The sequence below is a fragment of the Aceticella sp. 75b-Ac genome (assembly GCF_056032965.2).
Genome location: NZ_CM190971.1, coordinates 57,672 through 115,342 on the forward strand (window position 1 = coordinate 57,672; position 57,671 = coordinate 115,342).

The following is a 57,671-nucleotide window of genomic DNA, read 5'->3' on the forward strand; positions in this document are numbered from 1 at the left end:
TCATTTTCTTATTGAAAAATGTCTTTGTGATACCATATAATTAAATTAAATATGATTTTGGAGGTAAAGTTTTTTGAAAGTATATTCATTTGTTGGTGAAAGTGGAACTGGTAAAAGTCATCATGCATCAATTGTTGCAGGTAAATATAATATAAAATTTATAATTGATGATGGATTATTAATTTATGAAAATCGTATATTATCAGGGTTATCTGCCAAAAAGGAGCAGACTAAAATCGCTGCAATTAGAAGGGCAATTTTTTTAGATCCGGAGCATGTAAAAAAGGTAAAAAAATCCATAGAAGAATTAAAACCCGAAAAAATTATGATAATAGGAACATCCGATAAAATGACTGATAAAATAGCTTTAAAACTTGGGTTACCGCCTGTAAGCAAGAGAATATACATTGAAGAGGTTGTTTCACCAGAGGAAATCGATATTGCAAAAAGAAAACGTGACATTGAAGGAAAGCATATTATACCTGTACCTGCGTTTGAAGTAAAAAAGCAGTTTTCCGGATATTTCATTGATCCATTAAGGATTTTTAGGCGGAACAGAGAAATAGATTTAGATAAAACAGTTATCAGACCAAATTTCAGTTATCTTGGTAAATATACGATTTCTGAAAATGTGATTAATTGTATTGTATTAAATGAAGCTAAAAAATTTAAAGAGATATATAAAATTAACAAAATAATAACGGAAAATTATCCTGAAGGTGTTATAATAAAAATTGACCTGATAATAGATTATGGTGTACTTTTAAGACCTGTACTGCTTAAAGTAATTAAATATGTGAGAAAAGAGGTTGAATACATGACTTCTCTTAATGTTATTAATGTAGTAATTTTTGTCAGGTCATTGAATGTCAAAAAATACAGGAAAAAGAATATAATATATTTATAATTTATAGGGCTAAGTACTTTATTTTATTTATTAAAAATAATATAATAATATTCATAGACCAAAATAAATATTATTATATTAAATGCAGTATAAAAAACCTAAAAATGTGGGTGAGGAGAATGAAATATTTAGTTGAGATGACAGGGACAAAGGTTATTGTTCATGGAATCAGGGATTTTAATTTGAGAGAAACATTTGAGTGTGGACAATGTTTTAGATGGAATGAAGAAAAAGATGGAAGTTATACAGGTGTAGCTTTTGACAGGGTTATAAATGTGAAATTGGACGGGGATATTTTAATCATAGATAATACAAATCTGTCAGATTTTAATGATATATGGTTTGACTATTTTGACCTTGGAAGGGATTATGGAAGGATAAAAGATATTTTATCGCAGGATGAGGTCTTGAAGGAAGCTATTAAATATGGTAAAGGTATACGGATACTAAGACAGGATACTTGGGAAACCTTGATTTCTTTCATAATATCTCAAAATAATAGAATATCTCAAATAAAAAAGATAATTGAAAACTTAAGCAAGGCATTGGGACATCCGGTTTATTATAAGGATAGTGTGTATTATACGTTTCCAAAGATTAAGGATATAATTGTTTCTGATATAGAGATTTTAAACAGCAGTAAGTGTGGTTTTAGGGCAAAATATATTATCGATGCAGCAAGTAAAATATTTGATGAAGAAATAAATCTTTTTGAATTACAGCTTTATGATACTGATTTTATAAGAGATTTGTTGATGAGAATTAAGGGCGTTGGAGAAAAGGTGGCAGACTGTGTAATCTTGTTTTCTATTGGCAGATATGAGGTTTTTCCTGTAGATGTCTGGATAAAGAAGGCTGTTGAATTTTTATATCTTAAAAAGAAGATAACCAATAAGGATATTCAGTATTTTGCAAAGGAAAAATTCAGAGAGCTTGCAGGCTTTGCACAACAGTATCTTTTTTATTATGCTAAGGATCATGTATCAAAAGAAAAATTCATAGAAAGGGAAAAATGATGCTTGGAACATTGGTGAATACTGTATCAATTATAATTGGTGGTACAATTGGAACTTTATTAAAAATAGGTATATCTGATAGATTTAAGAAAATTATAATGCAGGGATTATCCCTAAGTGTCCTTGTTATAGGTTTGGATAATGCATTAAAATATAAAAATCTTCTGCTTGTTATCATAAGTATTGTAATTGGTTGTATAATAGGTGAAGCAATAGATATTGAAAGATTACTTAATAATTTTGGCAACAGTATTGAGAAGAAATTTGCCAACAATGGCAGTGATTCAAATATAAGTAAAGGATTTGTTACGACAAGTTTAATCTACTGTGTTGGGGCAATGTCAATTGTTGGTGCATTAAAAGACGGGCTGCAGGGTGATCACAGTATTTTGTATGCAAAATCAATGCTGGATGGTATTTCTGCTATAATTTTTGCCTCAACATTTGGCATAGGTGTTGTGCTTTCTTCGGTGTCTGTTTTTTTATATCAGGGTATAATAACCATAGGTTCTTCATTTCTTCAGGGACTTTTGACAAAACCAATTATTGTTGATATATCAGCTATTGGCGGAATTCTTATCATAGGTATTTCTTTAAATATATTGAATATTATAAAAATAAAGGTGGGTAATATGCTTCCTGCCATCTTTATACCTATTGTGTATCAATTATTATTAAAGATATTTTGGAGGTAAAATATATGAAGAATATTAAAAGCATTGATATTGCAAGGGTGGCTATTAGTATGGCAATGTCAAGCAGAGAAGATGAAATCACATTAAAAGAAAGGTTCAGACAACAGGGGATCAAGGTTGCTGCTGTTGATTATGGCGGTGAATATATAAATTCTATTTCAAAGATAATAGAAAGGGCTGTTGTTGCTGCAAAAAGAGAGGGTGTTATAGAGGATAACCATGTAGGGGAAGGGGCTGTCGCAGGTGCTTCACATGATGCGATAATGCAAATAAAAGATAAGGCTATGGGGTTAAATATAGGCGGAAAGATTGGCATAGCCTTTTATGGTGAACACCTATGTGTTTGTGGGCTTTTTGCAGTAGGCATGTTGAATTTAAATGAAGCTGCGATTGGATTGGGACACAGGTCATTAAGATATTAAAAATATTTTTAATAATCCTGAAATCGTTTTAAGGGTTGTAGTTTTCCCTGCGCCATTACTTCCAATCAAGGTTACAATTTCATTTTTTTACTAACCAACTATCTTGTGAGAGGAGTGGTATTATCAATAATATACCTGGAACCACAGATGAAATGCTTCATGCGGATTACTGGATCGGAAAAATTCATGATGCCGATAAAGTAATAATGACGAAAAATGAGATAAGCAAATTTAATCAAAAGATAATAGAAAGAATTAATAGGGTATATAATCTTGAAAAATACAAAGAAAATCTTACAAAAGATGAATTAATGGAGTATATTAATGAATACAAAGTCCCTACAAAAGAAAGATATTTTGCTAATGGAAATGTCGTGACAAAAGATTTTTACGATTCTTTAATAGAAAATACAAATTTAGTTGGTATCAAAAAAATAAACCCTGTAAAATATGGGATAACTGTAAGAGATACTTCCATACGGACATTTCCGACAGATACCGGTATATATAGCATAAAAGGGGATAATGAATTTGATAGATTTCAAGAAACGGGATGTCAAGCAATAGAACCTGTTATTATACTTCATACAAGTTATGATGATAAATGGTTTTTTGTGCAGATGTACAATTACAGGGGATGGGTTAAAAAAGATGATATAGCCATTGCCAAAGACAAAAGGGAAATATTTGATTATTTAGACATAAAGGATTTTATAGTTGTGACAGGTAATCGCATAAGGACTCAATTTAACCCATTAGATAAAGACATTTCAGAACTAAAATTTTCTATGGGTACAAGGATGCCTCTAGAAAATAATAAGCTTGTAAGTATAGGTAATCAAAATACATTTGGAAATCACGTTGTTAAGTTGCCTAAAAGAGATGTTAATGGAAATCTTGTATTTAAAGATGCATTGTTATCAATGTTGCAAGATGTAAATATAGGTTACCTCCCATATACGAGAGCTAACATTTTAAGACAGGCATTTAAACTTCTTGGTGATAGGTATGGCTGGGGTGACAGCTTTAATGGAAGGGATTGCTCAAGCTTTATAATGTATGTATATAAGACATTTGGATTTAGACTTCCAAGGAATGCCAATCAACAAGAAGAGAGTGCAGGTCTATCATATAAATTTGGAGAAGGTACAAAAGTGCTGGATAGAATACTACTTTTTAATGAAGTAAAACCAGGTGCTGCTATATATATGCCTGGTCATGCTATGATATATATAGGAACTGAAAATGGAATTCCGTATATTATACATGACTTTAGCGGATATGGTATAAAAAAGGGAAATGAATATGAATTTGTTCCGGTAAATGAAGTTGGAGTGACATCGGTGCTTTTACTGACTTCATCAGGAATGCCTTTTATTGAGAAATTCACATCAATTCTTCAATTTGAGGATAAGATTTGATAGGAAATTATGATTATTTATTAAAATAGAAGGAGAAAGGGAAAATGGAATTTATGAATGTCAAGCTTCCAGAGGAAATTGTAAGGGAAGAGTATTTAGGAAATTTTAAGAGGACAGAAAGGATTATCGATCGGTGGCTTAAAAGGAAACTTCCCGATGACCTCAAGATGAGGCTGACTTTTGAAAAAGAAAGAATCCAAATACTTTTAAAAAATTATCTTTTCACTGAAAAGGAAGCTATAGACAAAGCAAAAGATCTTATTGAGGGTTTTAAAGAAGAGGAATTTTATAAACTTTTTGAAGATGGCTGTATTGACTACATTGTGGTTGAAGGAGAAAAGAGATATGAAAAAAGATTTCTGCAAAATATAGGATATGCACTCCCTGAATATAAAAAAAGAATAAAGTCAGATAAAAACACAGAAGAATCACAAAAACTGTTAGAAAATAGATTGCAGCAGCTTTTAAATGGAGCAAAATGGATAAAAGATAGACAAATAGGCAGTTAGTATACCTGCCTATCCTCCTAAATATGCCTTTTTTATCCTTTCATCGTTAATTAACACAGCAGCTTCTCCCTCAAGCGATATCTTACCTGTTTCTAATACATAAGCACGATCAGCGATGGATAGTGCCATTTTTGCATTTTGTTCTACAAGAAGAATTGTGGTACCGCTTTTATTAATACTTTTTATGGTTTTAAATATATCTTGTACTACTATTGGAGCAAGACCCATAGAGGGTTCGTCCAACAAAAGCATTTTTGGTTTTGACATCAAAGCTCTCCCTATTGCCAGCATCTGCTGTTCTCCGCCGCTCAAGGTGCCGGCTACTTGTTTGCGGCGTTCTTTTAATCTTGGGAAAAGTTGAAATACTTTTTCCATATCAGTTGATATTATTTTATCTTTCCTAAGGTATGCACCCATTTCAAGATTCTCCAGAACCGTCATGTTTGTAAATATACGCCTTCCTTCAGGGACTTGACAAATACCCATACCTACTATATCCGGAGCATGTTTTTTAGTAATGTCAATGTTATTGTACCTTATGGTTCCTTTTTTAGGCTTTAATATACCGGAAATTGTCATTAAAGTCGTGCTTTTACCTGCACCATTTGCACCGATTATTGTTACAATTTCATTATCCATTACTTTCAAGTTTATCCCTTTGAGGGCATTAACCATACCATATGATACATATAAATCCTTAATTTCAAGCATTATGAAATACCTCCCTCAAGTGCTGTTTCGTTTGTTTCTTCACCGAGATATGCGGCGATAACCTTGGGGTTTCTTTTGATTTCATCCGGTGTGCCATGTGCAATTATTTCTCCATAATCCATAACATATATATCCTCACATAATTCCATTACAAATGACATATCGTGTTCAATAAGAAATACGGTAATGTTGAATTTATCTCGCACAAATTTTACAGTATCAAGCAATTCCTTTGTTTCTTGCGGATTCATGCCTGCAGCAGGTTCATCAAGAAGTAAAAGCTGTGGCTTTGTAGCAAGAGCCCTTGCAATTTCTAATTTTCTTTGTTCACCGTATGGAAGATTCTTGGCAAGGCTCATTTTAAATTTATCAAGATTAAAAATTTTCAGCAGTTCTATTGCTTCATTATCTTCTGCTTTTTCGCCTTTAAGATATTTAGGACCCTGTAAAAATGAACTTAATATACCGTACTCTACATGTAAGTGTTCAGGAATTTTAACATTGTCAAGTACAGTAAGGTTTTTAAAAAGCCTGATGTTTTGAAAGGTTCTTGCAATGCCGAGTTTTGTATTTTTAAAAGGTTTTGTTGTAATTTTAACCCCATTAAAGGTTATAGTGCCGCTTGAGGGTGGATAAATACCTGTTATCATATTAAAAACCGTAGATTTGCCGGCGCCGTTAGGTCCGATAAGACCTGTAAGAGAACCCTTTTTAAGTTCTATATTTACATCGATAAGGGCTTTTATACCTCCGAAATTTTTAGAAAGATTTTTAATTGACAGTAAGTTCATTTTTTGCAGCCCCCCTGTTTAACAATTTCTTAAAGGAAAATTCCTTGGTTCCCATAAGCCCTTCAGGTCTAAACAGCATTACAATGATTAAGAGCAATGAATAAATAACCATTCTAAGTGCTGCATAATCTTGCAGTACAGCATATACAAATGTTAGGAGAATTGCCGATAAGACCGAACCGGTAATGCTTCCAAGACCGCCTAATACAACCATTGTCAGGATATCAAATGATTTCATAAAACCAAAATTTTCAGGCTGTATAATGTAGAAGTTATGTGCATAAAGAGACCCGCCTATTCCGGCGAAAAACGCTCCTAAAGCAAATGCAAGGGTTTTATAATTGGTTGTATTTATTCCCATAGATTCTGCTGCAACCTCATCTTCTCTTATGGCAATACAGCATCTTCCATAGCTTGAATTAACAAAATTTCTAATTAATACAACTGTTATTACAGAAAGCCAGAATACCCATGTCCAATTGGTGTATTTTGGTATCCCGGAAAGTCCGCTGGCGCCGCCGACATATTCAGTATTTAAAAATATAACCCTGATTATTTCTCCGAAACCAAGTGTTGTAATAGCAAGATAATCCCCCTTTAATCTCAATGAAGGAATCCCTATTAATATTCCTATGATACCTGCAGAAATACCACCAACTAAAATAGCCAATGGGAAAGAAAGACCAAGCTTATATGTTATGATGGCTGATGAATAAGCACCTATTGCCATAAAACCGGCATGCCCTATTGAAAATTGCCCTGTAAAACCATTTATAAGATTAAGGCTTACAGCAAGTATAATATTTATTCCCATTAGTATTATATTGACTACATAGTAATCATTTAGGAAATTGAAGGATATAAGAGCCTGTATAATTCCATAAAAGGCTATAAGTCCTGCAAAAATTATCAATCTGTTTTTTAATACCTGTTTCAACTCAAGCACCTACACTTTCTCTCTGATATTTTTACCAAACAATCCTGCAGGCTTAATTATAAGGATTATTATCAGTAAGGCAAATGCAACACCGTCTCTGTATAGAGAACTGCCGTATCCTGATACCATTGTTTCAATAACACCCATTAATAGACCACCCACCATAGCACCAGGTATTATGCCGATGCCTCCTAAAACAGCGGCTATAAAAGCCTTTAATCCTGGCATAATGCCCATTAAAGGGTCAATAGAGTTATAGTAAATACCTACAAGGACACCTGCAACAGCTGCAAGGGCTGAACCTATAGCGAATGTAAATGATACTGTATTATCAACATTAACTCCCATAAGCTTTGCGGCATCAGGGTCAAGGGACACCGCTCTCATTGCTTTACCCATTTTAGTTTTATAAATTATAAATTGTAATCCTAGCATCATTATAATAGAAACAACGAATATAACAATTTGCTGGTTTGATATTGTTACATATCCATTTAAAAGGGAATAAACATGTTGCTTAAATATCTGCGGATATGTTCTTGTTCTTGGTGTAAAAAGAATTATACCACTGTTTTCAAGAAAAAGCGAAACACCGATTGCTGTTATTAATATTGATATTTTAGATTTTCCTCTTAAAGGTCTATATGCTATACGTTCGATTGTAACACCGAAAATAGTGCTTACAAGCATCGCCAAAAGCAGTGATGGGATAAAACCAAGATGTAAGGTAGTGGATGCAAAAAAGCCTGTAAATGCTCCTACCATGTATATATCTCCATGGGCGAAGTTTATAAGTTTCATTATTCCATATACCATTGTATATCCAAGAGCAATCAATGCATATATACTTCCCAGTGAAAGACCATTTATTAGTTGTTCGATGAATGTCTTCATGATTTCACCTCATATCTAAATTTTTTATATACTTAAACATGATGGCAATGCGGTCATATAAAGATGACCGCATTGCCGATGTAATTTTATAGTTTTATGGTTTTACTTTTATTTGAAGAATTATTTTCTATTAATACTGCAATTTTGTTTGAATTTATTTTGCACTTATTTTCTTTTTAAGGATTTGTTTACCATCTTTTAATTCTATTATAACTGTTTGTTTAATAGGATTATGCTGCTTATCTATTGTTATTGAACCAGTTACACCTATGAAATTTTGCAGTTTAGATAAAGCATCTGTTATTTTTGCTGGATCGGCCGAATTGGCATTTTTTATTGCCTGTACAAGCATACCTGCCGAATCATAGCTCAATGCTGCAAATGCATCTGGTTCAACACCATATGCCGCTTTGTATTTCTGTATAAAATCCTGTACAGTCTTGTCAGGATCTGATGAAATAAAGTGATTGCTGTAATATACATTATTTAGTGCTGATGCTCCGGCAATTTTTACTAAGTCTGGTGAATCCCATCCGTCACCACCTAAGAAAGGCGTATTTATTCCCATTTCTCTTGCTTGTCTTACAATTTTAGCTGTATCCTGATAATAACCCGGAACAAATATAACATCAGCATTTAAACCCTTTATTTTAGTTAAAGCAGATTTAAAGTCCTGGTCATTTGCAACATATGCTTCCTTATCAATTATTTTGCCGCCGAGTTTTTCAAACTGTTCTTTGAAACTCTGCGCTAACCCCTTGCTGTAGTCGCTTTTATCATCTATATATAAAATTGCGTTCTTTGCCTTTAAATCCTTTGCAGCAAACTCTCCCATAACCTTGCCTTGGTATGGGTCTGTATAACATGCCCTGAAAATCTCACTTTTGACCTTATTTGTATTAGGATCTACAGTAACATCAAGAGATGTACCGGAAGGAGTTATTAATGGAACTTTTTTATCCATTGCAATAGATGAAGCAGCTTTTGTTGCACCTGTTGTGGCAGGTCCCAATATTGCAACAACTTTATCCTGTACTATTAATTTTGTTGCTTGATTGATACTTTCATCAGATGCAGATTTATTATCTGCTTTTAATAATTCTATTTGTTTTCCCAATAAACCGCCGTTTTTGTTGACATCATCAATATAAAGTTTAACAGCATTGTATTCAGATGTGCCATATGAGGCAACCTGCCCTGTTAATTCAAATAGTGCACCTACTTCGATTTTATCATTTGCTGAAGAAGTAGATGGTGTATTTTTAGAACATCCTGATAATAAAGAAAAAACTAATACAATGCATAAAAATAATGATAAATACTTGAGTGATTTTTTCATGAAAATTCCTCTCCTTCTAAGTTTATTTTTGTTGTATTTTTCATAAAATTATTATACAACAAATAGTGTTATATTATCTATATTCATTATTTTATTATATTTTAACTACTTTTATTATTCAAGATTAAAAATTTTAACAAGTATTCAAATTTTATAATAAATATTACAAAAAAATTTTATTGACTTAATAAATTTTTTATCATAATATTGAAGAAAATAGATTAAAAACTTAGCATGGTAGCATGGTGAATTTTTTTGTCTGTTGCCGTGTAAAATGGGAGGAATTTTTAATGAAAAGGGTTTTAGTGGTATTCTCAATAATCTTTACATTGATGTTTGCATTATCAGGATGTAATGGTACAGCATCAAACCAAGCTTCAAAGAATAGCAGTTCTGATAAAAAAGTTACTATCGGTATTATGCAGATAGTAGAACATCCTGCACTCGACAGTGCAAGAGAAGGATTTATAAAGGCATTGAAAGATAATGGTTATGAAGAAGGTAAAAATGTAAATTATATAATGGAAAATGCACAGGGTGATATGTCTACCGCCCAAACAATCGCCAAAAAATTTGTTGACCAAAAGGTTAATTTAATCTTTTCTATAGCCACACCAACTTCACAAGCAGCGAAAAAAGCCACGGACAGCATTCCTATTGTTTTTACTGCTGTTACCGATCCGGTAGCTGCGGGTCTTGTAAAATCGATGGATAAGCCGGGTACGAATGCAACAGGGACTTCTGATATGGTACCTGTAAAGGATCAGATAAATTTAATCAAAGAAATCGTTCCAAATGCAAAAAAATTAGGTATAATATATAATGCTGGTGAGGTTAATTCAACCGTTCAGGTTAAGCAGGCAAAAGCTGCTGCTGAATCAATGGGGTATACTGTTTCTGAGGCTGCTGTTTCAAACAGCAGTGAGGTCAGTCAGGCAGCTCAGTCAATTGTTGGCAAAGTTGATGTAATATGGCTTCCTACCGATAATACCGTTGCATCTTCAATAGGTGCAATAATAAAAGTAGCAAATCAAGCTAAAAAACCGGTAATCCCTGCAGAAAAAGGAATGGTTGAAGGGGGAGGTTTAGCGACACTTGGAATAAATTATAATGACTTGGGATACCAAGCAGGTAAAATAGCTGTTAGAATATTAAAGGGAGAAAAGCCAGAAAATATTAAGGTTGAAACGGCTGATAAATTACAGCTTGTAATAAATCAAAAAGAAGCAGATACAATTGGTATTAAGATACCTGATAGTGTTTTGAAAAAAGCGCAGGATATAATTAAATAAGAGATAAATTTTTAGCACAATAATATTTTTGGAGGAATTAATATGGCATTTGCCATCTCATCGTTAGAGCAGGGACTTGTGTTTGGAATAATGGCACTTGGCGTTTATATATCATTTAAAATAATCAATTTTGCTGATTTGACAGTAGACGGCAGTTTTCCACTGGGAGCTGCTGTTACTGCCAAGCTAATACTAAGCGGTGTTAACCCAATTATTGCAATAATTGTTGCTACAATATCCGGTGGTATTGCAGGGGCTGTTACCGGATTTTTGAATACTAAGTTAAAGATAACGGAATTGTTGGCAGGTATTTTGACTATGACGGCATTGTATTCGGTAAATTTAAGGATAATGGGAAAATCAAATTTACCTCTTTTAGGACAAAGAACAATTTTTGATTATTTTAATTTTTTAAATAATTATAAGTACTTGGTTTCTTTTGCTTTGGTTGTTGTCATTGTGATTGTCATAATCAATATATTTTTGCAGACCGGTGCAGGATTTGCTCTCAGAGCTACGGGGGATAACCAGCAAATGGTAAGGAGTATAGGAATAAATACAAATACGACAATCATACTGGGACTAATTATTGCAAACGGTCTTGTAGCTCTTTCCGGTTCCCTCGTGGCACAATATCAGGGATTTGCTGATGTAGGAATGGGTATAGGGACAATTGTTGCAGGTTTGGCATCTGTGATAATAGGAGAAGCTTTATTAAGGGATAAAAATATTTTATGGTCGATTATTTCTGCAATATTAGGTTCAATTATATATAGAGGTGCGATATCTGTTGCATTAACCATTGGATTTAATCCCACAGATTTGAAACTTTTAACGGCGGTACTTGTGGTTATTGCATTATCACTGCCGGGATTGAAGAAAATCGTACTTAATAATAAATAGCACGTGTTGTGCTATTTAAATTATGAGGGGAGTATACTATGTTAAAGTTAAATAATATATGCAAGGTATTTAATAAAAATACGGTCAATGAAAATATGGTTTTTGAAAACTTAGATTTGGAGATAAAAGATGGAGATTTTATAACACTTGTAGGCAGTAACGGTGCCGGCAAATCAACCCTTTTAAATCTTATTGCAGGTGTTTTTCCGGTCGAAAGCGGTAAAATAATTGTAGATAATACTGATGTAACATTATTTCCTGAATATAAAAGGGCATGTTTTATTGGAAGGGTATTTCAAAATCCTCTTTTGGGTACAGCTCCTTCAATGACTATTGAGGAGAATTTATCCCTTGCATATAGCAAGAGCCAGGGAATGAAATTGAAAATGGGTATTAATAAGAAAAATAAGGAATTATTTAAAAACAGGCTTTCTGAGCTTGGACTGGGGCTTGAAAACAGGTTAAAAACAAAGGTGGGCTTGTTATCAGGAGGACAGCGTCAGGCTTTGACATTGTTAATGGCAACCCTTGTAAAGCCTAAATTATTGTTGCTGGATGAACATACGGCAGCACTTGATCCGAGAACAGCATCTATAATTAATAATATCACTAATAAGATAATAGATAATAATAATCTTACAACAATAATGGTTACACATAATCTTGAACATGCTTTGATTTTTGGGAATCGACTTATTATGATGCACCAAGGCAAAATCATACTGGATATAAGAGAAGAAAAGCATAGTATGACGGTACAAAAACTTTTAAACATGTTTAATAAGGTAAACGGCAGCGAATTTGTTGATGACAGGGTAATGCTTGCATAAAGTTGATTCCGGAATATGTAGTATAAAAAAAGTTTGAAGGATAGAGCCTTCAAACTTTTTTTAGTGCTTCTGATGTGTTTATCATACCATATCCCTGTGACCAATATCTGTAATTGCCGATGTCTATTGCTGTTGATTTCAAAATATTTTTTATTTGTACATTAGTTAGAGAAGGATCTTTTTCCAGCAAAAGAGCAGCAGCACCAGCTACAATAGGTGTTGACATTGAAGTACCGGAAGCCGTTCTATAAGATTTATTAAGCATTATTTTATCATTCAAGCTAATCGGGGTATTGCCAGATGCTGTTGAAATGATTTTAACACCCGGTGCTACAAGATCTGGTTTATACATGAATCTTGAACCCCTTCCGGAAAAATCAGCGATTGTATCATCAGATATATCAACGGTTCTTTTATCGTCAACAGCACCTACTGTTATGATATTTTGACTTGTACCCGGGGATGTAATTGTATTGAATCCGGGTCCGGAATTGCCTGCTGCTGCGGTTACTACAAGACCACTTTTCCACATCTTGTCGACACCCTTCACAAGAGGATCTAAGAATATTGGCAGAGCGGCTGTTTCACCCATTGATAATGAGACAATCTTAATATTATATTTCTCCTTATTATCAAGAATCCACTGCATTCCTTGCAAGATATCCGATGTTGAGCCACTTCCTTTTTCATCAAGTACTTTAACGGATACGATATTTGCATCAGGAGCAACTCCTTTATATTTTCCTCCTGACATGTGTCCATTACCAGCGGCATCACCTGTTACATGTGTCCCATGTCCATTATCGTCATATGGATTTTTTTTACCATTTACTATATCATGAAATGCTATAATTCTGTTATTAGGTTTTGTAAAATCCGGATGTGGATATATGCCGGTGTCTAAAAATGCAATCGTTACGTTCTTTCCTGTATATCCTTGATTATTAACTTCCTTTGAATTTATCTCTTCTGTTGCGATATATAATTGTGTTTTAATGGTGGTGTCTTCTGCTATAAAGCTTATTCCTCTATTCATGGCGATATTATTTATTCTGTTGCAGGGTATGTTAACAGCCCAGCCTTTTATAATGGGCAGTTCATATTTTATTGTTCCTCCAATTGATTCGATACTCTTCTTAAGCTTTTCAAAAGGCATACTGGAATATATAATGGCAGGAATACATTCACTTCTTAATGTTGAAGCTTTTAATATAAGCCTTTTATCAACTTTTCTTTTAGAATACAAAATTCCCAATGTTTTGGATATGAGCAAAAGCGAAAGATAATCCATAAAATATACCTCCTTTTATAATATCAAGATATGTTAAAAATAATTTTTTGATAGTATATGATTTTAAAGTGTCACAAAAATGGTTGATAACATATTATGTAATAGGTCAAAAAAGACCTGATATAATATTTCAAGCGAAAGGGGGAGCTATTTATGCCTACAAATAAGGGTACGTTGGGAGGTACCTGGATATGGATTATCATAATAATTCTAATCATATTATTTTTCATGCCAGGATTTATAGTAGAAGAACCCAAGGCTTGAAATTAAATTAATATTATAAAAGGAGGATAATTATGGCTGGAACAAGTTCAGTTTTTGGTGAAAGCAATTTATTGTTTTTCTTCTTAATACTCGTTGTAGTGCTTGGCGGAGGCTGGCTTAATTGCTCATGGTCCTTGGAGACATTGCTTTTCTTCTTTGTATTACTTGTAATTGTCATGGATGGCGGACTGGGATTATTTTTAAATGAAGCAAAATAATAAAGTGGCTCTGTCGCAAGATAGGGCCATTTTACTTTCGCAAAATATAATAAATATGAATATACTAAAGTAAAATAAATTAATGGAGCTGATTTTATATGACAATAACAGGTAATACACTGCTGTTTTTCTTTGTAATCTTGACTGTGATAATGGATGTAAAGTTTGAATTTGAAGATTTATTATTTTTCTTTGTGCTTTTGGTTGTTTTGCAACAAGATAAACCGCGTAAAAAGGCAAAAAAGTTTTTACTGTCACTTGCGGCAATGGATTTTAGTAACAGTATTTAAAAGGTCACATATAATATAGTAGGTCTATTGGCCAATAAAAAATAAGGAGGAGAATAAATATGCCTGAAGGAAAGGGTGGAGCATTCTGCTGCGAAAGCTGGATATGGATCATCATAATAATATTATTAATCCTCTTATTTGTACCTGGAATAATTGTTTTTGATAAATAAGTAAGGAGGGGATAAATATGCCTGAAGGAAAATGTGTTGCATGGGGCAACGAGTGGATATGGATTATCATAATAATATTGATTATATTTTTATTCGTTCCAGGTTGTATTAACGAGAAAAAGTAGTAAATAAAGAGGGTTAGTCTTATAATATTAGACTAACCCCATACATATATATGTATAAGAAAAATATTAAAAATTTAGGGGGAGTTAAATTGGAGAAAGAAAAATTATATAAAATATTTATCATTGAATTGTTTATATTATTTTTTATAAGATTTCAAATATTTGAAAATCCGGAATTAAATATTTCGAAATTAAAAAAAGAAGTAGATAATGAAGAAGAAATGAGTCATATTAAGGATAAAAAAAATCAAAAGGGAAGCGAGGATAATATCAGTATATTTCAAAAAATCCAAAAAAGTAAAGATTTAATGGGAAGTGTAAAGCCATATTTAAACAAAAGAGAACAGTATTACATAGATATTTTTACGAAAATGGCAGAGATAGCTGAATGTCATAAGAATATAAGCGAATTGCAGGAGGGAAATACAAATGAAATAGGCGAGACAGAAATAGATCATATTGGAATATTAAGGGCTGTAAGGTCATATATGAGTGAAGAAAAACAGGTTCTTATAGATAAATTTCTAAAGCTTCATGAAGGAATAGAAAATTTAAATGAAAAAATCAGTAAATATACTGAAAGAGATGGCAAAGATACAAATGTTATAGAAAAAATACTGGATATTTTTGAAGCGGTTAAGCCAATAATTCCTGATGATAAAAAGGAAATGGCAGATAAATTTATAAAAAATATTAGAATAGTGGAAGCACTGAATAAAGCAGAAGGAATAATGAGTACAATGAGGAATAATGAGAAAAATAACACATCTAAGGATGCAGAGCCTATAAATGATATTGATATAAATAATAATGGGCAAAATCCTTCAGGAGAAGTAAATTCCGAAGCCTCAGATGAAGATAAATCATCAATTGACAATAACGAAAATAAAACCGTACCAATGATTATTGAGGAAAATAACAAGCAAAAAGAAGATTTATTGGGAGGGCTTTCACCACAGCAGTCTATGATTGTTGACAATTTGAAATCAATGTTAACAAAAGAACAGCAGCAATTTATGCTTAATATGTTAAAGAATCTTAAGCAGCAAGGAAATAACAAGAATGTTTATGATAAAAAAGAAAATGATACTATTAATGATATAGAAAAAACAGCAGAGAATGAAAATGAAGGTACAGGGAAATGAACCCTGTATCTTTTTATGAAATTTTATAATTTACAGCATAAATCGAAGATATTTGAGCATGATTCATAATAATTGCAAAATATAAGCGAAAATAGATGAATTTAGGATTTGCTAAGTTGTTATAGTTAAATTAATATTATAAGTGTGATTAGCACTCAGGATTGATGAGTGCTAACAAAAAGATGAGGAGGGATATTATGAAATTAAAACCACTTGGTGACAGAGTAGTTGTAAAAGCTATTGAGGCTGATGAGGTTACTAAAGGCGGTATTGTATTACCGGGTACTGCAAAAGAAAAACCTCAGCAGGGAGAAGTTCTCGCAGTTGGTTCAGGAGAATACATAGATGGTAAAAAGGTTGAACTTGAGGTAAAGGTTGGAGATAAGGTTATATTCTCCAAGTATGCAGGTACTGAGGTTAAACTTGATGGGCAGGAATATTTGCTTTTAAAACAAAGTGATATTTTAGCAATTGTTGAATAAGGAGGTAGAGTTTAATGGCAAAACAATTAAAATATGGTGAAGATGCACGTAAAGCCCTTGAAAGAGGTGTAAATGCGGTTGCAGATACAGTAAAGGTTACATTGGGACCAAGAGGACGTAACGTAGTGCTTGACAAAAAATATGGTTCTCCAACTATTACAAATGATGGTGTTACAATCGCAAGAGAAATAGAACTTGAAGATCCCTTTGAAAATCAAGGTGCACAGCTTTTAAAAGAGGTTGCAACAAAGACAAATGATGTAGCAGGTGATGGTACAACAACAGCTACACTTTTAGCACAGGCAATGGTACGCGAAGGTTTGAAAAATTTAGCAGCAGGAGCAAATCCAATGCTTCTAAGAAGAGGTATGGACAAGGCAGTTAAGGCTGCAGTTGAAGGTCTTAAAGGCATTTCAAAACAAGTAGAAGACAAAGACGCAATAGCACATGTTGCATCGATTTCTGCTGCAGATGAGGAGATAGGTAATCTCATCGCAGAAGCTATGGATAAAGTAGGAAAAGATGGTGTAATAACGGTAGAAGAATCAAAGACGATGGGAACAACACTGGATGTTGTTGAAGGTATGCAGTTTGACAGGGGATATGTATCACCATATATGGTAACAGATACAGAAAAGATGGAAGCCGTTCTTGATGAACCTGTTATACTTATTACAGACAAGAAAATTTCAAACATTCAGGATATACTTCCTTTGCTGGAACAGGTTGTACAGCAGGGCAAAAAGCTTCTTATAATAGCGGATGATATAGAAGGCGAAGCACTTGCAACATTGGTTGTAAACAAATTAAGAGGTACATTTACATGTGTTGCTGTTAAAGCACCAGGATTTGGAGACAGGCGTAAAGAAATGCTTCAGGACATAGCAATATTGACAGGTGGACAGGTTATTTCAGAAGAATTAGGATATGATATTAAAGAAACTAAAATTGAGATGCTGGGTCGTGCAAGACAGGTTAAAGTAACAAAAGAAAACACAACGATTGTAGATGGCGCAGGTAATTCAGCAGATATTAAAAATAGAATTAATCAGATTAGGGTTCAAATTGAAGAAACAACCTCTGATTATGACAGAGAGAAATTACAGGAAAGGCTTGCTAAGTTATCAGGCGGAGTAGCTGTAATTCAAGCAGGCGCAGCGACAGAAACAGAATTAAAAGAAAAGAAACATAGGATTGAAGATGCCCTTTCAGCTACAAGAGCAGCTGTAGAAGAAGGTATAGTTCCAGGTGGTGGTACTGCATTATTGGATGTTATACCGGATGTACAGAAGGTTGTAGATTCCTTAGAAAGTGATTTTAAGACAGGTGCGCAAATTGTATTGAGAGCACTTGAGGAACCTGTAAGGCAGATTGCAAAGAATGCAGGTGTTGAAGGTTCGGTAATTATTGAGAAAATAAAGGCAGCAAAGGATATGACATATGGATATGATGCATACAAGGAAGAATTTGTAGATATGTTTAAGGCAGGTATTGTTGATCCGACAAAGGTTACGAGGTCAGCTCTACAAAATGCCGCATCTATTGCATCAATGATACTTACAACAGAAGCAATAGTTGCGGATATACCTGAGAAGAATCCTCCAATGCCTGCACCAGGTGCCGGAATGGACATGATGTAAAGATTAATATTGATCAAAGAAAGACAGGAAAATTCTCCTGTCTTTTTTATATATTAATCTTTTTATTTATGATGCTAATGTTCGGTTGACAGGTATATATAAATCTGTTATATTGTTTTATAATTTAAAGTGGAAAGATATTATTAAGACTTACAATTATTATAATTTTATTTATGAAAGGAGATAATCATGGAAGACAAATTCGCTAAAGAGGGTTTAACATTTGATGATGTTTTGCTTATACCGGCGAAATCCGATGTACTGCCGAAAGAAGTTGACTTAAAGACAAAGCTCACAAATAAAATTAAATTAAATATACCCCTGATGAGTGCCGGAATGGATACAGTAACGGAATCAAGGTTGGCTATAGCTATTGCCCGAGAAGGAGGTATAGGTATTATTCACAAAAATATGCCTATTGAAAAACAAGCATTGGAAGTTGACAGAGTAAAAAGGTCGGAACATGGTGTTATTACAAATCCTTTTCATCTATCCCCGGATCATAAAATACAAGATGCGGTTGAACTCATGGAAAGGTATAGAATATCTGGTGTTCCTATAACAGTAAATTCAAAACTTGTAGGTATCATAACAAATAGAGATATAAGATTTGAAAGCAAACTTGATAGACCGATTAAAGAAGTTATGACAAAAGAGAACCTTGTTACTGCACCTGTAGGTACAACACTTGAAGAAGCTCAGAAAATACTTAAAAAATATAAGATTGAAAAACTTCCCCTTGTTGATGAAAACAAGATTTTAAAAGGTCTTATTACGATTAAAGACATAGAAAAAGCGGTTGAATATCCCAACTCTGCAAAGGACGACAGAGGCAGACTTTTAGTAGGTGCTGCTGTAGGTGTTTCTAAAGGTATGATTAACAATGTAAAGGCACTTATTGATGCAAATGTCGATGTGATTGTAGTTGATACGGCTCATGGGCATTCGATCGGAGTTCTTAATGCTGTTTCCGAAATAAAAGAGAAATTTCCTGACATTCAGCTTATTGCAGGAAATGTTGCGACAGCTGAAGCCACAAGAGATTTAATTAAAAGAGGGGCTGACTGCGTAAAAGTCGGAATAGGACCCGGTTCTATCTGCACAACAAGGGTTGTTGCAGGTATTGGTGTTCCACAGATAACAGCAGTATACGATTGTGCGGAAGAAGCTGATAAATTTGGTATACCTATAATTGCAGATGGTGGGATAAAATATTCAGGAGATATTGTCAAAGCCCTTGCCGCAGGTGCGTATGTTGTAATGATAGGGGGTCTTTTTGCCGGTACAGAGGAAAGTCCCGGTGAAATAGAGATGTATCAGGGAAGAAGTTATAAGGTCTATAGAGGTATGGGATCCATAGGCGCAATGAGAAACGGCAGTGCTGACAGATATTTTCAGGAGGAAGCTAAAAAGCTTGTTCCTGAAGGTGTGGAGGGCAGAGTACCTTTTAAAGGACCTTTGAAGGATACAATCTATCAAATGCTTGGCGGCTTAAGAGCAGGAATGGGTTATTGTGGTGTACACAATATTGAAGAATTAAGGACAAAAACAAAATTCATAAAAATAAGCAATGCCGGTTTAACTGAAAGCCATCCCCATGATATAATAATTACAAAAGAAGCTCCAAATTATACAATGAAATAGAGGGAGGATTTTAATGAATATTAATAGAGAAGTAATATTGATTCTTGATTTTGGAGGACAATATACTCAGCTTATAGCAAGACGTATTAGGGAAGCTAATGTATTTTGCGAGATTGTTCCATTTAATATTAAACCTGATGAAATAAAAGCTAAAAATCCGAAGGGTATAGTATTGTCAGGAGGACCTTCAAGTGTTTATACAAAGAATGCTCCTATTTGTGATAATGCAATTTTTAACTTAGGTTATCCCATTCTTGGTATTTGTTATGGAGCACAGCTTATGACAAAGTCTTTAGGGGGAAAGGTTATATCTGCTCCTGTAAGAGAATATGGCAAAACAGAGGTTATTTTGAATAATAATACACCCCTTTTTAAAGGAATTGAAAAAGAAACAATGTGTTGGATGAGTCATACGGACCAGATTGAGTTACCTCCAGCAGATTTTAAAGTGATAGCGTCAACTGCAAATTGTCCTATTGCGGCGATAGCGGATGTTGACAGAAAACTGTATTCAGTACAATTCCATCCTGAAGTTATACACACACCAAAAGGAAATGAGATAATAAGAAATTTTCTCTTTGAGGTGTGTGATTGTTCGGCAGACTGGACAATGGATTCCCTTATAGAACAGACAGTAAAGGAGATACGTAAAAAGGTTAACGGTCATAAGGTGGTATGTGCCTTAAGCGGTGGAGTTGATTCATCGGTTGCAGCAGTTTTAGTTAACAGGGCAATACATGAGCAGCTTGTTTGTATTTTTGTTGATAATGGTCTATTAAGAAAAAATGAAGGGGATATAGTAGTAGAAACATTTAAAAGAAACTTCGATATGAATATAATCAGAGTGGACGCTAAAGACAGATTTCTTGAAAAATTAAAAGGGATTACAGACCCTGAAGAAAAAAGGAAGATTATAGGAAATGAGTTTATAGAGGTTTTTAAGGAAGAAGCAAAAAAAATAGGCGGAGTTAAATATTTGGTACAAGGTACCCTATATCCTGATGTAATTGAAAGCGGAAGCCCTGTTGCGGCTACAATAAAAAGCCATCATAATGTTGGAGGGCTTCCTGAGGATATTGGATTTGAACTTATTGAACCATTAAAAATGCTGTTTAAGGATGAAGTAAGACAGGTCGGAAGAGAACTTGGCATACATGAGGAAATATTAAACAGACAGCCATTCCCGGGACCGGGACTTGCTGTAAGGATATTGGGGGAAATTACGGAGGAGAAGCTGGGGATACTTAGAGAGGCTGACAATATAGTTCTAAGAGAAATGAAAAAGCATGGCTGGTATAATAGGGTGTGGCAGTCCTTTGCTGTTTTGCTTAATGTAAAAAGTGTGGGGGTTATGGGAGATGAAAGAACATATGAATATCCTATTATATTAAGGATTGTTGAAAGTGATGATGGTATGACAGCAGATTGGGTAAGAATACCTTATGATATTCTTGAGGATATTTCTACAAGTATTATAAATGAGGTATATGGGGTTAACAGGGTGCTGTATGATATAACATCAAAACCGCCGGCAACTATTGAATGGGAATAAAAAAGACGAACTTTGATATTAAAATATGAAATAATATTCGGCAAAATGGTTGACTAATTTAAAAAAAATTGTTAATATTGTTATATGATTTTAGACAAGCTTTTCAGTTAAGATTATTGTATATTATTTAAAGGAGAATTTGACAATGGAGAAAAATTCATGTATATCATTAGCGAACAGAATATGGGACCTTGACGGACATAAAACAAATGTAAAAACAGAAATAATAGCAGGTCTTACAACATTCATCACTATGGCGTATATCCTTTTTGTAAATCCAATTGTTTTGAAGGAAGCTGGTATGAATACCGGTGCCGTATTTACAGCAACGGCTATTTCTGCGGCAATAGGCACCTTGATGATGGCTTTTTATGCCAATTATCCATTTGCGCAGGCTCCGGGTATGGGCTTAAATGCTTTCTTTACATACACGGTTGTTTTAACAATGGGTTATACATGGGAAGAAGCCTTGGCAGCTGTTTTTATTTCCGGTATAATATTTATTTTAATAACTATTTCCGGTATAAGAGAAATGATTATTGATGCAATCCCTATGTCGTTGAAATATGCAGTAAGCAGTGGTATAGGCTTGTTTATAGCACTTATAGGATTTAAAAATGCAGGCATAATAATTGCAAATAAAGCAACATATATAGGTTTTGGAGAGCTATCAAAGCCCGGTCCGCTATTAGCGGTAATCGGTTTATTTATAACTGCAATTTTAATGTCAAGGAGAATAAAAGGTTCAATATTGATAGGAATACTTCTTACAAGCATTTTGGGAATTTTTATGGGGGTAACAAAAATACCCGCTGATTTTACCTTGATAAAAATGCCTCCAAGTCTTGCACCTACTTTTTTGAAGCTTGATTTTGCCGGGCTTTTAGGCATAGGTAAACATATTGCACCGATTGCATTGATAACAAGCTTTCTTTATGTGGTATTGACATTTACCTTTGTTGACATGTTTGATACAATAGGTACATTTATTGGAACAGGTTCAAAAGCAGGGATGCTTGATAAAAATGGAAAAATGCCCAATATGAAAAAAGGTCTTTTATCAGATGCAATTGCAACATCCGTAGGTGCTTTATTAGGTACGTCAACTGTTACAACATATGTAGAAAGTGCGGCAGGTATTGCAGAAGGCGGCAGGACAGGGCTTACTGCCTTAATGACAGCAATAATGTTTATTTTTGCATTGTTTTTTTCACCGATTGCCTTATTGGTTCCTTCTGAGGCTACTGCACCAGCACTTATAATAGTCGGTGCTTTAATGATGGGTACCATAAAAAATATAAATTTTGATGATTTTACCGAAGCACTTCCATCTTTTCTCGCAATTGCGTTAATGCCGTTTACCTTCAGTATAGCAAACGGAATAGCCGCGGGGCTTATTGCATATCCAATTGTTAAAATTGCATCTGGAAGAGCAAAAGAGGTTCATCCGATAGTATATATACTTGCTCTGCTATTTATTTTAAGGTTTGCAACATTAGCAGGTTAAAATATAAACCCCGATTATACAAATTAATCGGGGTTTTAAAAAAGGGGGTTATGATATTGTCGAGACCAAAAATTGCCATTATTGTCGGCAGCAAATCCGATTTGCAAATCATAGAAGGATGTGAAAAAATACTTAATGAATTTAACGTTGATTATGATTTAAAAGTATTATCTGCACACAGAACACCTGTTGAAACACAGCAATTTGCTCAGAATGCCGATAAGGTATATGATTTAATAATAGCAGGTGCCGGTAAGGCGGCACATCTTCCGGGAGTTATAGCATCATATACAATACTTCCTGTTATAGGTCTTCCAATAAAATCATCAACACTTGATGGGATTGATTCACTTCTTTCTATAGTACAGATGCCCAAGGGTATACCTGTTGCAACTGTTGCCATTGACGGGGCAGAAAATGCCGCATTATTGGCATGTCATATTTTGACATTAAAATATCCATATATAAAAGAACTTCTTGTTAATTACAGAAAAAGGATGGCTGATGAAGTATTATCTTAAATTTGAAGGGATGATTTGTTATTATGGAAAAATTAGAAATGTTGTATGAAGGTAAGGCTAAAAAAGTATATAAAACAGATGATGAAAACTCATATATTGTTGAATACAAAGATGATGCAACAGCATTTAACGGTGTTAAAAAAGGCATTATTCAACAAAAAGGGATACTAAATAATAAGATTTCAACAATATTATTTGAACTGCTGGAAAAGGAAGGTATACCTACACATTTTATTAAAAATTTAAGTGATAGGGAAATGCTTGTAAAAAAAGTGAAGATACTACCGATTGAGGTTATTGTTAGAAATTATGCGGCAGGCAGTCTTTCAAAGCGGCTGGGTATTCCGGAGGGTGATAAATTAAAGACAACCGTATTAGAGTTCTGCTATAAAAATGATAGGCTGGGAGACCCGATGATAAATGAATACCATATTGAGGCAATGGGGTTGGCTACAAAAGAGGAAATCGAAAAAGTAAAGGAATATTCTTTTAAAATCAATGAAATTCTTTCAAAATATTTATTATCAAAAAATATAATTCTTGCAGATTTTAAATTGGAATTTGGAATAACAGGAAATTGTGTTATTCTTGCCGATGAAATATCTCCTGATACATGCAGGCTTTGGGACAGCCAAACAATGAAAAAACTTGATAAAGATAGATTCAGAAGAGACCTTGGTAATGTTGAGGATGCTTATATTGAAATACTTAACAGGCTTGAAAAATAAGAATAATACTGGCGAGGTAAATAAAATGCTTAATATGATAAAATTAAAAGAAGAATGCGGTGTTTTTGGTGCATATAGTTTAAACACTAATATTCAAAAACATATTTATTACGGACTTCAGGCACTGCAGCACAGAGGGCAGGAAAGTGCAGGAATTGCCGTACTGCAGGGGTCATATGTCAATTATGTAAAAGGCATGGGGCTTCTAACAGATGTATTTACGAAAGAAAATTTATCGGTACTTGAAGGCAAGGTAGGCATAGGGCATGTCAGGTATTCTACTACAGGCAATAATGAGGCTCGTAATGTACAGCCTTTTGTTGCGAATTTCCATAATGGGTATATGGCCCTTGCACACAACGGAAATCTTATAAATGCTTTGGAGCTTAGGCAGGAGCTTGAAAATGAGGGGCGAATACTACAGACAACATCTGACAGTGAAATCATTCTTCATCTCATTGCAAAATACTACAGCAAAGGTCTTATTGAAGCATTAAAAATTACGATAGGCAAGATTAAAGGTTCATATGCATTGGCAATTTTGATTGAGGGCAAATTAATAGGTATAAGGGATGTAAATGGAATAAGACCATTGTGTATCGGGAAAAAAGATGATACTTATTATATATCATCAGAATCCTGCGGACTGGATGTAATTGGAGCAGAGCTTATCAGGGATGTGGAAGCTGGAGAGATTGTCATTATTGATGATGAAGGTTTACGTTCTGTTAAGATTGAGACAGATGAAAAAAAGATGCCCTGTATTTTTGAGTATATTTATTTTGCAAGACCTGACAGCATATTAGACGGAAAAAACGTATATAGGGTTAGATATGAGATGGGAAGACATCTTGCAAAGGAAAGTCCGGTTAATGCTGACCTTGTCGTGCCGGTGCCGGATTCAGGAATACCTGCATCAAGGGGATATTCGTTTGAATCATGTATTCCTGTTGGCGAAGGGCTTATAAAAAATAAATATATTGGCAGAACTTTTATTTGTCCAGAGCAGACCGATAGGGAAATTAGCGTAAGAATAAAATTAAATGTTTTAAAGGAGCTTGTGAAGGGCAAGAAAATAATATTGATAGATGATTCGATAGTAAGGGGAACCACCATGAAAAGGCTTGTTGAGCTTTTAAAGGAAGGCGGAGCAAAAGAAGTACATGTAAGGATAAGCTCACCGCCTGTAAAATATTCCTGTTATTTTGGCATTGATACTCCAACTAAGAAGGAACTTGTTGCTGCAACAATGTCTGTAGAGGAGATTAAAGACCTTATTGGGGCGGACAGTTTAAGCTTTTTAAGCATAGAAGGACTTAAAGAAAGTGTCGGGCTAAATACTGCTTGTACCGGATGTTTTGATGGCAAATACCCGATGGAGGTATTTGACGGAAGAAGCAAATATTTATTTGAAAAAAAATAAGGAGTGTTTTTATGAAGTACAAGGATTCCGGTGTTAATATAGATGAAGGAAATAAATTTATAGAAATGATAAAGCCTTTAGCAAAAACAACCATAAGAGAAGGGGTTTTAAATGGCATAGGCGGATTTGGGGCATTGATGGAGATAAAAAATTATAAAAAACCTGTGCTGGTATCAGGAACAGATGGCGTTGGAACAAAGCTAAAAATTGCATTTATGATGAATAAACATGACACAATAGGTATAGACCTTGTTGCAATGTGTGTAAATGATATAGTGGTCAGCGGAGCAGAACCCCTATTCTTTCTCGATTATTTTGCGACAGGCAAATTAATAAGCGAGGTTGGCGTGGAGGTTGTCAGAGGTATAACAGAGGGTTGCCGTCAAGCAGGGTGTGCTTTGATTGGTGGTGAAACGGCAGAGCTTCCCGGTATGTATAATGATGGTGAATATGACCTTGCAGGATTTGCGGTAGGTATTGTGGAAAAGGACGCAATAATAACCGGAGAAGGTATAAAAGAGGGAGATGTATTACTGGGGCTTAAATCATCGGGTATACATTCAAATGGTTATTCACTTGTTAGAAAGGTATTGTTTGATAAAAATAAAATGTCTGTAGATGATTATGTAGCTGAACTTGGTACAACACTGGGTGATGTACTTTTAACACCTACAAGAATTTACGTAAATTCAATTAAAGCGTTAAAGGGGCTAAGTATAAAAGGAATTGCCCATATAACAGGGGGAGGTTTTCTTGAAAATATTCCAAGAATTTTCAAAGAAGGGATATCTGCGAAAATAAAAAAAGATTCATGGGAAATACCAGAAATCTTCAAATTTCTTCAGAAAATGGGTGATATTGAGGATACAGAAATGTACAGGACCTTTAATATGGGTATAGGGATGGTGCTTGTGTTGGCACCTGAGGATGCTCAAGAAGCAATTGACAGATTTAAAAAAGCGGGTGATACCTCATATATCATAGGAGAAATAACAAAAGGCAACAAAGGTGTGATAATATGAGATTGGTTATACTTGCGTCAGGGAATGGGACTGATTTGCAGTCTATAATAGATAGTGTTGAGGAAGGTTCTATTCCTGCAAAAATAGCTGCCGTCATAAGCGATAAAGAGGGTGCATATGCTCTAAAAAGAGCAAAAATCCATGGCATACCGACATATTGCCTCTCCAAAAAGGATTTAAAGGATAGATTTTATAGAGAATTATTGAGAATTATTGAAGAGATAAACCCTGACGGTATAATTCTCGCCGGATTTATTACAATATTAAACGAAGAAATAATCAATAAATTTCAAAACAAAATCATAAACATACATCCCTCCTTAATACCCTCCTTTTGCGGTAAAGGATATTATGGCGAAAAGGTTCATAAAGCTGTTTATGAATATGGTGTAAAATATACAGGTTGTACGGTGCATTTTGTTGATGCGGGTGCAGACACAGGACCTATTATACTTCAAGAAGTGGTAAAGGTAGAAGAGGATGACACCCCCGAGACTATTGCTGAAAAAGTCTTGGAAGTTGAACATAGACTTCTGCCATATGCGGTAAAATTATTTGCAGAAGGGAGGTTAAAAGTAGAAGGGCGCAAAGTCCATATAAATCAGTCCAAATAAACAGGAGGTAAGTAACAGCTGCCTTATTTCCGACAAACCTTGACAAAATATAATAAATATAATATAACAAATATATGGAATTATTAACTATAAGCAAAGCAGCAAAGAAACTAGGCGTTCATCCTAACAGCTTGCATCTTAAGAAAAGCAGGGTTTAATCAAGCCCATCCGTTTGCCTAGTGGTCAGCGCCGGTACTCCATAGACGAACTCAACAGGCTCTTGCAGTCTGGACAGCTAAACACCGGGCAGGAAGACGTCGTTCTGTATGCTCGGGTGTCCACCAAAAAGCAGGCGGATGCCGGCAATTTAAACAGGCAACTGGAAAGGCTGAGGCAATATGCGATCGAGTCAAATTACCGTGTCGTTGCCGAGTTCACCGACGTAGCCAGTGGCTTAAATCAGAAGCGCCGCGGATTGACGAATGTACTTAAGCTGGCTGAGCGTGGTGAGTATAAGAAGCTCATTATCGAATATCCCGACCGGCTTGCCAGATTTGGTATTTGTACATTGAACGGCACTTGCACTACTGCGGGGTAGAGATAATTGCCACAGCTGAGAAAGATTCGGAAGACACACAATCCGAGTTGGTCAGGGACTTGTTGGCGATAGTTATTTCTTTTTCAGCTAAGCTGTACGGCGCCAGAGGCGGTAAGAAGATAAGGCAGGGTTTCCGAGAACTTATAACGGAGGTGAAGTCAGATGAAGAAAGGGAAAAAGAACAGCGGTGAAATAAGCTGTACCGTCTGCGGCGAATTTTTCCCGGAGGTCTATCCTGCCTTTCGCTTAAAAAAGTGGAGCCGTGGGATGGAGGACCCGCTGAACACCGAGATGAGATTGTTCTGCTCCTGCATGCGCTGGGCATTCAACCGGCTGCAAGAAGATAAATCACGGGAAGAACTAAAAAAAGAAGGTCAGCAGGTATTTGGCTTAAATTCACGATGCTGTGATGACGCCATACTGAAGGCTAAAGCTATAACCGAATCCCAAAAAGAGCTTTTAAAGCTGGAAATAGAAGAAACAAAAACAAAATTAGCCCGTGCAAAGAAAAAACTCAGACAGGCAGAAAAAACCTTAGACGAAGCCATTAAGAAAAATGACTCGGCAAAAATCGGGAAATTCAAGCATACCGTACATGGTCGCAGAGCCAGAGTGAAAAAATTATCTGACAAACTATCTGTGTTGCTCTCTCATCAGGACAACAGCACCATACCAACAGTAGTTTTCGGTGGTCGTTCTTTGTGGAAGAAAGTTTGCAAAGGCAAGGTTTCGATAGAAGAATGGCGTAAGGCACGTCAAGATAGGTTATATTCCCGTGGTGACAAGACCAAAGGCGGCAACCCGAACATCAAGATAAACTTATCCCACAGAGAATTCTTCTTATCAGTGACCATTTCTCATCTGTCTAAGCAAAAAGGTACGGATATTAAAGGCAGACCCATAATGACCAGAGCGCCCCGTGTAGAAGGAAGGCTCTGGTTGCCGGATAAATACCGTTCAAAGGTGTATGAGTTACTTTTATCCGGCGCACCTTATACTGTGGAACTTATCAAAGGCAAGGATGCTAAGTACAGGGTACATATCAGTTTCGTCTTAACACCACCTGATTTAGCAACCAATCCCGACTATGGATATTTAGGTATGGATACCAATCCTGACGGTATAGCACTTGCCAATGTCGGTTATACCGGTCAACCAGAACCATGGACAAAGAATTTTAACGTACCATACCCAAAAGCACTGCACAAGTTTGCTGGAGAGTTTCAGGTAACAGTGCATCCAAATGGTTTTCTTTATATCAAGATACCTGAACTGGCAGAAAGCCGTGGTTTCCGACGTACGTACTTAGTCGGTGTGTTAGCCAAGGTAGTAGTAGACATCGCCAAAGCTTTACGTAAACCCATAGCCCAAGAAAAGCTGGAGTTCGGGAAAGACCGCCTGGATACCAACAAAAAATTCAACCGCATGGCAGCCAATTTCCCTTTTAAGAAGATGGTCGAAGCTGTCATACGCAGGGCTTTCAAGGAAGGAGTAGGTATAAAGCAGGTTTGGCCGGCACACACGTCAACCATAGGTTACTGGAAGTACATGCAGAAGTATGGCATAATAATACACCATGCCGCAGCATTGGTAATAGCCCGTCGTGCAATAGGTTTCAAAGAGCGTATTACCAATGAATTAAAGCAGAAAATTCAAGTTTTTAAAGAGAAGCTGAATCAAAAGGCAAATTCCTTGCCTGGGGAAGGAAGAGGGATGACCCGAAAGGTGAAGCAGCTCTTCAAGAAACTGGACGGAAAGATTCTTACTTACAATGGTCTGACCCGTTTTAAACAGGAATCGTTTCAATCCGTCTGGCATGACTTGAAACAGCTTGCTTTATCAAGTAGGTGACCCCGTTTAGCTGGAGTACGGAAACAACCGGCAGGTCGAATTTAACAGATCGCGGGAGGCAGAGCAGCAGCCTCGCTTAACGGTCAACGCAAGTTGCGCCCGTAAAGCACCGTTCTCCCGTCCGGGTGGGACTCCCGGGACTAAGGTCTCCCTGTCGCCCCAGTAAAAATTTTTCAAGGAGGTGTAAAGCCTGGTCATGGGGAGGTCGGGTTTACAAAAATTGATTATTGTTATGTATTGTAAACTTTTTTGAACCAGGTAATCATATGGGAAAGAGAGCACTCATCAGCGTTTCTAAAAAAGATGGTATACTAAGCTTTGCTAAAAATCTTAATCTGCTTGGATATGAAATAGTATCGACCGGTGGTACATATAAGATTCTTAAAGAAAATGGCTTGAATGTCATAAAAGTATCAGATGTTACAGGCTTTCCCGAAATCATGGAGGGAAGAGTAAAAACACTGCATCCCAAGATTCATGGAGGCCTTCTTGCAGTACGTGATAATGAAGAACATTCAAAGGCATTAAAAGAACATGATATAAGACCTATTGATATTGTTGTAGTTAATTTATATCCTTTCAAGGAAACCATTCTTAAAGAAAATGTGTCACTTGAAGAAGCAATTGAAAACATAGATATAGGCGGACCTTCTATGATAAGAGCGGCAGCCAAAAACAACAAGTATGTTACGATTATTGTTGATCCCGAAGACTATGACAGGGTTATAGAAGAAATAAAGGAATACGGCAATACAAAAGAAGAAACAAGGTTTTATCTTGCGGCAAAGGCATTTGGACATACAGCTCTTTATGATTCTCTTATATACAATTACTTAACAGGGATAGCAGGTGAACAATTCCCTGATGTAATGACATTTGCATATGAAAAAGAACAGGACATGAGGTATGGTGAAAATCCTCATCAAAAAGCGGCATTTTACAAAAACAGCTTAAAATCATATGGCATATCAGAATGTATTAAGCTTCAAGGCAAGGAGCTTTCCTTTAATAATATTAATGATGCAAATGCAGCTATTGAGCTTTTAAAAGAATTCAGAGAAGCAGCGGTGGTTGCATTAAAACATACCAATCCATGCGGTGTTGCGGTTGCTGAAAATATTTATGATGCATATATCAAGGCATATGAATGCGATCCTGTATCGATATTCGGCGGTATTGTTGCATTAAACAGGACGGTCGATGTTAAGACTGCGGAAGAATTAATAAAGATTTTTCTTGAAATTGTTATTGCACCTGATTTTGAAAGTGAAGCATTGGAGGTACTTAAGAAAAAGAAAAATCTAAGGATATTAAAGCTTAAAGAAGGATATGTGAATGAATATGATATAAAGAAGGTTGAAGGCGGACTTTTAGTACAGGAAAAGGACGAAATAGACTTAAAGGAAGATGAGTTAAAAGTAGTTACAAAGAAATCCCCTGTTGAAAAAGAAATGAAAGACCTAAGGTTTGCATGGAAAGTGGTAAAACATGTTAAATCAAATGCAATCGTCCTTGCAAAAGACGGCGCAACTGTTGGCATCGGTGCAGGGCAGGTTAACAGGATATGGCCTACGAAACAAGCTATTAAACATGCCGGTGATAAGGCAAATGGAAGTGTTCTTGCATCAGATGGATTTTTTCCATTTTCAGATGTTGTTAAAACAGCTAAAGAAGCGGGAATTACGGCAATTATACAGCCCGGTGGTTCAATTAAGGACAAGGATTCCATTGAAGAAGCAGATAAAAGTAATATATCAATGGTATTTACGGGGATAAGACATTTTAAACATTAATGGGGGTGTTAAGCATGAAAATATTGGTTGTCGGAGGCGGAGGCAGGGAACATGCTATCGTCCATAAATTATCACAAAGCCCGAAGGTAGACAAGATCTATTGTGCACCGGGTAATGCCGGTATTTCTCAACTTGCCGATTGTATTGATATAAATGTCAGTAACATCGATGAATTAAAAAGATTTGCCTTAAAGAACGGTATAGATATAACGGTGGTGGGACCAGAAGTACCTTTAATACAAGGTATTGTTGATGAATTTGAAAATGCGGGTTTAAAAATATTCGGACCGCGAAGTGCCGCAGCTGCAATTGAAGGAAGCAAAAATTTTTCAAAGTGGTTATTACAGAAATATAATATTCCTACAGGCAGATACAAAGCATTTAACAAATATGAAGAGGCACTTAAATTTTTAAAGGAAATATGGTATCCGGTTGCGGTAAAAGCGGACGGGCTTGCGCAAGGGAAAGGAGTATTTCTTGTAAAAAGTTTTACAGAGGCAAAAGAAGCCATTGACCTTATGATGAAGGAAAAAATATTCGGCACATCAGGAGATACCATTATTATTGAGGAGATGCTTTTCGGCAAGGAAGTATCTGTTCTTGCATTTACTGATGGAGAAACAATTGTACCGATGATTTCAGCTATGGATTATAAAAAGATTTATGAAGGCGATAAAGGACCTAATACGGGTGGAATGGGAAATGTAGCACCAAATCCATATTTCGATGAGAAATTGCAGATTGAAGTTATGGAGAAGATATTAAAACCAGTAATTAATTCCCTTAGAAAAGAAGGGATTGTATACAAAGGTGTTCTATATGCGGGTCTGATGCTTACAAGGGAAGGACCCAAAGTTCTTGAATTCAATGCAAGGTTTGGAGACCCTGAAACGCAGGTTATATTGCCCCTTCTAAAAACCGACATTGTTGACATAATGGAGGCAATAATAGATGGAAAACTTGATAAAATAAAAATCGAATGGGAAGATAAAAAAGCGGTATGCGTTGTTGCAGCATCACAGGGCTATCCGGGTAATTATGAAACAGGTTTTGAGATAACTGGCTTTGGTGAACTGAAGGGCATATTTGCATACCATGCAGGAACAACCTTAAAAGACGGCAAAATTGTAACGTCAGGTGGAAGAGTACTTGCACTGACAGCACTTGGAAATTCATATGATGAAGCAAGGGAAAAAGCATATGATGAACTTAAAAAGATAAACTTCAAAGGAATGTATTACAGAAAGGACATCGGTATAGTGTGACAAATGGGGACGTTCCTTATTTGTCACACTTTGATATAATATTGGAAAGAAGATGCCTTAGGTTATGAATAGTATTTAATAAGAGCAAGCTTTAAGAATTTATTCTATGCACTTTTATTTAGTTGCATTTGTCAAGTGAAAGATGCACCAAATTTCAATCGAATTTTCCTCTACTAAGTGTATGAAAAATCAAGCAATATTCTGACTCTTTATCCATTCCTACGTTTCTTTAAGTCTATATGAATTTCCATTGTGCAAAGGAGAAATTGAGATGAAAATAAGAGGACATCATTTATTGTGTATGTTGGGCTTTATGGGACTCGGATATGATGAAAAATTTATTTTAAATATGGTTAAAATCATTAAACAATTAAATAATGAACAGGATATGTTGATAAAAGTTGTGGATAGTGTGGATAAAATCTGTTGCGCTTGTCCAAATAATGTAAATGGAGAATGTACAGAGGAAGAGTATCCAGGAAGTGTAAAAGGAAAAGATAGGGCAGTTTTAGAAGTTTTAGATATAAGGTCAGGGGAGATATTGAGCTATAGGGAAGTCACAAATAGAATTAAAGAGAAAATGACTGAAGAAAAAATGGAAAAGATATGCAGTTACTGTCAATGGTTTAGCCTTGGGTATTGTTTAGAAGGGCTTAAAAAGTTAAAAGGCGGCTGAAGCCGCCTTTATAAGTCTTTATGTGAAAAGCGCTTTGTACCGTAATAGAGGAGAAATACCACGTAAAAAAAGATGTATATGAACATGTAAATACTGGGTTGAGACAAGATGGCAAGGAACCAAAAGAGATTGGATTATTGCCAAAACCAGAGCAAAACAAAATTATCAAACAGCTAAAAGAGGAAGGAGGCTTTTCAATTCGGCAAATTGAAAGAGCAACTGGAATTTCTAAAGGTATTATAGCAAGATGTTGACAATTAAGGTACGTCCCCTTTTGACTCGTGTTAGATTTCTTTATGCAATAATTAAATAAAAAATCAGGAAGACGTCTTTATATTTGGTAAATTAAAAGAAAACATTAAAGCTTTAAATACAACGTGTATCCCTGTCATTACGCTTGACGCTTATCCAGGCAAAAAATTTGAAATATTACAATTAGTAAGTATCAATAAGCACGTATAATAGCTGACCCTACATCTCTTAAAGCTGCTGTATCAGTTGCTAAAGAAGCCAAAAAAACGGCGCTGATGCTGTTATTGGTTTCAAATGTACTGCTTCCTTACTATATTTACAAAGTTTTTGTCGTTTTTACTAAGCTGTCAATTTGTTTCATCATATAACTAAGTTAATTTACGGGATAAACATGTGCTCTTTCTTCTAACTTTTCATTGCTTATTTGCCCTAATGACCAACCAGGTGTTGTGGTTTCCATAAAATAATACTTTTCTCCGTTATACTCATAATAATAAGGTGCATAACCTAAGCTATATGGAATATCATTATCATTAAGAACGATTCCTACTGCCATATGACCATATTGTTGTCCTGACAACGGATCAAACTTTAATAAAGCTACTTTATAATTCATATTCTTCAAGATAGATGCTAAGAGAATTGATTTATCTTTACAATCTCCGCCATCAACCAAGGTTTGTGCTGGTAATTGAGGTGTTTCTGTAATTTTATATGGAATAGCACCTCCCACAAAGCTTTGCACAAACTCCGCAGTATGAAAATTATCATAACCGTCTGATTGTGCCTGCTTTAATAAATATTTTGAAAGATAACTGATATAAGTATAGTTGTATTCTTCGCTAACCCATGATGTAAGGTTACCATGTGCTGATTCAGAGTAAGAGAGAACTAAGGTTTTAATTTCATCAGGCATATTTGATAACTGTTGGGATTGTTCTACACCATTGCTACTATAAAATTTATTTATTATTTCTGTTATATTCCTATCATATTTTAAAAGATCTGAAGGTACTTCTATATGACAACAATAGGTTTTATTATTATATTTCCAGACAAAGTCTTTACCTATTGTTTGTATCTGTAGCATCGGCTGTGGTGTTGGCTGCGGTGTCGGCTGTGGTGTTGGCTGTGGTACCGGCTGCGGCGTCGGCTGCGGTGCCGGTTGTGGCGTTGTTTCTGGTGTATCTGGGTAATAAACCAGTACCTCTTGATTTGCCTCATTATAATCTACTTTGTAACCAAATGGTTCTGCTACATATCTTGCAGGTACGAATGTTCTTCCAACATCATTACCTGAAGCATCTAAACTTGTTGCAGGTGTTTCCATTGTTGTTGTTACTTCGGCGCCATTCCTTATTAGGGACATTTGTTTGCTGCCAAGTGTGAACTGTATCGTTGTATCGTCTTTAATAAATGTTACAACCTGTGTCTGTTCATCATAATAAGACTCAGCATTTAATGCTTCCGCAAGGTATCTTGCAGGTACTAACGTACGACCATTTGTTTCATATGCAGTCGTATCCATTGTTTTAGTTGTGCCGCCTACTGTATAATTAGTTGAACCTATTGTAAATATTGCTTTATATGTAGGTTTTGCCAAACCTAATATTGGCATTAAAAGAATAGCAAAACAAAGCATAAACCCTATTAATGCCTTAGCTGTTTTCTGCTTTAATATTAACATAAAAACTTCCTCCATCTTTATGATATTGAATTTACATAAATTATTTCGACATAAATCTTAAAAATCCTTTATTTTTAAAAATTTTATAAATGATGTAGTAAATTTTTAGGATGCATTTATTTAAACTTACAATCGTATGTTTTATAATAATGTTTTTGAAGATATTAAAAAAAGCAATTGAATTATTAAAAAGAGTAGCATTACAAGATGTTAAAATAACAAACGGCAAAAACACAAAAACATGAGCAAGTTGCAGTTCAAGAAGGGGGGAGGTCTGCCCAAAAACGGTTCAAAAATGGTTAATGAGATTAAAAATAGCAATAACAGACCAATAAAGTCATAACATACATATTAAAATCAATAACAAAGTCATATACATTTTTCCATATATTATTCCATATTGGTTTGCTTTGCTATGTACAGTTATTTTAGGCATATATTTATCTCCAATAGAGTTTATTCTATTAGAGTTTATGCAATGTCCAGAAAAATATTCATTTGAGTTTAGGGAAACATAATAAGATTTCTCTTTTTGCAGATTCTACACTGTTAGAACCATGTATAATATTATATGTAGTATCACTGGCAAAATCACCCCTTATTGTTCCGGGAAGTGCATCTTCAATTTTGGTAGCTTTTAATCTTAAACCCTTATTTTCATATCGCTTTAATATATCACTGATTAGTCCTCTTTTAACCCCGTCAGGTTTTACAATAGCCAAAGTTTGCTCCATAAAATCATTCCTTTCTATTATTGGTTATTTTAATATTGTCCCTGACAAGAGAAGTTACAGCGCATATTAGTGAGAAAATTCCTGCAGCTATATAAGCATCTTTTAGTGCAGTTAAAAATGCATTGTTTGCGGGATAATTTATAGACTTATAAAATTTAAGCATGTTAGTAAATATTGCAGTACCAGAAGCGATTCCCATAACCATACCAATATTTCTCATTGTAGCCAAAAAAGCTGAAGATATTCCTAATCTGCTTTTTGGTACGCTACCCATTATTGCACTGTTGTTTGGGGTCTGGAAAATAGCATTTCCTATTCCAAAAATCGAAAGACGTATCATTACATCAAACATAGTTGATCTAAAATTTAATGTAGACATCAGAAAAAGAGCAAGTGCAGATATCAATGCACCTATTGTTGATAAAATCTGAGCACCATATTTGTCAGATAATATTCCGCTAATAGGAGCAACTATAAACATGACTAAAGGGAAAGCCGTCATAATAATACCCATTTTTTCTGTACTATAACCTATGTGCTGTAGTAAAAAAGGTGTTAAAAAAGTCATTGTATATTGAGCCATGAAATTTAAAAAAGTGCTTATATTACCAAAGGTAAAAGAACGTATTTTAAAAAGAGTAAAATCGAGCATTGGAAAACTTACCATTTTTTCAACTGTTATAAATATTATAAATGATATTATATAAATAGCAAGAGTTATATTACTTATGGAAGAGGTCCAGCCCCATTCGCCGCCTTCTGATATATATAGAAGCAGAGTGGATAAAAAAATAAATCCGAATATTGATCCTAAAATATCAAATTTTTCTTTAACACCAGTATTATTTGGTATTACAATATGTGCCCAAATATAGCCGGCAATACCTATTGGAATATTTATATAAAAAATTGATTTCCAACCAAGATAAGTCAAAAGAAATCCGCCTAAAGTAGGGCCAATAGCAAGACCTATAGATATAGACATTGCATTGATGCCAAGAGCTTTTCCTCTTTCTGAAGCAGGGAAAATGGAAGTTATTATTGCTGACGACATAGACATCAGCATTGCTGCACCAACAGCCTGAAAGGCTCTTAAAAATATAAGTATATATATATTTGCTGATAAAGTTAAAATAGCAGATGCTATTGAAAATGTTAAAAGTCCCGATTGATATAATTTCTTGTAGCCAACCATATCTCCTAGTCGTCCAAAAGTCATCATAAGACTGCTTACTATCAAAAGATATATCATTGATACCCAGCTTACTGTTGTTATGTTAGTGTTAAATATTTTTGTAAAAGCGGGCATTGCAATATTGACTACACTACAATCAATAGGTCCCATAATACTTCCAATTACTACTGCTGAAAGTATAATCCATCTATTGTGTTCTTTTTGTATCATCTTATGCACCCTCCAGTATTATCGATTATATCACAGCTTATAAACAAATAAAAACATTGAAAAAATTTTATGAAATATAATATGTATGAGTGAACTACACCGCTAATAAATTGGCGCACTTCGCACTCCTATAAGTATTTTTTCTGCTGTCTGGGTACAGATAATCTTATTTTGCCGTCCATGATTTTAACCATCTTACATTGAAATTTGTATGTTTGTATCCTGGCGGTTTTGGATTTTTTATTCCGCCGGTTGTTCGTAAATTTGTTGAATAGATGTGAATAAATGGTAGACATAAAAAACCTCATGGTTGTTTCTTTTTTTACAATAATTATTAGTTTTATTGATACATTATCATATTCGATAAGACCATCAGGTGTTAGAATATATAAGATTGCAGTAGAGGCTCACCATCATTACTTGTGATATTTTGAAAAAATGGTATTGCCCGCTTTTGCAGTCCCTTTCCAGATGAGTCAAAAGGGGACATACCTTAATTGTCAACATCTTGCTATAATACCTCTAAAAATTCCAGTTGCTCTTTCAATTTGCCGAATTGAGAAGCCTTCTTCCTCTTTTAGCTGTTTGATAATTTTGTTTTGCTCTGGTTTTGACAATAATCCAATCTCTTTTTGACACACTTTTTATAAAACAAAAAGCTCTTTATTTTTTATACTATAGAAATTTGTGATATGATATAATAGATATTATAAATCATAGGATGTGGTGAGATGGACTTAAGACCCATAGGAGTATTTGACTCAGGTGTCGGTGGACTGACGGTATTAAGAAGGCTTGTTGAAATATTACCCGGAGAGGATTATATTTATTTTGGGGATACTAAAAGGGTGCCTTATGGTGATAGAAGCAAAGAGGAGATAAAAAGATTTGCTGGGCAAATCATAAATTTTATGAAAGAAAAAAATGCAAAGGCTGTGGTAATAGCCTGCAACACAACCTGTGCAACAATAGATAAAAAGGAATATGATGCAGTGCTTTTTGATGTGCTTCAAGCAGGGGCAAAAAGTGCTGCTCTGTTTACAAAAAACAAAAAAATAGGGGTTATTGCAACTAAGAGAACAATTGAAAGCTTAAGCTATGATAAAAATATAAAAGCCATCAATGAAGGTATAGAGGTTTATTCTGCTGCCTGTCCGGATTTTGTACCTCTTATTGAAAGAGGTCTTGCGAATAGTGATGAGGCATATGAATCAGCATATGAATATTTAAGCGGTTTTAAATATAAAAATATAGATACCCTTGTGCTGGGATGTACCCATTATCCCATAATATCTGAAACAATAAAGAAAATTGTTGGGGAAAATATAAAATTGATTGACCCTGCAATTAAGCTTTCTTTTGATGCTAAAGATTATTTAAAAAAATACGATTTGTTAAATCCTCAGGCAAAAGGTAATATACAATTTTTTGTAAGCGGGGATAAAAACAACTTTATTAAAGCCGCTGAAGTATTGATGGGTGAAAAATTTACATCTATAAACACAATTGATATAGAAAACTATTAAAGTGGGGGATAAGTATGCTAAATATTTTATCAGAAGCGAAAAAAATCGAAGATGAAATAATAAATTTAAGACGCAAAATTCACATGTACCCTGAACTGGGTTTTGAGGAAACAAAGACATCCGAACTTGTATACAGTTATTTAAAGGATATTGGTCTTGATGTAAAAATAATGGCTAAGACAGGCGTCGTTGGCTTGTTAAATGGGAACGGTGATAGGACAATAGCTATAAGAGCTGATATGGATGCGCTTCCTATTCAAGAGGAAAATGATATCGACTATGTATCAAAAATACCCGGTAAAATGCATGCATGTGGTCATGATGTACATACTGCCATACTGCTTGGGACAGCAAAACTCCTTTCAAATATGAAAGATGAACTGAAAGGTAATGTAAAGTTTATATTTCAGCCTGCGGAAGAAACCACCGGTGGAGCACTGCCCATGATTGAAGAAGGGGTTCTGAAAGATCCTGATGTTGATGGGATCATCGGGTTGCATGTTGACCCAGGAATTGACGCAGGGGAAATAGGGATTACATATGGTAAGGCTTATGCCTCGTCAGATATGTTTGATATCACAGTAAAAGGTAAAAGCGGACATGGGGCTGAGCCTCACAAAACCGTTGATGCGATAGTAATAGCAGGGAATATAATAAATGTACTTCAAACAGTTGTAAGCAGAAATATAAATCCTTTTGAGCCCGTAGTTATAACAATAGGCAGTATTAAAGGTGGAAATGCAAGGAATATTATTGCCGATAAGGTAGATATGTCTGGAATAATTCGAATGTTTGATGAAACAAAAAGGGATGAAACTGCATCAAAGATAAAACACCTTGCCGAAAATATTGCAGAAGCCATGGGTGGAAGTATTGAATTTTCATGGATTCAAGGCTATCCCTGTCTTATAAATGATGAGAAAATGATTGAATTGGTAAAATCAAGTGCATTAAGCATACTAAGGGATACCAATATAAAAAATATTATGCCGACACTGGGGGTTGAGGATTTTGCATATTTTACGAAATATGTACCGGGATGCTATTACAAACTTGGATGTGGAAATAAAGGAAAGGGAATAGATAAACCTATACATAGTAACAAATTCAATATTGATGAAAAATGCATCTTAATCGGTATGGCAGTACATGTCATGACAGCCATTAATTTTTTAAATGAAGTAAAATCAGAATGTAAGCATGAACGTATTTTAAAAAAATTATTTAATTACAGTGATTCATTATGATTTATGTAAGGAATAACTCATATGTTATTGATAATTTATTAAAAACAGGAGGGATTTTTCATGGATATAAAAGTAGAAAGTTTTAGTCTTGACCATCGTACTGTTAAAGCGCCATACGTGAGAAAGGCCGGTATTCTTACAGGACCTAAGGGTGATATCATAACAAAGTATGATATCAGGTTAACACAGCCTAATGTTAACGCGATTCCGACTGGCGGATTACACACGTTGGAGCATTTATTTGCGGTGTATTTCAGGGAATATATGGATGATATTATAGACATATCTCCAATGGGATGCAGAACAGGCTTTTATATGATAAAATTTGGTGACACTTCAGTTGAGGAAATAAAAGAGGTGCTGAAGAAGGTACTAAATAAGGTTATAGAGTCGAAAGAGGAGGATGTTCCTGCCACTAATGAGATACAATGCGGCAATTACCGAGACCATTCACTTTTTACGGCTAAAGAATATGCAAAAGAGGTCTTATCAAAGCTGAATTAGTATTAAATAATCGTTAACTCTCTGTTTTATCATATATATTAAGTACCGTGAATAAACTTATTGTGAGGTGTAATATATGCGCAATAGGTCATTTGTCCGCGGTGCTTTTATTTTAACAATTGCCAATATAGTTGACAGGGGAATAGGTTTTGTTTTCCGGATAATTTTATCGAACCTTTTAGGTTCGGAAGGTACCGGCATATATCAAATTTCACTGCCAATTTATTTTGTTTCAATTACCTTCATAACATCAGGAATTACTGCTGTGATATCAAAGTTTATTTCTGAAGAAAGAGCTAAGGGGAATAAAAGAAACATATTCAATATTATGAAAGTGTCCTTTATTATCGTATTTATAATAGGTTTTCTGATATCTGCAGTTTTATTTTTTAATGCTAAATACATTGCAGAAAACATCCTTCATGAACCAAGGGCGTACCTTGCAATACTTATTTATTCACCAGTACTTATCATTGTTTCTTCATCTTCTATATTTAAAGGTTTTTTTCAGGGTTTTATTAATATGATACCGGCGTCAATATCGGAAATAGTTGAGCAGATAGTGAGGGTATCACTGACACTGTATCTCTTTAGTATTTATACAGGTATAAAAGTTGAATATACCGTAGCAATAGCGATATTCGGCATAGCAATAGGAGAGGTTATAAGTTTTTTAATGTATGTATTTTTTTATAGAAGTGAAAGAAGATACATAGACAAGGAATTAAAAGATAACGGCGGCAACTTAAGTTGTCTTTATATAGGGAAAAGCATCATTTATACATCTATGCCGATTACCTTTTCTAAAATGATTGTAAACATACTGGATTTATTTGAATCCCTTATAATCCCGCAAAGGCTTATTATATCGGGGCTTACACATAAGGAAGCAGTTTCTGAATATGGCAAGCTTTCTGGTATGGCATACCCCCTTGCATATATGCCGGCAGTAATAACAATGAGCCTTTCAATAACGATTTTACCGGCGGTATCTGAAGCGGCTGCCCTTAAACAGTGGGAGACAGTACGTTTAAGAATAAATCAGGCAATAGGATATACAACGATGATTTCATTTCCTGTAATAATATTGTTTCTTGTAATTCCAGATAAGATATCAATGCTTTTATATCCTAAAAGTCCGGGAGTTGCTGAGCTTGTTAAGGCAATCGCTGCCGGAAGTATATTTGCTTATATGGAATCTATTGTATCAAGTATATTAAATGGACTTGGAAGGCAGAATGTCGTACTGAGGAATTCTGTTATCTGGACTGTCATTGCGGTAGTTGCAATGTATTGCTTTGTAGCAATACCTGAATGGAGGCTTTTTGGTTATATTTATGGTTATATTTTCGCAGACGCCTTAATTTTGATTTTGAATATGTTTGCTTTAATCAAATTGACAAAATTAAAAATAGATTATCTGAACTGGTTTATTAAACCAATTATTTCTGCCGCTGTTATGGGTATAATTGTTTTGTTTTTATATAGTCAGTTTTTAACCCTAAATTTATGGGTAAACATCTTTTTATCTGTTATAATCGGGACTATTGTTTATTTTGCAATTAATGAAGTATTAAGGCTTCCTTATATTGCGGATATTAAAAAAATGATTTTATTTAGAAATTAAAAATTGAAATATAATTAAAAGTTCAGTACAATATAAATGATTATTTAATACGTTTTGAGAGAGGGATAGGAGTATGTACGATTCCAGAATCCGAGATGAACATGTGGACAAGCTTTTTGAAGCGATTTTAATGTTAAAAGATATTAATGAATGTTACCGTTTTTTTGAAGATATAGCCACAATAAATGAAGTAAAATCATTGGCACAGAGGCTGCAGGTTGCCATGATGCTTAATGATAAAAAGACATATTTAGAAATAGCTGAAAAGACAGGTGCAAGTACTGCCACAATAAGCCGGGTAAACAAGGCATTGAATTATGGGGCAAATGGATATAAGATGGTACTGGATAGATTTGAAGAAAAAAATCAGACATAAATCAATTTAGACTGTTTCTATTGATAAAACCGGCGTGAACTACTACAATATAAATAAGGAAGTGAAATTGATGAATATTTTTGATAAACTTAATGACAAACAGAAAGAGGCTGTATTAAGGACAGATGGTCCCCTTTTACTGCTGGCAGGGGCAGGCAGCGGCAAGACAAGGGTGCTTACACATAGAATTGCATATCTTATAAAAGAAAAAAAGATATCCCCTGCAAATATTATTGCAATCACATTTACAAATAAGGCGGCAAAAGAAATGAAGGACAGGATAGAAGGCTTATTGGGATATGTCGGAGACTTATGGGTTTCGACATTTCATTCCGCCTGTGTGAGAATTTTAAGAAGGGATATTGAAAAAATCGGGTATGACAGGAATTTTGTCATATTTGATACTACAGACCAAAAAGCCCTTATAACAGACTGCATAAAAGAATTAAATCTCAATGATAAGCAGTTTACACCAAAGGGAATGTTGAATGCTATTTCTTCGGCAAAGGATAAGATGATAACACCTGACAGATATTTGCTTGAATGTGGCAATGACTTTAGAAATAAAAAGATATGTGATATTTATGAATTATATGAAAATAAATTAAAAAAGAATAATGCACTGGATTTTGACGATATTATAATTAAAACAATTGAATTGTTTAAAAAAGATGAATCTGTGCTAAAATATTATCAGAATAAATTCAGATATATTATGGTGGATGAATATCAAGATACAAATACGCCTCAATATAAGTTTGTCAATATGCTTGCATCAAAATACCGCAATCTATGTGTGGTTGGCGATGATGACCAAAGTATATACGGCTGGCGGGGTGCAGACATTAAAAACATACTTGATTTCGAGAAGGATTATCCGGATGCATGTGTGATAAAGCTTGAGCAGAATTACCGTTCTTCTCAGACGATACTTGATGCAGCAAATTATGTAATTGATAATAACATAAAAAGGAAAAAGAAAAAATTATGGACTCAAAATGGGAATGGTGAAAAAATTACCATATGTGAACTGAACAATGAAAGAGAGGAAGTAACCTTTGTTATAGAACAGATAAAAGAATTAACGCAAAAAGGCAGGAAATATTCTGATTTTGCCATTTTATACAGAACAAACGCACAGTCACGTATATTTGAAGAGGCTTTAATGATGAATGACATACCTTATAAACTAATCGGAGCATTGAGATTTTATGACAGAAAAGAGATCAAGGATGTTATGGGGTATTTGAGAATTTTGGTAAATCCATATGATGACATATCATTAAAGCGCATAATCAACGTTCCCAAAAGAGGTATAGGGGATACTACGATAAAGGTTCTCGAGGAATATGCCCAAAATAACAACACAAGCATGTTTTTTGCAATAACAGAGGCAGATATAAATCCAAAGGCTAAAAAATCAGCAAATGAGTTCAAAATATTTATGGAAGAAATGATGAAAGAACTCAATTTCTTGTCAATAACAGAAGTAATAGACCGCATCTTAGAAAAAACAGGTTATATTGATGAACTTAAAGCTGATAATACAAAGGAGTCTGAAAGCAGAATCGAAAATATAAATGAGTTTATTTTAGCGGCAAAAGAATTTGAAGAAAACTCGGAAGATAAGTCCCTCGAAGCTTTCCTTTCAGGAATAACCCTTGTATCAGATATTGACACAGCAGGAGAGATCGGCGACAGTATAGTTTTAATGACCTTGCATTCAGCAAAAGGCTTGGAATTTCCGGTTGTATTTATGGTGGGTATGGAGGATGGCATTTTTCCCGGTTCCCGTTCTTTTATGGATGAACATGCCCTTGAAGAAGAAAGAAGGCTGTGCTACGTAGGTATAACGCGCGCAAAGGAACTTCTTTATATGACATATGCCAAGACGAGGAATTTATATGGGAGGACGCAGTATAATGCATCTTCAAGGTTTTTAAAGGAGATACCTGATGAACTTGTCGTGACATATGACAAAGGAGGAATTCAAAAGAGTGTGTATCAACACATATCATCATATATAAACAACTTTGTAACGTGTATTGATGCAAAACATGCCAGCAAAAATAAAAATGATAATAAAAATTTTAATCTTGGCGACAGGATAGAACATAAGCTTTGGGGGCAGGGTACCGTTGTAACAGTTGAAGGAAGCGGTGAGGACCTTGAAATAGTTGCAGCTTTCCCTAAACTCGGTTTAAAAAGGCTGTCTGTCAAATATGCCCCAATAAAAAGGATATCCTGATAATGGAGGAATCACATGAACCCTGAAGAAAAAATAAAAGAATTAAAAGACAAGATTAATTATCACAATTATAGGTATTATGTATTGGATAGTCCGGAGATATCCGATTATGAATATGATATGATGATGAGAGAACTTATTGAACTTGAAGAAAAATATCCCGAGTTAAAGACGCCGGATTCACCCACACAGAGAATAGGGGGAGAACCCCTTAAATTCTTTGAGCCATTTACACATAAAGTACCTATGTTAAGCCTTGCAAATGCTTTTTCAATTGCTGAACTTAAAGATTTTGATAGAAGGGTACGGTCTGCTGTAGGTGATGTGGAATATGTGGTTGAGCTGAAAATTGATGGGCTCTCGGTAGAATTAATATACGAAGAAGGGATTTTTACGGTCGGCTCCACAAGAGGTGACGGATTTGTGGGAGAAAATGTAACATCAAATCTAAAGACTATTAAATCCATTCCTTTAAAGCTTAAGGATAATCTAAACCTTATAGTCAGAGGAGAAGTTTTTATGCCGAAGGCAGCCTTTGAAAGACTCAATGCAAGGAGGTTAAAAGAGGGGAAAAGTCTATTTGCAAACACCAGAAATGCGGCAGCCGGTTCTTTGAGACAGTTGGATCCTAAAATAACAGCAAAAAGAGATTTGGATATTTTCGTGTTTAATTTGCAGTATATAGAAGGTGTGAATTTAAAAACACATATAGAAGCCTTAGACTTCTTAAAGGAACAAGGATTTAAGGTAAGTCCGTATCTTATTAAATGTAAAAATATAGACGAAGCTATAAAAGCAATAGAATATTTAAATACGGTAAGGGCAAACCTTCCTTTTGATACGGATGGTGCTGCTATCAAGGTAAATCAATTGGATAAAAGAGACTTGTTAGGGGCTACCGCAAAAGATCCAAGATGGGCAATTGCCTTCAAATATCCTGCAGAGAAGCAAAAGACCAAGATTAAAGATATAATAATACAGGTTGGCAGGACAGGCGCTCTAACCCCTACTGCAATATTTGAACCGGTTAAAATAGCAGGTACGGTTGTTAGCCGTGCTACACTCCATAATGAGGATTACATAAAAAACAAAGATATACGGATAGGTGATACGGTAATAATTCAAAAGGCAGGTGAAATAATACCTGAGGTTGTTGAGGTTGTCAAAGAGGAAAGAACCGGTAAAGAAAGGGTATTCACAATGCCTGATAAATGTCCGGAATGTGGTGCACTTGCAGTAAGGCTTCCCGGTGAAGCTGTAAGGAGATGCATTGGGCTTAATTGTCCTGCACAGGTGAGGCGCGGTATTATACATTTTGCATCAAAGGATGCCATGGATATTGATGGCATGGGGGATGCTGTTGTAGCACAGCTTCTTGATAACCATCTTATACATAATATTGCCGACCTGTATTATTTGAAATATGATGACTTAGTTAAGCTTGAAAGGATGGGTGATAAGTCGGCAAAGAATCTTTTGAATGCTATTGAAGAAAGTAAAAAAAGGGACTTAAACAGATTGATTTACGGGCTTGGAATTAAACTTGTAGGAAGTAAAGCGGCAAAATTGCTTGCAGAGCATTTTAAAACGATGGACAATCTTAAAAAAGCAAGTTTCGAAGAATTAACAGATATACCTGAGATTGGTCCTAAAATAGCGGACAGCATTATAGCCTTTTTTGAAGAAAAACAAAATCTTAAAATATTAGATATGCTGAAAGCAGCCGGGATAAACATGGAAAAATATCAGGAGAATAAAGCCGGCAATATATTTGAAGGCAAGACCTTTGTTTTGACAGGAACCCTTAAAATTACAAGGGATGAAGCAAAAAAGCTTATTGAAGACTTGGGCGGTAAGGTGACGGGTTCTGTAAGCAGAAAAACCTCATATGTGGTTGTAGGCTCAGAACCGGGTTCTAAATTTCAAAAAGCTAAGGAACTAGGGGTTAAAATAATTAATGAAAAGGAATTTGAAAACATGCTGAAACAGTGATATAATCGTATGCATAAATATTATACAGTTGTTAATAAAAAGGAAGGTGTTAATATGGCTATAACAAGAGAAGAAGTTGAGCATGTTGCAAAACTTGCGAGGCTTAAATTTTCAGATAAAGACCTTGACAGATTAGCAACACAGCTTGACAGTATACTTGGATATGTCTGTAAATTAAATGAACTTAATACGGAAAACATTGAACCGACAGCGCATATTGTACCGATAAGCAATGTATTTAGAGATGATGAAGTAAAACCATCAATGGATAGAGAAAAAATATTAATGAATGCTCCTAATAGAGAAGATGGATGCTTTAAAGTTCCTAAGATAATAGAATGAGGAGTGAGAAAATGGAATTATATAAACTTACGATACATGAACTGCATGACCTTCTAAAAAAGAAGGAGGTTAGTGCGGTAGAGGTAACAAAAGCATTTCTACACAGGATAAAAACCGTAGAACCATACATAGATGCCCTTATATGTACAACTGAAGATTATGCATTAAAACAGGCTGAAGATGCCGATAAAAAAATAGCACAGGGAATTATAAATGACCTTACAGGGATACCTGTAATAATAAAGGATAATATGTGTACAGAAGGTGTAAAAACAACCTGTGCCTCAAAAATGTTGGAGAATTTTGTACCCCCTTACAATGCAACGGTTGTTGAAAAATTGGCAGAAGCCGGCTCTGTTATGGTTGGTAAAGCAAATATGGATGAATTTGCCATGGGTTCATCAACAGAGAATTCCGCATTTAAAATAACCAAAAACCCGTGGGATTTAGAGAGGGTTCCGGGCGGGTCGTCAGGTGGCTCTGCAGCATCTGTTGCAGCAGATGAAACCGCATATGCCCTTGGCTCAGACACAGGAGGTTCTATAAGGCAGCCTGCATCCCTTTGTGGTGTTGTAGGCATGAAACCAACATATGGGCTTGTATCCCGTTATGGGCTTGTGGCATTTGCCTCATCCCTTGACCAGATAGGACCCTTGACAAAGGATGTTCAGGATTGTGCAATTGTATTAAATGCGATTGCCGGACATGACCCGAAAGATTCTACATCTGTTGATAAGAGAAGGAAAGCAGATTATAAAGAATTTTTAAAGGAAGATATTAAGGGCATGAGGATAGGATATGCTAAGGAATTTTTCTCTCATGGTCTTGATGAAGGAATAAAGGAAGCAATAGAATCTTCAATGAAAATATTTAAAAACCTTGGAGCAGAAATAGTTGAGGTTTCGCTTCCACATCTTGAATATGCATTGGCAGCATATTATATAGTAGCATCAGCAGAAGCCAGTTCAAATCTTGCCAGATATGACGGCATCAGATATGGACATGCCGCATCAAATTACGATGACTTGATTGATATGTACATGGTTTCAAGAAGTGAAGGCTTTGGCAGAGAAGTAAAAAGAAGGATAATGATAGGTACATATGCCTTAAGTTCCGGATACTATGATGCATATTACAATAAGGCATTAAAGGTAAGGACATTAATAAGAAAAGATTATGAAAAAGCATTTGAGAAATGCGATTTGATAGCCGGACCAACATCGCCGACAGTTGCATTTAAAATAGGTGAAAGAGTAGAAGACCCATTGACAATGTACTTAGCAGATGTGTATACAGTACCTGTAAATATAGCAGGTTTACCGGGAATGTCAGTACCATGCGGTCTTTCAAAGGGAATGCCTGTTGGCTTGCAACTTGTAAGCAGACCTTTTGATGAAGGGGTACTCTTAAATGGGGCATATGCTTTTGAAAAATCACGTAATTTCAATGAAAAACCTGTAATAAAAGGGGTGAGGGAATAATGAAATATGAAGCGGTTATAGGTCTTGAAGTGCATGTAGAGCTCTCTACAAAAACCAAGATATTCTGCAGCTGCACGACGGAATTCGGCGGTGAGCCGAATACCCATGTATGTCCTGTATGCCTTGGACTTCCGGGAACACTGCCTGTATTAAACAAAAAGGTTGTAGAATTTGCCGTAAAAGCAGGAATTGCCTTAAATTGCGAAATTGCTCAGTTCAGCAAATTGGACAGGAAAAATTATTTCTATCCGGACCTTCCAAAAGCATATCAAATTTCACAATATGACCTTCCCCTATGTAAAAATGGCTATGTTGAAATAGAAACATCTGAAGGGAAGAAGAAAATCGGATTGACAAGGCTTCATATCGAAGAAGATGCCGGAAAATTGATGCATGAAAATCTTGAAGGTTCACTGGTTGATTACAACAGGACAGGAGTGCCCCTTGCGGAGATTGTTTCAGAACCTGATATAAGGACTCCTGAGGAGGCATATGAATATCTTACTAAATTAAAAAGCATATTGGAATATTGCGAGGTATCAGACTGCAAAATGCAGGAGGGCTCTTTAAGGGTTGATACAAATATATCGATGCGTCCTGTAGGTGCTAAGGAGTTTGGAACGAAAACAGAGCTCAAAAATCTTAATTCATTTAAGGCTGTCCAAAGGTCCCTTGAATATGAAATCAAAAGGCAGACAAAAGTCTTAGAAGAAGGCGGAAGCATAACGCAGGAGACCAGAAGATGGAATGACCAGAAAGGTATAACCGAGATAATGAGATCAAAAGAAGAAGCTAATGATTACAGGTATTTTCCAGACCCGGACTTAGTTCCGATTATCATAACAAATGAATGGAAAGAAGAAATAGAGAAATCCCTGCCGGAGATGCCTTATCATAAGAAAGAAAGGTTTATTTCGCAATATGGGATACCGGAATATGATGCGAATGTAATAACATCATCAAAGGCTTTGGCAGGTTTCTTTGAGAAATGCGTAATGGAATATTCATCTGCAAAAACCGTCAGCAATTGGGTAATGGGTGAAATGATGCGACTTTTAAAAGAAACAGGGGAAGATATTGAAGATGTTCCTATAAAACCCCACCAAATGGCTGTACTTTTAAAGCTTATAGATAATGGCACAATAACGGGGACGATTGCAAAGACGGTTTTTGAGGAAATCTTTAATACAGGCAAAGACCCTGAGAAGATCGTTGAAGAAAAAGGCTTAAAACAAATGGACAATGAGGATGAGCTGAGGGAAATCGCAGTAAGAATTATAAAGGAAAACCCAAAGTCTGTTGAGGACTTCAAGAATGGGAAGGATAAATCCATAGGCTATCTTGTGGGGCAGGTTATGAAAGAAACAAAAGGCAAGGCAAATCCACAGATTGTAAATAATATCTTAAGAGAAGAGCTTGTAAAATAAGGATAATGAAAAACACCCGTTTTACGGGTGTTTTTCATTATATAGTATTATTTTGTATTTGGATATGTGGACAAACCGTGGTATAATAAGAAATGGAATACAGGCATCGGGGTCTTTTAATCAATAGACTATTAAATTATTGTATTGGAGGGAAATTGAATGAAAGGCAAAAAATTAGTGGTTTTAAGTATTGCAGTATTATTAGCAGTTTCTTCCGTATTATTTTCCGGCTGTTCTGCGAAAAATCAAGGAACATCAACACAGCAGGTATTAAATCTAAATCTTCGTGCTGATGTACCGAACCTTGACCCGCAAAAAGCCACAGACGTAATATCTTTTGATATCCTAAATGAAGTTTTAGAAGGTTTGGTAAGATACAATAAAGACGGTAAGATTGAAAAAGGCTCCGGACTTGCAAAGGATTGGGATATATCCTCAGATGGATTAAAATACACGTTTCATTTGAGGGATGCAAAATGGAGCGATGGTAATCCTATAACAGCACAGGATTTGAATATGCCTGGAAAAGAGCCCTTGATCCAAAGACAGCCTCGCAGTACGCATATCAGTTGTTCTACATCAAAGGCGCTGAGGAGTATAATTCTAATAAAGGAACGGCAGACCAAGTAGGGGTAAAAGCCCTTGATTCCAAGACACTGGAAGTAACATTAAAAGCCCCGACACCGCAGTTTCTAAGCTTAATGTCATTTCCAACATATTTTCCGTTAGAAAAATCGGTTTATGAAAAATACGGAGATAATATCGGTTCAGCTCCTGATAAATTGGTATATAGCGGTCCTTTTGTGTTAAAGACATGGAACCATGATCAAAATATGGTATTGGAGAAAAATCCAAATTACTGGGATAAGGATAATGTCAAGCTTGAAAGGGTCAATTTCAGTATGATAAAGGATAACAACACATTGGTTCAAAATTATGATTCAGGTACATTGGATGAAATTGGTGTTCCAAGCGATTATATGGATAAATTCAAAAACACACCTGAGTTTAAAACACAGCCGCTTGCAGAAAATTGGTATATACAGTTTAATAATAAAAACCCTATATTTAAGAATGCAAATATAAGGAAAGCATTTGCTTTGGCTCTTGATAGAAAAGCATTTACAAAGGATGTTTTGAAGAATGGTTCATTACCTGCAGAGGCTGTTGTACCGCCGGGAGTACCCGGTTACAACGGAGAGTTTAGAAAACAGGCAGGTGAAGCTTATTTTAAAGATAATGATGTAAAGGCAGCAAAGGATTACCTTGATAAAGGATTAAAGGAGCTTGGCTTAACAAAGCTTCCTACGATCAAATTCCTTGGAGACGATACAGATACAGCCAGAAAATATGACCAGGCTTTACAGCAGATGTGGGAGAAAAATCTCGGTGTAAAAGTAGAGCTGCAAAATGTGGCATTTAAGGTAAGGCTTGATAATATGAATAAAGGTAATTATGAAATGGTATTAGCCGGATGGGGTGCCGATTACGATGACCCTATGACCTTTCTTGATATGTGGCAGACAGGAAATGGCAATAACACGGCTTTCTACAGCAATCCGGAATATGATAAGCTGATCGATGAGGCGAAAGTAAATACTAATCTTAAAGCAAGGAATGAAGAGCTTATTAAGGCAGAAAAATTACTTATGGAGGATATGCCGATAGCTCCCTTGTATTATCAGACATATGCATATGTTGTAAAGCCTTATGTCAAGGATTATATTGTGCCGGTATTTGGTTCGGAATTTGAGATAAAATGGACATATATTGAAGGTAAAAAATAGATTTAATACTTTAGATGCAATGTCGGATCTTGTAAATGATTCGGCATTGTCTTATTTTGTGTCTTGATAATTAGTCTAAGTTGTTATAGAATTATCTTGTTTGATGATCTAATATAGAGGGGGTTTGTGATTTTGCTGAATTATGCGATTAAAAGAACGGTTTACATGTTAATAACATTATGGGTTATTGTAACACTGACTTTTTTTCTGATGCACATGATTCCCGGAGACCCTTTTTTGAGTGAAAAAAGGGTTCCGGAGCAAATCAGGCAAAATATGCTTGCAAAATACCATCTTGATAAGCCATTAATTGTACAATACGGTTATTACTTAGATAATGTATTACATGGTAACCTCGGTATCTCACTGAAATATTTAAACAGGACGGTAAACCAAGTAATTGCAGATTCCTTTCCAGCATCACTGCAATTGGGTTTGCAATCAATCCTTTTAGGGGTTGTTTTTGGATTATTTTTTGGTATTGTTGCGTCATTGAACAGGGGAGGACCTTTGGATTTCATATCGATGATTTTAGCTGTTATTGGCATTTCAGTGCCAAACTTCATCATTGCGACATTACTGCAGGTTATCTTTGCATCACAGCTTAAATGGTTTCCGGTTTCAGGATGGGGTGGTTTTCAATATACGGTTTTGCCCTCAATAGCCTTATCTTTTGCGTCTTTAGCAATTATTTCCCGTATGATGAGAACCAGTATGCTGGATGTCATAGGGCAGGACTATATAAAGACAGCAAAAGCAAAAGGACTGTCACGCATGCAGATTATATGGAAGCATATGATTAGGAATGCCATAATGCCTGTAGTAACGGTATTGGGACCGCTGATAGCAGGGATTGTCACAGGAACCTTCGTTATTGAAGGTATCTTTGGGATTCCCGGGCTTGGAAAATTCTTTGTTCAGAGTATATATGATGCTGATTATACAATGATTCTCGGCACAACGATATTTTACAGCAGTATTCTTGTTGTAATGATGTTTATTGTTGATATTGCATATGGATTTATAGATCCGCGGATAAGGCTTGCTAAAGGAGGGAAATAGCTTGGTGGAAATAAAAAAGGAGAAATTTCAATTTGTCGGACATGATATTGAAGCCAGTCAGGCAATTACTAGACCCAGTATGAGCTATTGGCAGGATGCATGGAGAAGGTTAAAAATGAATAAGGTTGCAATGGCTTCTCTGGTTTTTCTCATCCTTTTGGGGATAATGGCATTAATCGGACCTTATTTAAGACCTTTTAATTATGCAGATCAGGACTTGCTAAATACAAATAAAGGAATATCAAGCATACATTGGTTTGGTACAGATTATCTCGGAAGGGATATATTCGTAAGGGTTTGGATAGGAGCAAGGATATCCTTATTTATAGGGATAACGGCTGCTGTCCTTGATGGAATAATCGGGGTTATATATGGAGGTATTTCAGGATACTTCGGCGGTCAGACAGATAATATTATGATGCGTATCGTTGATATACTTTACGGGATTCCTTATCTTATTCTCGTAATATTATTGATGGTGGTTATAGGACAAGGCTTATGGACAATAATTATTGCTATGGTTATTATCGGATGGGTTGGGATGGCAAGAATAGTTAGAGGACAGGTACTTCAGCTTAAAGAGCAGGAATTTGTTCTTGCTGCAAAGACACTGGGGGCAAGCTCCGGCAGGATTATTTCGCGGCATTTGATTCCAAATACATTGGGACCCATAATCGTAGCAATAACCTTTGATGTGCCGAATGCGATATTTACCGAGGCATTTTTAAGTTATATCGGGCTTGGCGTACGTCCTCCTATGGCAAGCTGGGGAACATTAGCAAATGATGCCACAAGGGTTCTTTTGATGTATCCGTATCAGTTGTTTTTCCCGGCATTTTTCATAAGTGCAACAATGCTGGCATTTAATTTACTTGGCGATGGTTTGAGAGATGCTCTCGATCCAAGACTTCGCAGGTAGGAGGAAAGTAGTAATGGAAAATAGAAAAATATTATTGGACATACAAAACTTAGAGTATTCATTTGACACATATGCCGGCGAGGTTAAAGCGGTAAGGAATGTCAGCTTTGATGTATTAAAGGGTGATGCCCTTGCAATTGTCGGTGAATCCGGTTGCGGCAAATCCGTTACAATGCAGGCGGTCCTAAGGCTTAATCCGGAACCACCGGGCAGGTTTAAGGCAGGGCGTATAATATTTGACGGTAAGGATATATCAAAATATACAGAGAAACAGATGCAGTCAATAAGAGGTTCGGAAATAGGCATGATATTTCAGGACCCGATGACATCCTTAAATCCGACAATGTCGATCGGTAAGCAGATAGCAGAGGTAATTATAAAGCATCAGAAGCTTTCAAGGACCAAAGCAATTGAAAAAGCCAAGGATATGCTTGATATTGTAGGAATTCCAAATGCTGATAAGAGGATTAACCAGTATCCACATGAATTTTCCGGTGGCATGAGACAGAGAGCTATGATTGCAATAGCACTTGCCTGTAAGCCTAAGCTTCTGATAGCAGATGAACCTACCACAGCCCTTGATGTAACAATACAGGCACAGATATTGGATTTAATGAAGGATTTACAAAAGGAATTCAATACCTCCATTATTATAATTACACATGACCTTGGTGTTGTTGCAGATATAGCGGATAGAATAATTGTAATGTATGCAGGTAAGATAATAGAAAGAGGAACAGCTTATGAAATATTTAAGAATCCGCAGCATCCATATACATGGGGGTTGTTGAAATCTGTCCCGCGGCTTGATGCAGAAAATAAAGAAAGGTTGGTACCTATCATTGGCACACCACCGGATTTATTTGCTCCACCTCCTGGCTGCCCATTTGCTGCAAGATGCGATTATGCCATGAAGATATGTTTAGAGGCTCCTCCTGAGGAAACAGAGGTAAGCGATACACATAAGACAAGCTGTTGGCTTAAGCATCCATATGCACCTTCAGTTGAAAGTAGTATGGGGAAAGGGGGTATTAATACATGAAGGACACTATATTATTAGAAGTAAAAAATTTAAAAAAATATTTTAATGTAAGCGGCGGCGTATTAAAGGCTGTTGATGATGTAAGTTTTTATATAAGAAAAGGTGAAACACTTGGTCTTGTCGGTGAATCAGGATGCGGCAAATCAACAACCGGCAGAACAATTATAGGTCTATATGAAGCAACAGAGGGCTCTGTGGTTTTTGATGGAATGAAAATCCATAATATGAGGAAAGATGTAAGAAAGAAATTTACAAGGAAGGCACAGATGATATTTCAGGATCCATATGCATCTTTAAACCCACGCATGACGGTGGGTGATATTATAGGAGAAGGTATTGACATACACCATCTTTATAAGGGAAAAGAGAGAATGGAGAGGATATATAATCTTCTTGAAACGGTAGGGCTAAACAGGGAGCATGTCAACAGGTTTCCCCATGAATTTTCGGGAGGACAGAGACAAAGGATTGGCATAGCGAGGGCGATGGCAATAGAGCCTGAGTTTATAGTGTGTGATGAACCTATATCAGCTCTTGATGTATCTATACAGGCGCAGATTGTCAATCTCCTTATGAATTTACAGCAGGAAAAAGCCCTGACATATCTTTTTATCGCACATGATTTAAGCATGGTTAAGCATATAAGCGACAGGGTTGCTGTAATGTACTTAGGTGTAATTGTTGAAATGACGGAAAGCGGAGAACTTTATAAAAATCCTCTGCATCCATATACAAAAGCTCTTTTATCTGCTGTACCCATACCGGATCCCGATATAGAAAAAAACAGGGAGCGTATAATTTTAAGAGGTGATGTGCCAAGTCCGATTAATCCTCCTGAAGGCTGCAGGTTTAAAAACAGATGCAAATATGCAATGGATATATGTGGTCAGGTGACACCTAAATTAAAGGAGATTGGCAATGGTCATTATGTTTCTTGTCATTTATTTAACAAATAGTACAAATAAAAACAGGATATAACAGTATAATACTTTTTTATCCTGTTCTTAATTTGATGCTAACATATATCAAGTAAAAATAAAGTTAATAAGCATAAAATTAATCTTTTTGTAATATGTTTGTAACCGCTTTGTAACACAAATATAATAATATTAAACTATATAGATTTTATGCCGATTAAATTCTTAGGAAGGGGTGAAAGATTTGAAAAAAGTTTTTACATTTTTGGCTTTGGTTTTAACCTTATCCTTCTTTTACATAACAGCATATGCATTTTCACAAAATATTGTTCTTGATGGCAAGGGGATATGTTACAACGGACCGGATATTTCAATAACCGTAGATGGCAATTCATTTAATACAGGAGATAATCCTCCGCTTATAATCGATGGCTCTACGTTGGTTCCGGCAAGGTCTATAAGTGAAAGACTTGGTGCGAATGTTAAATGGGATGAAGACACTCAAACTGTTACGGTAACAAAAGATAAGGTTTTTAAATTCAAGATAGGAAGCAATAATGCAACGGTTGATGGCAAAAATGTTACCTTGCAGGCACCAGCAAGGTTAATAAATGGTGGAACCACATATGTGCCGATACGTTTTCTGTTTGAAAGCCTTGGATACAAGGTAACATGGGTAGATGATAAAAATTTAATACAGGTGACAAAAATTATGCCTTTACCAACGTTGGTAGCTGCTAAACCAGCACAGGTTGTTAATAATGTCAATATTATAAATTTTGACAAGGCAGAGGATAATGGTACACTGACAGTAAGTATAAAGGCAGACGGACCAATAAAATACGTTAAAGGAGACATATCAAATCCTGACAATTATCGTGTATATTTCGACCTTCAAAATGCTGTAAATCAAGTATCAAAGAAACGGATCGATATCAATGTTAATGGGCTTAAAGATGTAAGAATTGGGCAATTTAATAATGACCCTGCTGTAACAAGGGTTGTATTAGATATGGATCATAATATACCATATAACGTTAATACATCAGCAGATGGAAAAACATTGAATATTTCTTTTAACAATATGAAACCCAATACCGTCATTGCTGAGAATTCACCTAAACCAGACAGCAATAATCAAACTGTTCTTATAGCGACAGCACCAATTTCCGTATCAAGAGGAAACGAAAGAAATCCGATTCCAAATAAAAAAATTATATGCATAGACCCTGGACACGGAGGATATGATTCGGGAGCCGTTGGGAACGGGCTTCAAGAAAAAGACATAACATTAAAGCTGGCATTAAAAGTAAGAGACCTTTTAAAGAACAGCTGTAATGTTATTCTTACAAGGGATAGTGATAGTACCTCGTGGGATAGTTATACCGATCTGCAGGCGAGATGTGACATAGCCAATAATGCGAATGCAGATTACTTTATTTCTATACATGTCAACTGTGCATCTGGGACGGATGGGACAGGCTTTGAAAGCTATTTTTATAGAAATGCACCGCAGGCATCAAAGGACTTAGGTCAAAAGATTCACGACAGTCTTGCCGCCTTTTACGCTTCAAAGGGTTTTTGCGACAGAGGGTATAAAGAATGCGGCTTCTATGTTCTTGCAAATACAAATATGCCTTCTACATTAATAGAAAATTTATTTATTAATA

General features: G+C 35.4%; 55 protein-coding genes and 3 pseudogenes (1 of these 58 only partly in view). 46 read left to right on the forward strand and 12 right to left on the reverse strand.

Annotated elements, in window-relative coordinates; all coding sequences use genetic code 11:
- The first annotated feature begins 73 nt into the window (after positions 1-73).
- From AC0LWJ_RS00310 to AC0LWJ_RS00325, 4 genes are all read left to right on the forward strand, one after another.
- Complete coding sequence (locus AC0LWJ_RS00310) at positions 74-907, forward strand: Asp23/Gls24 family envelope stress response protein (protein WP_284679654.1); 834 nt, start codon at positions 74-76, stop codon at positions 905-907.
- A gap of 119 nt (positions 908-1,026) precedes the next feature.
- Positions 1,027-1,923 (forward strand): DNA-3-methyladenine glycosylase family protein, encoded by an 897-nt coding sequence (locus AC0LWJ_RS00315; RefSeq protein ID WP_474237225.1) that lies wholly within the window; start codon positions 1,027-1,029, stop codon positions 1,921-1,923.
- Positions 1,923-2,618: a DUF554 domain-containing protein gene (locus AC0LWJ_RS00320; RefSeq protein ID WP_474237322.1), complete on the forward strand. Its 696-nt coding sequence runs from the start codon at positions 1,923-1,925 to the stop codon at positions 2,616-2,618. The genes AC0LWJ_RS00315 and AC0LWJ_RS00320 overlap by 1 nt, the downstream gene beginning before the upstream one ends.
- A 5-nt stretch (positions 2,619-2,623) precedes the next feature.
- Positions 2,624-3,040 (forward strand): HutP family protein, encoded by a 417-nt coding sequence (locus tag AC0LWJ_RS00325; protein WP_284679652.1) that lies wholly within the window; start codon positions 2,624-2,626, stop codon positions 3,038-3,040.
- Positions 3,041-3,046: 6 nt separating this feature from the next.
- Here AC0LWJ_RS00325 and AC0LWJ_RS00330 read toward each other — a convergent pair.
- Positions 3,047-3,127, reverse strand: a pseudogene (locus AC0LWJ_RS00330) (ATP-binding cassette domain-containing protein); the annotation flags it as partial.
- Positions 3,128-3,192: 65 nt separating this feature from the next.
- Between AC0LWJ_RS00330 and AC0LWJ_RS00335 the strand changes: the two are divergent.
- Together AC0LWJ_RS00335 and AC0LWJ_RS00340 are read left to right on the forward strand one after the other, a co-directional pair.
- Positions 3,193-4,461, forward strand: coding sequence for an SH3 domain-containing protein (locus AC0LWJ_RS00335; RefSeq protein ID WP_474237224.1), 1,269 nt, complete (start codon positions 3,193-3,195; stop codon positions 4,459-4,461).
- Positions 4,462-4,505: 44 nt separating this feature from the next.
- Complete coding sequence (locus tag AC0LWJ_RS00340; RefSeq protein ID WP_474237223.1) at positions 4,506-4,970, forward strand: hypothetical protein; 465 nt, start codon at positions 4,506-4,508, stop codon at positions 4,968-4,970.
- 9 nt (positions 4,971-4,979) lie between these two features.
- On the opposite strand, the gene AC0LWJ_RS00345 is transcribed toward AC0LWJ_RS00340, so the two are convergent.
- From AC0LWJ_RS00345 to AC0LWJ_RS00365, 5 genes are all read right to left on the reverse strand, one after another.
- A complete protein-coding gene (locus AC0LWJ_RS00345) occupies positions 4,980-5,681 on the reverse strand; it encodes an ABC transporter ATP-binding protein (RefSeq protein ID WP_474237222.1) in 702 nt (233 codons plus the stop codon).
- A complete protein-coding gene (locus AC0LWJ_RS00350) occupies positions 5,681-6,472 on the reverse strand; it encodes an ABC transporter ATP-binding protein (protein ID WP_474237221.1) in 792 nt (263 codons plus the stop codon). The genes AC0LWJ_RS00345 and AC0LWJ_RS00350 overlap by 1 nt, the downstream gene beginning before the upstream one ends.
- The gene (locus AC0LWJ_RS00355) at positions 6,453-7,418 is read right to left on the reverse strand and encodes a branched-chain amino acid ABC transporter permease (protein ID WP_474237220.1); all 966 of its coding nucleotides are present in this window, start codon (positions 7,416-7,418) and stop codon (positions 6,453-6,455) included. The genes AC0LWJ_RS00350 and AC0LWJ_RS00355 overlap by 20 nt, the downstream gene beginning before the upstream one ends.
- Positions 7,419-8,303 carry a branched-chain amino acid ABC transporter permease gene (locus AC0LWJ_RS00360; protein WP_474237219.1) on the reverse strand — a complete coding sequence of 295 codons (885 nt, stop codon included), beginning with the start codon at positions 8,301-8,303 and terminating at the stop codon, positions 7,419-7,421.
- A 154-nt stretch (positions 8,304-8,457) separates the two neighbouring features.
- Positions 8,458-9,642: an ABC transporter substrate-binding protein gene (locus tag AC0LWJ_RS00365; RefSeq protein ID WP_474237218.1), complete on the reverse strand. Its 1,185-nt coding sequence runs from the start codon at positions 9,640-9,642 to the stop codon at positions 8,458-8,460.
- A gap of 290 nt (positions 9,643-9,932) precedes the next feature.
- On the opposite strand from AC0LWJ_RS00365, the gene AC0LWJ_RS00370 reads away from it, so the two are divergent.
- Genes AC0LWJ_RS00370 through AC0LWJ_RS00380 form a run of 3 tightly spaced genes read left to right on the forward strand, consistent with a single transcriptional unit; the run spans position 9,933 to position 12,667 of the window.
- Positions 9,933-10,934, forward strand: coding sequence for an ABC transporter substrate-binding protein (locus tag AC0LWJ_RS00370; RefSeq protein WP_474237217.1), 1,002 nt, complete (start codon positions 9,933-9,935; stop codon positions 10,932-10,934).
- 42 nt (positions 10,935-10,976) lie between these two features.
- Positions 10,977-11,837 (forward strand): ABC transporter permease, encoded by an 861-nt coding sequence (locus AC0LWJ_RS00375; protein WP_474237216.1) that lies wholly within the window; start codon positions 10,977-10,979, stop codon positions 11,835-11,837.
- Positions 11,838-11,875: 38 nt separating this feature from the next.
- A complete protein-coding gene (locus AC0LWJ_RS00380; RefSeq protein WP_474237215.1) occupies positions 11,876-12,667 on the forward strand; it encodes an ABC transporter ATP-binding protein in 792 nt (263 codons plus the stop codon).
- A gap of 49 nt (positions 12,668-12,716) precedes the next feature.
- On the opposite strand, the gene AC0LWJ_RS00385 is transcribed toward AC0LWJ_RS00380, so the two are convergent.
- A complete protein-coding gene (locus tag AC0LWJ_RS00385) occupies positions 12,717-13,958 on the reverse strand; it encodes a S8 family peptidase (protein ID WP_474237214.1) in 1,242 nt (413 codons plus the stop codon).
- Between the two features lie 296 nt (positions 13,959-14,254).
- Here AC0LWJ_RS00385 and AC0LWJ_RS00390 point away from each other — a divergent pair, with 296 nt between their 5' ends.
- From AC0LWJ_RS00390 to AC0LWJ_RS00480, 19 genes are all read left to right on the forward strand, one after another.
- On the forward strand, positions 14,255-14,440 hold the full coding sequence (locus AC0LWJ_RS00390; protein WP_474237213.1) for a hypothetical protein: 186 nt from the start codon (positions 14,255-14,257) through the stop codon (positions 14,438-14,440).
- 98 nt (positions 14,441-14,538) lie between these two features.
- The gene (locus AC0LWJ_RS00395) at positions 14,539-14,730 is read left to right on the forward strand and encodes a hypothetical protein (RefSeq protein ID WP_474237212.1); all 192 of its coding nucleotides are present in this window, start codon (positions 14,539-14,541) and stop codon (positions 14,728-14,730) included.
- Between the two features lie 384 nt (positions 14,731-15,114).
- The gene (locus tag AC0LWJ_RS00400) at positions 15,115-16,170 is read left to right on the forward strand and encodes a hypothetical protein (protein ID WP_474237211.1); all 1,056 of its coding nucleotides are present in this window, start codon (positions 15,115-15,117) and stop codon (positions 16,168-16,170) included.
- Positions 16,171-16,367: 197 nt separating this feature from the next.
- The gene (gene groES, locus AC0LWJ_RS00405) at positions 16,368-16,652 is read left to right on the forward strand and encodes a co-chaperone GroES (RefSeq protein ID WP_474237210.1); all 285 of its coding nucleotides are present in this window, start codon (positions 16,368-16,370) and stop codon (positions 16,650-16,652) included.
- A gap of 14 nt (positions 16,653-16,666) precedes the next feature.
- Positions 16,667-18,292 (forward strand): chaperonin GroEL, encoded by a 1,626-nt coding sequence (gene groL / locus AC0LWJ_RS00410; protein WP_474237209.1) that lies wholly within the window; start codon positions 16,667-16,669, stop codon positions 18,290-18,292.
- Positions 18,293-18,481: 189 nt separating this feature from the next.
- On the forward strand, positions 18,482-19,936 hold the full coding sequence (guaB, locus tag AC0LWJ_RS00415; protein ID WP_474237208.1) for an IMP dehydrogenase: 1,455 nt from the start codon (positions 18,482-18,484) through the stop codon (positions 19,934-19,936).
- A 13-nt stretch (positions 19,937-19,949) separates the two neighbouring features.
- On the forward strand, positions 19,950-21,488 hold the full coding sequence (gene guaA / locus AC0LWJ_RS00420) for a glutamine-hydrolyzing GMP synthase (protein ID WP_474237207.1): 1,539 nt from the start codon (positions 19,950-19,952) through the stop codon (positions 21,486-21,488).
- Between the two features lie 145 nt (positions 21,489-21,633).
- Positions 21,634-22,995, forward strand: a complete 1,362-nt coding sequence (locus AC0LWJ_RS00425; RefSeq protein WP_474237206.1) for an NCS2 family permease — start codon at positions 21,634-21,636, stop codon at positions 22,993-22,995.
- A 56-nt stretch (positions 22,996-23,051) separates the two neighbouring features.
- Entirely contained in the window at positions 23,052-23,516 is a 465-nt protein-coding gene (gene purE / locus AC0LWJ_RS00430; protein ID WP_503031446.1) for a 5-(carboxyamino)imidazole ribonucleotide mutase, read from the forward strand.
- A 23-nt stretch (positions 23,517-23,539) separates the two neighbouring features.
- Positions 23,540-24,244: a phosphoribosylaminoimidazolesuccinocarboxamide synthase gene (gene purC, locus AC0LWJ_RS00435; protein ID WP_474237204.1), complete on the forward strand. Its 705-nt coding sequence runs from the start codon at positions 23,540-23,542 to the stop codon at positions 24,242-24,244.
- Positions 24,245-24,269: 25 nt separating this feature from the next.
- Complete coding sequence (purF, locus tag AC0LWJ_RS00440; protein WP_474237321.1) at positions 24,270-25,667, forward strand: amidophosphoribosyltransferase; 1,398 nt, start codon at positions 24,270-24,272, stop codon at positions 25,665-25,667.
- Between the two features lie 11 nt (positions 25,668-25,678).
- Entirely contained in the window at positions 25,679-26,689 is a 1,011-nt protein-coding gene (gene purM / locus AC0LWJ_RS00445; protein ID WP_474237203.1) for a phosphoribosylformylglycinamidine cyclo-ligase, read from the forward strand.
- The gene (purN, locus tag AC0LWJ_RS00450) at positions 26,686-27,303 is read left to right on the forward strand and encodes a phosphoribosylglycinamide formyltransferase (RefSeq protein ID WP_474237202.1); all 618 of its coding nucleotides are present in this window, start codon (positions 26,686-26,688) and stop codon (positions 27,301-27,303) included. Before purM ends, purN begins: the two co-directional genes overlap by 4 nt.
- A gap of 172 nt (positions 27,304-27,475) precedes the next feature.
- Complete coding sequence (locus tag AC0LWJ_RS00455) at positions 27,476-27,841, forward strand: IS607 family transposase (RefSeq protein ID WP_474237201.1); 366 nt, start codon at positions 27,476-27,478, stop codon at positions 27,839-27,841.
- The gene (locus AC0LWJ_RS00460; RefSeq protein ID WP_503031498.1) at positions 27,805-28,032 is read left to right on the forward strand and encodes a hypothetical protein; all 228 of its coding nucleotides are present in this window, start codon (positions 27,805-27,807) and stop codon (positions 28,030-28,032) included. Before AC0LWJ_RS00455 ends, AC0LWJ_RS00460 begins: the two co-directional genes overlap by 37 nt.
- The gene (locus AC0LWJ_RS00465) at positions 28,004-29,692 is read left to right on the forward strand and encodes an SSO2105 N-terminal domain-containing protein (protein WP_503031447.1); all 1,689 of its coding nucleotides are present in this window, start codon (positions 28,004-28,006) and stop codon (positions 29,690-29,692) included. The genes AC0LWJ_RS00460 and AC0LWJ_RS00465 overlap by 29 nt, the downstream gene beginning before the upstream one ends.
- A 266-nt stretch (positions 29,693-29,958) precedes the next feature.
- Entirely contained in the window at positions 29,959-31,485 is a 1,527-nt protein-coding gene (gene purH, locus AC0LWJ_RS00470; protein ID WP_474238385.1) for a bifunctional phosphoribosylaminoimidazolecarboxamide formyltransferase/IMP cyclohydrolase, read from the forward strand.
- 14 nt (positions 31,486-31,499) lie between these two features.
- Positions 31,500-32,750, forward strand: a complete 1,251-nt coding sequence (gene purD, locus AC0LWJ_RS00475) for a phosphoribosylamine--glycine ligase (RefSeq protein ID WP_474238383.1) — start codon at positions 31,500-31,502, stop codon at positions 32,748-32,750.
- Positions 32,751-33,021: 271 nt separating this feature from the next.
- Complete coding sequence (locus tag AC0LWJ_RS00480; protein ID WP_474238380.1) at positions 33,022-33,426, forward strand: DUF1284 domain-containing protein; 405 nt, start codon at positions 33,022-33,024, stop codon at positions 33,424-33,426.
- 8 nt (positions 33,427-33,434) lie between these two features.
- Here the strand turns inward: AC0LWJ_RS00480 and AC0LWJ_RS00485 are convergent.
- Positions 33,435-33,533: pseudogene (locus AC0LWJ_RS00485) on the reverse strand (ABC transporter permease); the annotation flags it as partial.
- Here AC0LWJ_RS00485 and AC0LWJ_RS00490 point away from each other — a divergent pair.
- Positions 33,525-33,680, forward strand: coding sequence for a hypothetical protein (locus tag AC0LWJ_RS00490; protein ID WP_474238378.1), 156 nt, complete (start codon positions 33,525-33,527; stop codon positions 33,678-33,680). The pseudogene AC0LWJ_RS00485 and the gene AC0LWJ_RS00490 overlap by 9 nt on opposite strands.
- A 371-nt stretch (positions 33,681-34,051) precedes the next feature.
- Here AC0LWJ_RS00490 and AC0LWJ_RS00495 read toward each other — a convergent pair whose 3' ends face one another.
- The 3 genes from AC0LWJ_RS00495 to AC0LWJ_RS00505 form a co-directional block, all read right to left on the reverse strand.
- On the reverse strand, positions 34,052-35,365 hold the full coding sequence (locus tag AC0LWJ_RS00495) for a copper amine oxidase N-terminal domain-containing protein (protein WP_474238376.1): 1,314 nt from the start codon (positions 35,363-35,365) through the stop codon (positions 34,052-34,054).
- Positions 35,366-35,859: 494 nt separating this feature from the next.
- Positions 35,860-36,099, reverse strand: a complete 240-nt coding sequence (locus tag AC0LWJ_RS00500; protein ID WP_474238372.1) for a nucleoside-diphosphate kinase — start codon at positions 36,097-36,099, stop codon at positions 35,860-35,862.
- A 4-nt stretch (positions 36,100-36,103) separates the two neighbouring features.
- Positions 36,104-37,504: an MFS transporter gene (locus tag AC0LWJ_RS00505; protein ID WP_474238369.1), complete on the reverse strand. Its 1,401-nt coding sequence runs from the start codon at positions 37,502-37,504 to the stop codon at positions 36,104-36,106.
- A 285-nt stretch (positions 37,505-37,789) separates the two neighbouring features.
- On the opposite strand from AC0LWJ_RS00505, the gene AC0LWJ_RS00510 reads away from it, so the two are divergent.
- A complete protein-coding gene (locus AC0LWJ_RS00510) occupies positions 37,790-37,930 on the forward strand; it encodes a hypothetical protein (RefSeq protein WP_474238366.1) in 141 nt (46 codons plus the stop codon).
- Between the two features lie 74 nt (positions 37,931-38,004).
- On the opposite strand, the gene AC0LWJ_RS00515 is transcribed toward AC0LWJ_RS00510, so the two are convergent.
- Positions 38,005-38,145, reverse strand: a complete 141-nt coding sequence (locus AC0LWJ_RS00515; RefSeq protein WP_503031448.1) for a hypothetical protein — start codon at positions 38,143-38,145, stop codon at positions 38,005-38,007.
- A gap of 90 nt (positions 38,146-38,235) precedes the next feature.
- On the opposite strand from AC0LWJ_RS00515, the gene murI reads away from it, so the two are divergent.
- The 16 genes and pseudogenes from murI to AC0LWJ_RS00595 all read left to right on the forward strand — a co-directional run.
- Positions 38,236-39,030 (forward strand): glutamate racemase, encoded by a 795-nt coding sequence (gene murI, locus AC0LWJ_RS00520; protein ID WP_474238364.1) that lies wholly within the window; start codon positions 38,236-38,238, stop codon positions 39,028-39,030.
- 14 nt (positions 39,031-39,044) lie between these two features.
- The gene (locus AC0LWJ_RS00525; RefSeq protein ID WP_474238362.1) at positions 39,045-40,277 is read left to right on the forward strand and encodes a M20 metallopeptidase family protein; all 1,233 of its coding nucleotides are present in this window, start codon (positions 39,045-39,047) and stop codon (positions 40,275-40,277) included.
- Positions 40,278-40,337: 60 nt separating this feature from the next.
- Positions 40,338-40,781, forward strand: coding sequence for an S-ribosylhomocysteine lyase (locus AC0LWJ_RS00530; RefSeq protein ID WP_474238361.1), 444 nt, complete (start codon positions 40,338-40,340; stop codon positions 40,779-40,781).
- A 76-nt stretch (positions 40,782-40,857) separates the two neighbouring features.
- Entirely contained in the window at positions 40,858-42,408 is a 1,551-nt protein-coding gene (gene spoVB, locus AC0LWJ_RS00535; RefSeq protein ID WP_474238360.1) for a stage V sporulation protein B, read from the forward strand.
- Positions 42,409-42,481: 73 nt separating this feature from the next.
- Positions 42,482-42,784 carry a YerC/YecD family TrpR-related protein gene (locus AC0LWJ_RS00540; protein ID WP_284679620.1) on the forward strand — a complete coding sequence of 101 codons (303 nt, stop codon included), beginning with the start codon at positions 42,482-42,484 and terminating at the stop codon, positions 42,782-42,784.
- 67 nt (positions 42,785-42,851) lie between these two features.
- Entirely contained in the window at positions 42,852-45,032 is a 2,181-nt protein-coding gene (pcrA, locus tag AC0LWJ_RS00545; protein WP_474238357.1) for a DNA helicase PcrA, read from the forward strand.
- Between the two features lie 15 nt (positions 45,033-45,047).
- Positions 45,048-47,024 (forward strand): NAD-dependent DNA ligase LigA, encoded by a 1,977-nt coding sequence (gene ligA, locus AC0LWJ_RS00550; RefSeq protein WP_474238355.1) that lies wholly within the window; start codon positions 45,048-45,050, stop codon positions 47,022-47,024.
- A gap of 54 nt (positions 47,025-47,078) precedes the next feature.
- Positions 47,079-47,366, forward strand: a complete 288-nt coding sequence (gene gatC / locus AC0LWJ_RS00555; protein WP_474238400.1) for an Asp-tRNA(Asn)/Glu-tRNA(Gln) amidotransferase subunit GatC — start codon at positions 47,079-47,081, stop codon at positions 47,364-47,366.
- A gap of 11 nt (positions 47,367-47,377) precedes the next feature.
- Positions 47,378-48,847, forward strand: coding sequence for an Asp-tRNA(Asn)/Glu-tRNA(Gln) amidotransferase subunit GatA (gene gatA / locus AC0LWJ_RS00560; protein WP_474238352.1), 1,470 nt, complete (start codon positions 47,378-47,380; stop codon positions 48,845-48,847).
- Positions 48,847-50,274: an Asp-tRNA(Asn)/Glu-tRNA(Gln) amidotransferase subunit GatB gene (gene gatB / locus AC0LWJ_RS00565; RefSeq protein WP_474238349.1), complete on the forward strand. Its 1,428-nt coding sequence runs from the start codon at positions 48,847-48,849 to the stop codon at positions 50,272-50,274. The genes gatA and gatB overlap by 1 nt, the downstream gene beginning before the upstream one ends.
- A 159-nt stretch (positions 50,275-50,433) precedes the next feature.
- A pseudogene (locus AC0LWJ_RS00570) lies at positions 50,434-52,061 on the forward strand (peptide ABC transporter substrate-binding protein).
- 132 nt (positions 52,062-52,193) lie between these two features.
- The gene (locus tag AC0LWJ_RS00575) at positions 52,194-53,123 is read left to right on the forward strand and encodes an ABC transporter permease (protein WP_474238345.1); all 930 of its coding nucleotides are present in this window, start codon (positions 52,194-52,196) and stop codon (positions 53,121-53,123) included.
- A gap of 1 nt (position 53,124) precedes the next feature.
- Positions 53,125-54,042, forward strand: coding sequence for an ABC transporter permease (locus tag AC0LWJ_RS00580; RefSeq protein ID WP_284679612.1), 918 nt, complete (start codon positions 53,125-53,127; stop codon positions 54,040-54,042).
- Between the two features lie 13 nt (positions 54,043-54,055).
- Complete coding sequence (locus AC0LWJ_RS00585) at positions 54,056-55,084, forward strand: ABC transporter ATP-binding protein (protein ID WP_474238341.1); 1,029 nt, start codon at positions 54,056-54,058, stop codon at positions 55,082-55,084.
- Positions 55,081-56,040 (forward strand): ABC transporter ATP-binding protein, encoded by a 960-nt coding sequence (locus AC0LWJ_RS00590; protein ID WP_474238337.1) that lies wholly within the window; start codon positions 55,081-55,083, stop codon positions 56,038-56,040. Before AC0LWJ_RS00585 ends, AC0LWJ_RS00590 begins: the two co-directional genes overlap by 4 nt.
- Positions 56,041-56,245: 205 nt before the next feature.
- A protein-coding gene (locus tag AC0LWJ_RS00595) for an N-acetylmuramoyl-L-alanine amidase family protein (protein WP_474238335.1) crosses the window boundary here: on the forward strand, positions 56,246-57,671 show its 5' portion. It continues 98 nt past the right edge of the window; the window shows 1,426 of its 1,524 coding nt (coding positions 1-1,426); it begins with the start codon at positions 56,246-56,248; its stop codon lies off the right edge, out of view.

Coding starts and splice junctions, on each gene's coding strand:
- AC0LWJ_RS00315 (WP_474237225.1), top strand. CDS start 1,027: ATGAAATATTTAGTTGAGATGACAGGGACAAAGGTTATTGTTCATGGA.
- AC0LWJ_RS00320 (WP_474237322.1), top strand. CDS start 1,923: ATGCTTGGAACATTGGTGAATACTGTATCAATTATAATTGGTGGTACA.
- AC0LWJ_RS00325 (WP_284679652.1), top strand. CDS start 2,624: ATGAAGAATATTAAAAGCATTGATATTGCAAGGGTGGCTATTAGTATG.
- AC0LWJ_RS00335 (WP_474237224.1), top strand. CDS start 3,193: ATGCTTCATGCGGATTACTGGATCGGAAAAATTCATGATGCCGATAAA.
- AC0LWJ_RS00340 (WP_474237223.1), top strand. CDS start 4,506: ATGGAATTTATGAATGTCAAGCTTCCAGAGGAAATTGTAAGGGAAGAG.
- AC0LWJ_RS00345 (WP_474237222.1), bottom strand. CDS start 5,681: ATGCTTGAAATTAAGGATTTATATGTATCATATGGTATGGTTAATGCC.
- AC0LWJ_RS00350 (WP_474237221.1), bottom strand. CDS start 6,472: ATGAACTTACTGTCAATTAAAAATCTTTCTAAAAATTTCGGAGGTATA.
- AC0LWJ_RS00360 (WP_474237219.1), bottom strand. CDS start 8,303: ATGAAGACATTCATCGAACAACTAATAAATGGTCTTTCACTGGGAAGT.
- AC0LWJ_RS00365 (WP_474237218.1), bottom strand. CDS start 9,642: ATGAAAAAATCACTCAAGTATTTATCATTATTTTTATGCATTGTATTA.
- AC0LWJ_RS00370 (WP_474237217.1), top strand. CDS start 9,933: ATGAAAAGGGTTTTAGTGGTATTCTCAATAATCTTTACATTGATGTTT.
- AC0LWJ_RS00375 (WP_474237216.1), top strand. CDS start 10,977: ATGGCATTTGCCATCTCATCGTTAGAGCAGGGACTTGTGTTTGGAATA.
- AC0LWJ_RS00380 (WP_474237215.1), top strand. CDS start 11,876: ATGTTAAAGTTAAATAATATATGCAAGGTATTTAATAAAAATACGGTC.
- AC0LWJ_RS00385 (WP_474237214.1), bottom strand. CDS start 13,958: ATGGATTATCTTTCGCTTTTGCTCATATCCAAAACATTGGGAATTTTG.
- AC0LWJ_RS00390 (WP_474237213.1), top strand. CDS start 14,255: ATGGCTGGAACAAGTTCAGTTTTTGGTGAAAGCAATTTATTGTTTTTC.
- AC0LWJ_RS00395 (WP_474237212.1), top strand. CDS start 14,539: ATGACAATAACAGGTAATACACTGCTGTTTTTCTTTGTAATCTTGACT.
- groES (WP_474237210.1), top strand. CDS start 16,368: ATGAAATTAAAACCACTTGGTGACAGAGTAGTTGTAAAAGCTATTGAG.
- groL (WP_474237209.1), top strand. CDS start 16,667: ATGGCAAAACAATTAAAATATGGTGAAGATGCACGTAAAGCCCTTGAA.
- guaB (WP_474237208.1), top strand. CDS start 18,482: ATGGAAGACAAATTCGCTAAAGAGGGTTTAACATTTGATGATGTTTTG.
- guaA (WP_474237207.1), top strand. CDS start 19,950: ATGAATATTAATAGAGAAGTAATATTGATTCTTGATTTTGGAGGACAA.
- AC0LWJ_RS00425 (WP_474237206.1), top strand. CDS start 21,634: ATGGAGAAAAATTCATGTATATCATTAGCGAACAGAATATGGGACCTT.
- purC (WP_474237204.1), top strand. CDS start 23,540: ATGGAAAAATTAGAAATGTTGTATGAAGGTAAGGCTAAAAAAGTATAT.
- purF (WP_474237321.1), top strand. CDS start 24,270: ATGCTTAATATGATAAAATTAAAAGAAGAATGCGGTGTTTTTGGTGCA.
- purM (WP_474237203.1), top strand. CDS start 25,679: ATGAAGTACAAGGATTCCGGTGTTAATATAGATGAAGGAAATAAATTT.
- purN (WP_474237202.1), top strand. CDS start 26,686: ATGAGATTGGTTATACTTGCGTCAGGGAATGGGACTGATTTGCAGTCT.
- AC0LWJ_RS00465 (WP_503031447.1), top strand. CDS start 28,004: ATGAAGAAAGGGAAAAAGAACAGCGGTGAAATAAGCTGTACCGTCTGC.
- purH (WP_474238385.1), top strand. CDS start 29,959: ATGGGAAAGAGAGCACTCATCAGCGTTTCTAAAAAAGATGGTATACTA.
- purD (WP_474238383.1), top strand. CDS start 31,500: ATGAAAATATTGGTTGTCGGAGGCGGAGGCAGGGAACATGCTATCGTC.
- AC0LWJ_RS00480 (WP_474238380.1), top strand. CDS start 33,022: ATGAAAATAAGAGGACATCATTTATTGTGTATGTTGGGCTTTATGGGA.
- AC0LWJ_RS00495 (WP_474238376.1), bottom strand. CDS start 35,365: ATGTTAATATTAAAGCAGAAAACAGCTAAGGCATTAATAGGGTTTATG.
- AC0LWJ_RS00500 (WP_474238372.1), bottom strand. CDS start 36,099: ATGGAGCAAACTTTGGCTATTGTAAAACCTGACGGGGTTAAAAGAGGA.
- AC0LWJ_RS00505 (WP_474238369.1), bottom strand. CDS start 37,504: ATGATACAAAAAGAACACAATAGATGGATTATACTTTCAGCAGTAGTA.
- AC0LWJ_RS00510 (WP_474238366.1), top strand. CDS start 37,790: ATGGTAGACATAAAAAACCTCATGGTTGTTTCTTTTTTTACAATAATT.
- murI (WP_474238364.1), top strand. CDS start 38,236: ATGGACTTAAGACCCATAGGAGTATTTGACTCAGGTGTCGGTGGACTG.
- AC0LWJ_RS00525 (WP_474238362.1), top strand. CDS start 39,045: ATGCTAAATATTTTATCAGAAGCGAAAAAAATCGAAGATGAAATAATA.
- AC0LWJ_RS00530 (WP_474238361.1), top strand. CDS start 40,338: ATGGATATAAAAGTAGAAAGTTTTAGTCTTGACCATCGTACTGTTAAA.
- spoVB (WP_474238360.1), top strand. CDS start 40,858: ATGCGCAATAGGTCATTTGTCCGCGGTGCTTTTATTTTAACAATTGCC.
- AC0LWJ_RS00540 (WP_284679620.1), top strand. CDS start 42,482: ATGTACGATTCCAGAATCCGAGATGAACATGTGGACAAGCTTTTTGAA.
- ligA (WP_474238355.1), top strand. CDS start 45,048: ATGAACCCTGAAGAAAAAATAAAAGAATTAAAAGACAAGATTAATTAT.
- gatC (WP_474238400.1), top strand. CDS start 47,079: ATGGCTATAACAAGAGAAGAAGTTGAGCATGTTGCAAAACTTGCGAGG.
- gatA (WP_474238352.1), top strand. CDS start 47,378: ATGGAATTATATAAACTTACGATACATGAACTGCATGACCTTCTAAAA.
- gatB (WP_474238349.1), top strand. CDS start 48,847: ATGAAATATGAAGCGGTTATAGGTCTTGAAGTGCATGTAGAGCTCTCT.
- AC0LWJ_RS00585 (WP_474238341.1), top strand. CDS start 54,056: ATGGAAAATAGAAAAATATTATTGGACATACAAAACTTAGAGTATTCA.
- AC0LWJ_RS00590 (WP_474238337.1), top strand. CDS start 55,081: ATGAAGGACACTATATTATTAGAAGTAAAAAATTTAAAAAAATATTTT.